General features: G+C 68.4%; 64 protein-coding genes, 2 tRNA genes and 1 pseudogene (2 of these 67 only partly in view). 29 read left to right on the forward strand and 38 right to left on the reverse strand.

The window, feature by feature from the left end:
- From FHU38_RS06625 to FHU38_RS06685, 13 genes are all read left to right on the forward strand, one after another.
- Positions 1-343, forward strand: partial view of an ABC transporter permease gene (locus FHU38_RS06625; protein WP_313886684.1) — the 3' end only. 689 nt of this gene lie to the left of the window's left edge; only the last 343 of its 1,032 coding nucleotides appear in the window; its start codon lies off the left edge, out of view; its stop codon occupies positions 341-343.
- Positions 330-1,205 (forward strand): ABC transporter permease, encoded by an 876-nt coding sequence (locus FHU38_RS06630; protein ID WP_167167684.1) that lies wholly within the window; start codon positions 330-332, stop codon positions 1,203-1,205. Before FHU38_RS06625 ends, FHU38_RS06630 begins: the two co-directional genes overlap by 14 nt.
- Positions 1,202-2,239: an ABC transporter ATP-binding protein gene (locus FHU38_RS06635; RefSeq protein ID WP_167167686.1), complete on the forward strand. Its 1,038-nt coding sequence runs from the start codon at positions 1,202-1,204 to the stop codon at positions 2,237-2,239. Before FHU38_RS06630 ends, FHU38_RS06635 begins: the two co-directional genes overlap by 4 nt.
- Positions 2,236-3,222, forward strand: a complete 987-nt coding sequence (locus FHU38_RS06640) for an ABC transporter ATP-binding protein (protein ID WP_167167688.1) — start codon at positions 2,236-2,238, stop codon at positions 3,220-3,222. Before FHU38_RS06635 ends, FHU38_RS06640 begins: the two co-directional genes overlap by 4 nt.
- Positions 3,223-3,351: 129 nt before the next feature.
- The gene (locus tag FHU38_RS06645) at positions 3,352-3,903 is read left to right on the forward strand and encodes a UGSC family (seleno)protein (protein WP_167167690.1); all 552 of its coding nucleotides are present in this window, start codon (positions 3,352-3,354) and stop codon (positions 3,901-3,903) included.
- A complete protein-coding gene (locus FHU38_RS06650; RefSeq protein ID WP_167167692.1) occupies positions 3,900-4,943 on the forward strand; it encodes a hypothetical protein in 1,044 nt (347 codons plus the stop codon). Before FHU38_RS06645 ends, FHU38_RS06650 begins: the two co-directional genes overlap by 4 nt.
- A 3-nt stretch (positions 4,944-4,946) precedes the next feature.
- Complete coding sequence (locus FHU38_RS06655; protein WP_167167695.1) at positions 4,947-5,714, forward strand: IclR family transcriptional regulator; 768 nt, start codon at positions 4,947-4,949, stop codon at positions 5,712-5,714.
- A 13-nt stretch (positions 5,715-5,727) separates the two neighbouring features.
- Positions 5,728-6,396: a response regulator gene (locus FHU38_RS06660; RefSeq protein WP_167167697.1), complete on the forward strand. Its 669-nt coding sequence runs from the start codon at positions 5,728-5,730 to the stop codon at positions 6,394-6,396.
- Between the two features lie 62 nt (positions 6,397-6,458).
- Positions 6,459-7,391, forward strand: a complete 933-nt coding sequence (locus FHU38_RS06665) for an SDR family NAD(P)-dependent oxidoreductase (protein ID WP_167167699.1) — start codon at positions 6,459-6,461, stop codon at positions 7,389-7,391.
- The gene (locus FHU38_RS06670) at positions 7,388-8,065 is read left to right on the forward strand and encodes a CoA transferase subunit A (RefSeq protein ID WP_167167701.1); all 678 of its coding nucleotides are present in this window, start codon (positions 7,388-7,390) and stop codon (positions 8,063-8,065) included. The genes FHU38_RS06665 and FHU38_RS06670 overlap by 4 nt, the downstream gene beginning before the upstream one ends.
- Entirely contained in the window at positions 8,049-8,711 is a 663-nt protein-coding gene (locus tag FHU38_RS06675; protein WP_167167703.1) for a 3-oxoacid CoA-transferase subunit B, read from the forward strand. Before FHU38_RS06670 ends, FHU38_RS06675 begins: the two co-directional genes overlap by 17 nt.
- A gap of 3 nt (positions 8,712-8,714) precedes the next feature.
- Entirely contained in the window at positions 8,715-9,002 is a 288-nt protein-coding gene (locus FHU38_RS06680; protein ID WP_167167706.1) for a hypothetical protein, read from the forward strand.
- Positions 9,003-9,098: 96 nt separating this feature from the next.
- Positions 9,099-9,935 carry an SAM-dependent methyltransferase gene (locus FHU38_RS06685; RefSeq protein ID WP_167167709.1) on the forward strand — a complete coding sequence of 279 codons (837 nt, stop codon included), beginning with the start codon at positions 9,099-9,101 and terminating at the stop codon, positions 9,933-9,935.
- 9 nt (positions 9,936-9,944) lie between these two features.
- Here FHU38_RS06685 and FHU38_RS06690 read toward each other — a convergent pair whose 3' ends face one another.
- The gene (locus FHU38_RS06690; RefSeq protein ID WP_167167712.1) at positions 9,945-10,559 is read right to left on the reverse strand and encodes a TetR/AcrR family transcriptional regulator; all 615 of its coding nucleotides are present in this window, start codon (positions 10,557-10,559) and stop codon (positions 9,945-9,947) included.
- Positions 10,560-10,630: 71 nt separating this feature from the next.
- On the opposite strand from FHU38_RS06690, the gene FHU38_RS06695 reads away from it, so the two are divergent.
- Positions 10,631-12,010, forward strand: a complete 1,380-nt coding sequence (locus FHU38_RS06695) for an MFS transporter (RefSeq protein ID WP_167167714.1) — start codon at positions 10,631-10,633, stop codon at positions 12,008-12,010.
- Here the strand turns inward: FHU38_RS06695 and FHU38_RS06700 are convergent.
- A complete protein-coding gene (locus tag FHU38_RS06700) occupies positions 11,952-12,686 on the reverse strand; it encodes a GAF and ANTAR domain-containing protein (RefSeq protein ID WP_167167717.1) in 735 nt (244 codons plus the stop codon). The genes FHU38_RS06695 and FHU38_RS06700 overlap by 59 nt on opposite strands.
- Before the next feature lie 126 nt (positions 12,687-12,812).
- Between FHU38_RS06700 and FHU38_RS06705 the strand changes: the two genes are divergently transcribed.
- The 4 genes from FHU38_RS06705 to FHU38_RS06720 are packed head-to-tail and all read left to right on the forward strand — an operon-like array spanning position 12,813 to position 15,624.
- On the forward strand, positions 12,813-13,961 hold the full coding sequence (locus FHU38_RS06705) for a hypothetical protein (RefSeq protein WP_167167720.1): 1,149 nt from the start codon (positions 12,813-12,815) through the stop codon (positions 13,959-13,961).
- 19 nt (positions 13,962-13,980) lie between these two features.
- On the forward strand, positions 13,981-14,586 hold the full coding sequence (locus FHU38_RS06710) for a class I SAM-dependent methyltransferase (protein ID WP_167167723.1): 606 nt from the start codon (positions 13,981-13,983) through the stop codon (positions 14,584-14,586).
- 9 nt (positions 14,587-14,595) lie between these two features.
- Positions 14,596-15,042 (forward strand): cupin domain-containing protein, encoded by a 447-nt coding sequence (locus FHU38_RS06715; protein ID WP_243852203.1) that lies wholly within the window; start codon positions 14,596-14,598, stop codon positions 15,040-15,042.
- 45 nt (positions 15,043-15,087) lie between these two features.
- Positions 15,088-15,624: a hypothetical protein gene (locus tag FHU38_RS06720; RefSeq protein ID WP_208415576.1), complete on the forward strand. Its 537-nt coding sequence runs from the start codon at positions 15,088-15,090 to the stop codon at positions 15,622-15,624.
- Here the strand turns inward: FHU38_RS06720 and FHU38_RS28125 are convergent.
- Positions 15,542-15,994, reverse strand: a complete 453-nt coding sequence (locus tag FHU38_RS28125; RefSeq protein WP_167167726.1) for a J domain-containing protein — start codon at positions 15,992-15,994, stop codon at positions 15,542-15,544. The genes FHU38_RS06720 and FHU38_RS28125 overlap by 83 nt on opposite strands.
- Before the next feature lie 69 nt (positions 15,995-16,063).
- Complete coding sequence (locus tag FHU38_RS06730; RefSeq protein ID WP_167175684.1) at positions 16,064-16,495, reverse strand: Hsp20/alpha crystallin family protein; 432 nt, start codon at positions 16,493-16,495, stop codon at positions 16,064-16,066.
- 632 nt (positions 16,496-17,127) lie between these two features.
- Between FHU38_RS06730 and FHU38_RS06735 the strand changes: the two genes are divergently transcribed.
- Both FHU38_RS06735 and lysX read left to right on the forward strand, forming a co-directional pair.
- Positions 17,128-18,060 carry a hypothetical protein gene (locus tag FHU38_RS06735; RefSeq protein WP_167167729.1) on the forward strand — a complete coding sequence of 311 codons (933 nt, stop codon included), beginning with the start codon at positions 17,128-17,130 and terminating at the stop codon, positions 18,058-18,060.
- A gap of 85 nt (positions 18,061-18,145) precedes the next feature.
- Positions 18,146-19,654 (forward strand): bifunctional lysylphosphatidylglycerol synthetase/lysine--tRNA ligase LysX, encoded by a 1,509-nt coding sequence (lysX, locus tag FHU38_RS06740; RefSeq protein ID WP_167167732.1) that lies wholly within the window; start codon positions 18,146-18,148, stop codon positions 19,652-19,654.
- A 20-nt stretch (positions 19,655-19,674) separates the two neighbouring features.
- On the opposite strand, the gene FHU38_RS06745 is transcribed toward lysX, so the two are convergent.
- A complete protein-coding gene (locus FHU38_RS06745) occupies positions 19,675-20,298 on the reverse strand; it encodes a LysE family translocator (protein WP_167167735.1) in 624 nt (207 codons plus the stop codon).
- Positions 20,299-20,408: 110 nt separating this feature from the next.
- On the opposite strand from FHU38_RS06745, the gene FHU38_RS06750 reads away from it, so the two are divergent.
- Positions 20,409-20,603: a PspC domain-containing protein gene (locus FHU38_RS06750; protein WP_167167738.1), complete on the forward strand. Its 195-nt coding sequence runs from the start codon at positions 20,409-20,411 to the stop codon at positions 20,601-20,603.
- Between the two features lie 9 nt (positions 20,604-20,612).
- Here the strand turns inward: FHU38_RS06750 and FHU38_RS06755 are convergent, their stop codons facing one another.
- Positions 20,613-21,446 carry a pentapeptide repeat-containing protein gene (locus FHU38_RS06755; RefSeq protein WP_167167741.1) on the reverse strand — a complete coding sequence of 278 codons (834 nt, stop codon included), beginning with the start codon at positions 21,444-21,446 and terminating at the stop codon, positions 20,613-20,615.
- Between the two features lie 59 nt (positions 21,447-21,505).
- Positions 21,506-22,852 carry an MFS transporter gene (locus tag FHU38_RS06760; protein ID WP_390623318.1) on the reverse strand — a complete coding sequence of 449 codons (1,347 nt, stop codon included), beginning with the start codon at positions 22,850-22,852 and terminating at the stop codon, positions 21,506-21,508.
- A gap of 197 nt (positions 22,853-23,049) precedes the next feature.
- Between FHU38_RS06760 and FHU38_RS06765 the strand changes: the two genes are divergently transcribed.
- Positions 23,050-23,430: a MarR family transcriptional regulator gene (locus FHU38_RS06765; protein WP_167167744.1), complete on the forward strand. Its 381-nt coding sequence runs from the start codon at positions 23,050-23,052 to the stop codon at positions 23,428-23,430.
- Positions 23,431-23,470: 40 nt separating this feature from the next.
- On the opposite strand, the gene FHU38_RS06770 is transcribed toward FHU38_RS06765, so the two are convergent.
- On the reverse strand, positions 23,471-24,295 hold the full coding sequence (locus tag FHU38_RS06770; RefSeq protein ID WP_167167747.1) for a hypothetical protein: 825 nt from the start codon (positions 24,293-24,295) through the stop codon (positions 23,471-23,473).
- 380 nt (positions 24,296-24,675) lie between these two features.
- Here FHU38_RS06770 and FHU38_RS06775 point away from each other — a divergent pair, with 380 nt between their 5' ends.
- Complete coding sequence (locus tag FHU38_RS06775; protein WP_167167750.1) at positions 24,676-25,353, forward strand: CBS domain-containing protein; 678 nt, start codon at positions 24,676-24,678, stop codon at positions 25,351-25,353.
- A 9-nt stretch (positions 25,354-25,362) separates the two neighbouring features.
- Here FHU38_RS06775 and fbp read toward each other — a convergent pair whose 3' ends face one another.
- Positions 25,363-26,481 (reverse strand): fructose-1,6-bisphosphate aldolase/phosphatase, encoded by a 1,119-nt coding sequence (gene fbp / locus FHU38_RS06780; protein ID WP_167167754.1) that lies wholly within the window; start codon positions 26,479-26,481, stop codon positions 25,363-25,365.
- A gap of 121 nt (positions 26,482-26,602) precedes the next feature.
- Between fbp and polX the strand changes: the two genes are divergently transcribed.
- Both polX and FHU38_RS06790 read left to right on the forward strand, forming a co-directional pair.
- Positions 26,603-28,339, forward strand: coding sequence for a DNA polymerase/3'-5' exonuclease PolX (polX, locus tag FHU38_RS06785; protein WP_167167757.1), 1,737 nt, complete (start codon positions 26,603-26,605; stop codon positions 28,337-28,339).
- Positions 28,314-29,414, forward strand: a complete 1,101-nt coding sequence (locus tag FHU38_RS06790) for a CapA family protein (protein ID WP_167167760.1) — start codon at positions 28,314-28,316, stop codon at positions 29,412-29,414. Before polX ends, FHU38_RS06790 begins: the two co-directional genes overlap by 26 nt.
- A gap of 15 nt (positions 29,415-29,429) precedes the next feature.
- Here FHU38_RS06790 and FHU38_RS06795 read toward each other — a convergent pair whose 3' ends face one another.
- On the reverse strand, positions 29,430-29,855 hold the full coding sequence (locus FHU38_RS06795; RefSeq protein WP_167167764.1) for an archease: 426 nt from the start codon (positions 29,853-29,855) through the stop codon (positions 29,430-29,432).
- Between the two features lie 219 nt (positions 29,856-30,074).
- On the opposite strand from FHU38_RS06795, the gene FHU38_RS06800 reads away from it, so the two are divergent.
- Positions 30,075-30,230, forward strand: a complete 156-nt coding sequence (locus tag FHU38_RS06800) for a hypothetical protein (protein ID WP_009155541.1) — start codon at positions 30,075-30,077, stop codon at positions 30,228-30,230.
- Positions 30,231-30,255: 25 nt separating this feature from the next.
- Here the strand turns inward: FHU38_RS06800 and FHU38_RS06805 are convergent, their stop codons facing one another.
- The 20 genes from FHU38_RS06805 to FHU38_RS06895 form a co-directional block, all read right to left on the reverse strand.
- The gene (locus tag FHU38_RS06805) at positions 30,256-30,699 is read right to left on the reverse strand and encodes a universal stress protein (RefSeq protein WP_167167767.1); all 444 of its coding nucleotides are present in this window, start codon (positions 30,697-30,699) and stop codon (positions 30,256-30,258) included.
- 759 nt (positions 30,700-31,458) lie between these two features.
- A complete protein-coding gene (locus FHU38_RS06810; RefSeq protein ID WP_167167770.1) occupies positions 31,459-31,662 on the reverse strand; it encodes a hypothetical protein in 204 nt (67 codons plus the stop codon).
- A gap of 138 nt (positions 31,663-31,800) precedes the next feature.
- Positions 31,801-32,208 carry a DUF7660 family protein gene (locus FHU38_RS06815; RefSeq protein ID WP_167167772.1) on the reverse strand — a complete coding sequence of 136 codons (408 nt, stop codon included), beginning with the start codon at positions 32,206-32,208 and terminating at the stop codon, positions 31,801-31,803.
- Positions 32,209-32,434: 226 nt separating this feature from the next.
- Complete coding sequence (locus FHU38_RS06820; RefSeq protein ID WP_167167775.1) at positions 32,435-33,811, reverse strand: tyrosine-type recombinase/integrase; 1,377 nt, start codon at positions 33,809-33,811, stop codon at positions 32,435-32,437.
- A complete protein-coding gene (locus FHU38_RS06825) occupies positions 33,811-33,999 on the reverse strand; it encodes a helix-turn-helix transcriptional regulator (protein ID WP_167175690.1) in 189 nt (62 codons plus the stop codon). The genes FHU38_RS06820 and FHU38_RS06825 overlap by 1 nt, the downstream gene beginning before the upstream one ends.
- 180 nt (positions 34,000-34,179) lie before the next feature.
- Positions 34,180-35,643, reverse strand: a complete 1,464-nt coding sequence (locus FHU38_RS06830; RefSeq protein ID WP_167167778.1) for a DUF3631 domain-containing protein — start codon at positions 35,641-35,643, stop codon at positions 34,180-34,182.
- The gene (locus FHU38_RS06835) at positions 35,643-36,128 is read right to left on the reverse strand and encodes a WhiB family transcriptional regulator (protein WP_167167781.1); all 486 of its coding nucleotides are present in this window, start codon (positions 36,126-36,128) and stop codon (positions 35,643-35,645) included. Before FHU38_RS06835 ends, FHU38_RS06830 begins: the two co-directional genes overlap by 1 nt.
- A complete protein-coding gene (locus tag FHU38_RS06840; protein ID WP_167167784.1) occupies positions 36,128-37,057 on the reverse strand; it encodes a DUF5131 family protein in 930 nt (309 codons plus the stop codon). Before FHU38_RS06840 ends, FHU38_RS06835 begins: the two co-directional genes overlap by 1 nt.
- The gene (locus FHU38_RS06845) at positions 37,057-37,563 is read right to left on the reverse strand and encodes a hypothetical protein (RefSeq protein WP_208415579.1); all 507 of its coding nucleotides are present in this window, start codon (positions 37,561-37,563) and stop codon (positions 37,057-37,059) included. The genes FHU38_RS06840 and FHU38_RS06845 overlap by 1 nt, the downstream gene beginning before the upstream one ends.
- Before the next feature lie 88 nt (positions 37,564-37,651).
- Positions 37,652-37,783, reverse strand: a complete 132-nt coding sequence (locus tag FHU38_RS27670; protein ID WP_279590174.1) for a hypothetical protein — start codon at positions 37,781-37,783, stop codon at positions 37,652-37,654.
- 295 nt (positions 37,784-38,078) lie between these two features.
- Positions 38,079-40,280 carry an FtsK/SpoIIIE domain-containing protein gene (locus tag FHU38_RS06850; protein ID WP_167167788.1) on the reverse strand — a complete coding sequence of 734 codons (2,202 nt, stop codon included), beginning with the start codon at positions 40,278-40,280 and terminating at the stop codon, positions 38,079-38,081.
- Positions 40,277-41,608 (reverse strand): hypothetical protein, encoded by a 1,332-nt coding sequence (locus FHU38_RS06855; RefSeq protein ID WP_167167791.1) that lies wholly within the window; start codon positions 41,606-41,608, stop codon positions 40,277-40,279. Before FHU38_RS06855 ends, FHU38_RS06850 begins: the two co-directional genes overlap by 4 nt.
- Positions 41,608-41,979 (reverse strand): hypothetical protein, encoded by a 372-nt coding sequence (locus tag FHU38_RS06860; protein WP_167167794.1) that lies wholly within the window; start codon positions 41,977-41,979, stop codon positions 41,608-41,610. The genes FHU38_RS06855 and FHU38_RS06860 overlap by 1 nt, the downstream gene beginning before the upstream one ends.
- Positions 41,972-42,187 carry a hypothetical protein gene (locus FHU38_RS06865; protein WP_167167797.1) on the reverse strand — a complete coding sequence of 72 codons (216 nt, stop codon included), beginning with the start codon at positions 42,185-42,187 and terminating at the stop codon, positions 41,972-41,974. Before FHU38_RS06865 ends, FHU38_RS06860 begins: the two co-directional genes overlap by 8 nt.
- 1 nt (position 42,188) lies before the next feature.
- Complete coding sequence (locus tag FHU38_RS06870) at positions 42,189-42,626, reverse strand: RRQRL motif-containing zinc-binding protein (protein ID WP_243852204.1); 438 nt, start codon at positions 42,624-42,626, stop codon at positions 42,189-42,191.
- Positions 42,623-42,994: a hypothetical protein gene (locus tag FHU38_RS06875; protein ID WP_167167800.1), complete on the reverse strand. Its 372-nt coding sequence runs from the start codon at positions 42,992-42,994 to the stop codon at positions 42,623-42,625. The genes FHU38_RS06870 and FHU38_RS06875 overlap by 4 nt, the downstream gene beginning before the upstream one ends.
- 104 nt (positions 42,995-43,098) lie before the next feature.
- Complete coding sequence (locus tag FHU38_RS06880; RefSeq protein WP_167167803.1) at positions 43,099-43,293, reverse strand: hypothetical protein; 195 nt, start codon at positions 43,291-43,293, stop codon at positions 43,099-43,101.
- On the reverse strand, positions 43,293-43,739 hold the full coding sequence (locus tag FHU38_RS06885; RefSeq protein ID WP_167167806.1) for an NUDIX domain-containing protein: 447 nt from the start codon (positions 43,737-43,739) through the stop codon (positions 43,293-43,295). Before FHU38_RS06885 ends, FHU38_RS06880 begins: the two co-directional genes overlap by 1 nt.
- A complete protein-coding gene (locus FHU38_RS06890) occupies positions 43,736-43,930 on the reverse strand; it encodes a hypothetical protein (RefSeq protein WP_167167808.1) in 195 nt (64 codons plus the stop codon). The genes FHU38_RS06885 and FHU38_RS06890 overlap by 4 nt, the downstream gene beginning before the upstream one ends.
- Positions 43,927-44,235, reverse strand: a complete 309-nt coding sequence (locus FHU38_RS06895) for a hypothetical protein (RefSeq protein WP_167167811.1) — start codon at positions 44,233-44,235, stop codon at positions 43,927-43,929. Before FHU38_RS06895 ends, FHU38_RS06890 begins: the two co-directional genes overlap by 4 nt.
- A 129-nt stretch (positions 44,236-44,364) precedes the next feature.
- On the opposite strand from FHU38_RS06895, the gene FHU38_RS06900 reads away from it, so the two are divergent.
- The gene (locus FHU38_RS06900) at positions 44,365-44,724 is read left to right on the forward strand and encodes a GntR family transcriptional regulator (protein ID WP_167167815.1); all 360 of its coding nucleotides are present in this window, start codon (positions 44,365-44,367) and stop codon (positions 44,722-44,724) included.
- A 7-nt stretch (positions 44,725-44,731) separates the two neighbouring features.
- Here FHU38_RS06900 and FHU38_RS06905 read toward each other — a convergent pair whose 3' ends face one another.
- Complete coding sequence (locus tag FHU38_RS06905; RefSeq protein WP_167167819.1) at positions 44,732-44,935, reverse strand: hypothetical protein; 204 nt, start codon at positions 44,933-44,935, stop codon at positions 44,732-44,734.
- Positions 44,936-45,130: 195 nt separating this feature from the next.
- Between FHU38_RS06905 and FHU38_RS06910 the strand changes: the two genes are divergently transcribed.
- The gene (locus tag FHU38_RS06910) at positions 45,131-46,519 is read left to right on the forward strand and encodes a hypothetical protein (RefSeq protein WP_167167822.1); all 1,389 of its coding nucleotides are present in this window, start codon (positions 45,131-45,133) and stop codon (positions 46,517-46,519) included.
- On the opposite strand, the gene FHU38_RS06915 is transcribed toward FHU38_RS06910, so the two are convergent.
- Positions 46,486-47,394 (reverse strand): phosphotransferase enzyme family protein, encoded by a 909-nt coding sequence (locus FHU38_RS06915; RefSeq protein ID WP_167167825.1) that lies wholly within the window; start codon positions 47,392-47,394, stop codon positions 46,486-46,488. The genes FHU38_RS06910 and FHU38_RS06915 overlap by 34 nt on opposite strands.
- A gap of 210 nt (positions 47,395-47,604) precedes the next feature.
- Positions 47,605-47,677: transfer RNA gene (locus tag FHU38_RS06920), tRNA-Lys, on the reverse strand.
- A 197-nt stretch (positions 47,678-47,874) separates the two neighbouring features.
- On the opposite strand from FHU38_RS06920, the gene FHU38_RS06925 reads away from it, so the two are divergent.
- A complete protein-coding gene (locus FHU38_RS06925; protein WP_167167828.1) occupies positions 47,875-49,089 on the forward strand; it encodes a L,D-transpeptidase in 1,215 nt (404 codons plus the stop codon).
- Between the two features lie 197 nt (positions 49,090-49,286).
- Here FHU38_RS06925 and FHU38_RS06930 read toward each other — a convergent pair.
- The 5 genes and pseudogenes from FHU38_RS06930 to orn all read right to left on the reverse strand — a co-directional run.
- Positions 49,287-49,828, reverse strand: a pseudogene (locus FHU38_RS06930) (SDR family NAD(P)-dependent oxidoreductase); the annotation flags it as partial.
- A 98-nt stretch (positions 49,829-49,926) separates the two neighbouring features.
- Positions 49,927-51,003 (reverse strand): CaiB/BaiF CoA transferase family protein, encoded by a 1,077-nt coding sequence (locus FHU38_RS06935; RefSeq protein ID WP_167167831.1) that lies wholly within the window; start codon positions 51,001-51,003, stop codon positions 49,927-49,929.
- Positions 51,004-51,053: 50 nt separating this feature from the next.
- On the reverse strand, positions 51,054-52,247 hold the full coding sequence (locus FHU38_RS06940; protein WP_167167834.1) for a thiolase family protein: 1,194 nt from the start codon (positions 52,245-52,247) through the stop codon (positions 51,054-51,056).
- Positions 52,248-52,988: 741 nt separating this feature from the next.
- A tRNA-His gene (locus FHU38_RS06945) sits at positions 52,989-53,064 on the reverse strand.
- A 73-nt stretch (positions 53,065-53,137) separates the two neighbouring features.
- Positions 53,138-53,567, reverse strand: partial view of an oligoribonuclease gene (gene orn, locus FHU38_RS06950; protein WP_167167837.1) — the 3' portion only. 179 nt of this gene lie beyond the right edge of the window; 430 of the gene's 609 nt are visible here — the last part of the coding sequence; its start codon lies beyond the right edge, outside the window — the gene reads right to left on this strand; its stop codon occupies positions 53,138-53,140.

Below are 53,567 nucleotides of genomic sequence, written 5' to 3' on the forward strand. Positions count from 1 at the left end.
GGTCGACCAGTTGCAGGGTGAGGACTACATCATCACCGCGAGGGCGAAGGGCATCGGGCCGTGGCAGGTCCTGCTGCGGCACGCGTTCCGCAACTCTTCCTTCGGCCTGCTCACGGTGGTCGGCCTGAACCTGGGCACCCTGATTGGCGCCACCGTGATCATCGAGCAGATCTTCGCGCTGCCCGGCATCGGTCAGTTGCTGCTGCAGGCCATCAACACCCGTGACTTCGTGGTAGTGCAGGCCTGCGTGGTGGTGTTCGCAGTGGTTGCGGTGCTGGCAAACCTGTTGACAGACCTGCTCTACGCCGTGCTCGACCCGAGGATCCGCTATGGCAATAGTTGAGGCATCGGCTTCTTCCGCACTGCTCGCCGAGACCGGACAGAGCCGGCTGCGGGGCTGGCTGCGTCACCTGGAACTCGCCTTCCCCGTCGGCCTGCTCGTCATCATCATCGGTGGGTGCTTCCTGTGGCCGGTGATCGGGTCGGTTCCGGACCCCGTGGGCGGGAACGTGCTGGAGTCGAACCTGCCCGCGTTCTCACAAGGGCATCTACTCGGCACCGACCCCAACGGCAACGACGTGTGGTCGCGCATCCTTTACGGTGGCCGGTCTTCTTTGGTCGTCGGTGTCGCGGTGAACGTGCTGGGGTTGTTGGTAGGTGGCACGTTGGGTGCGGTCAGCGCCCACGTTGGTGGCGTGCTCGATGCGATCATCATGCGCGTGCTCGACGTGTTGATCGCGTTCCCTTCGCTGGTGCTGACGCTGGCCGTGGCGCAAAGCCTCGGGCCCAGTCAGACCAACACGATCTTCGCGCTTGCGTTCTTCTCGGTGCCTGCGTTCGCCAGGGTGGCTCGTGCCGCGACCTTGCGGCTGCGGGAGCAGCCGTTCATGACCGCCGCGAGACTGTCAGGCACCAGTGGCTGGCGGATGTTGTTCCGCCACATCGCACCCAACATCATCCCGCAACTGGTGACGTTCGCGATGCTCGGTATGGGCATCATCATCGTGATCGAGGGCGCGTTGAGCTTCCTCGGTCTCGGCATCCCCCCACCGGCACCGAGCTGGGGGAACATGATCTCCCAGGGGCAGCAGGCCCTGTCGGCCACGCCGATGCTGGTCGTATGGCCATCGGTGGTGCTGTTCCTCACGGTGCTGGCGTTCAACCTGCTCGGTGAGACCCTGCGTGCCCGTTGGAGCGGCCGATGAGTATCGAGGAGATCAGCGACGCCGCGGCGGCGGCCGCGCCCGCCTACGGTGGGGCGGAGCCCCTGCTGGAGGTGGAGGACCTGCGGGTGCGGTTCACCGGCAGGGGCAGGCGGGTCAACGCGGTGAACGGCCTCAGCTACCGGCTGCACGAAGGCAGGATGCTCGCCATCATCGGGGAGTCGGGCTCCGGTAAGAGTGTCAGCTCACGTGCGTTGATGGGACTGCTGCCGCCGACGGCTCGGATCAGCGGCTCAGCCCGCTTCCAGGGCACGGAGTTGTTGAACCTGTCGGAACGGGAGATGCGCAGGCACCGCGGTGCCGACATCGCCATGGTGTTCCAGGACCCGGCCCGCTCGCTGAACCCGACGATGCGGGTCGGTGTGCAGATCACCGAGGCAGTGCGCGCGCACAGTGACATGGACAAGCGGGCCGCCTACGAGCGGGCGATGGAACTACTGCAGCTTGTGCGGTTGCCCGCGCCGCAGCGGCGCTTCCACGAGTACCCGCATCAGCTTTCCGGCGGTATGCGACAGCGCGTGATGATCGCTATCGCGTTGGCCGCGGACCCGAGGCTGCTCATCGCGGACGAGGCGACCACCGCACTGGACGTCACCACACAGGCACAGATCATGGAGCTGCTGCTGGAACTACAGGAGCGGCTGGGAATGGCGATCATCATGATCAGCCACGACCTGGGCCTTGCGGCCAGCTACGCGCACGATGTGATCGTTATGTATGCGGGAAGGGCTGTGGAGTACGCGCCTGCGACCACGCTGTTCTCCCATGTGCGTATGCCTTACACCAAGGCGCTGCTTGGCGCGATACCCAGACTGGAGCGGCAGCCGCACGCGCTGCTGCCGGTCACGCCGGGTCAGCCGCCCGATCTGACCGCGCTGCCGCCCGGCTGCCCGTTCGAGCCTCGTTGTTCGAGGGCGCAGGAAGACTGCCAGCAGGAGGCGCCCGCCTTCACCGAACACGAGCCAGGCCACTGGTGGGCGTGCTGGCACCCTTGTGAGGACGGTGAAACCGAGTGACCACAGTGGAGGAACCACTACTGCGGGCGCGCAACATCGTGCAGGAGTTCACGGTGCGAGGCCGCGGTGGGGTCAAGGGTGGCGTGGTGCACGCCGTTTCCGACGTGTCCTTCGACATCCATTCCGGGGAAACCCTCGGGGTGGTCGGCGAGACCGGATCGGGAAAGTCCACCCTGGCGCGCTCGATCATCCAGGCGCCGCGGCCGAAGTCGGGCGAGGTGCACTTCAAGGGCACCGATCTGATGCACGCCAAGCGCAACGGCATCGCCGAAGCCCGGCGGCACATGCAGATGGTGTTCCAGGACCCGTTCGGCTCGCTCAACCCGCGTTGGCGGGTATCGGACATCGTCGCCGAGCCACTGGTCGGCTACGGCGTGGGAAACGGGACCGAGCGCGCCCGCCGCGTGCGTGAACTGCTCGATCTGGTCGGCCTCAACCCCGACACCTATGGCAAGCGCAGGCCGCACGAGCTGTCCGGTGGGCAGTGTCAGCGAGTCGCGATCGCGAGGGCCATCGCGCTGGACCCGGCGCTCATCGTGTGCGACGAGGCGGTGTCCTCGCTGGATGTGCTCATCCAGGCACAGGTACTGAACCTGTTCGAGCAACTGCGGAGCGAGCTCAACCTGTCCTACCTGTTCATCTCTCACGACTTGGCGCTGGTCAAACAGGTCAGCGACCGGGTCGCGGTGATGCACCTGGGCCAGCTGTGCGAGATCGGTCCCGCGGAGACGCTGTATCGGGCGCCGCTGCACCCGTACACGGTGGCGTTGCTGGCTTCCATACCCGAACTCGACCCGAGCACGGCGCGGCAGCGCAAGGCGTTGAGCATCAAGGGTGAACCGCCGTCACCGATCTCCCCGCCCAGTGGGTGCCGCTTCCGTACTCGCTGCCCGCGTGCCGTGCAGCGGTGCGCCGACGAGGCTCCGGTGTTGCGCGAGTTGACTCCGGGGCACAGCGTGGCCTGCCATTTCCCGGAGCAGTAGCCACTGGCCGACCGCGAGCCCCCAAGCGATGGGGGCTCGCGGTTTTCCGTGCGGTGGAAGACTCGTGGCGCTGCTCGCTGCCCGAAAACTACCGTCTGTGCAGGCAGGTCCAACGAAGGAGTTGTCGCCATGTTCGATGCCATGATCGACCCGACCGCGACGCCGACCGAGCGCAGGAGGGCCACCCCGCTGGCCGCACGGCCACGGAGCCTCGCGGGCCGCACCGTGGGGTTGCTCGCCAACACCAAGACCAACGCCGAGGCCATGCTCGACGCGGTCGGTTCGCTGTTGAACGAGCGGCAGGGCGTCGCGGGATTGGTGCGGCGTAAGAAGCTCAGCATCACCGACCCGGTGCCTGGCGACATACTCGCCGACCTCACCGAGCAGTGCGACGTGGTGGTGGTCGGCGTCGGTGACTGCGGTTCCTGCAGCGCTTCCGCGATCGCCGACGGGCTTGCCGTCGAGAACGCCGGAATCCCCGCGGTGGTCATCTGCACGGAGGCCTTCGTCGCGAGCGCCGATGCGATGGCCGACCTGCAGGGCAGCCCCGGCTACCGCTACGTGCGCATTCCGCACCCGCTGGCGCTGCTCGACGAGGCGGGGGTCGCCGAGCGCGCCGAGCAGGTCCTCGACGACATCGTCGACGTGCTGACCGCGGACACCGCCACGGTCGCCGCATGACAGCCACCGGCGAGGAGGAACTGCTCGACTACACCAGAGGCGCCATCGAGCACGCCTATGCGCGGGGCTGGACCGACGGGCTGCCCGTCGTGCCGGTTACCGCGTCGATGGTCGAGGAGTTCCTCGCGCATACCCCCCGCGCCCGAGACGAGGTGATCACGGCTCTGCCGCACCTGAAGCGGGAGTGCACGGTCGAGCAGGCCGCCGTCAACGCCGCGCTCGCCGGGTGCAGGCCGGAGTACCTGCCTGTCGTGCTTGCCGCGTGGGACGCGCTCGGCCAGGACCGGGTGTCGGGCGCGGCGTGGCAGAGCACGAGCGGGCCAGCCCCGCTGCTCGTCGTGAACGGCCCGATCCGCGAGGAGTTGGGCATCAACAGCAAGGGCGGGGTGTTCGGGCCGGGCTTTCGGGCTAACGCCACGATCGCCCGCGCGGTGGGACTGATCGTGCGCAATGTGCTAGGCGTCCGGCCGCAGGAACTCGAGCAGGCGACCCAGGGCGTGCCGGGCAGGTGGTCACTGTGTATCGGGGAGAACGAGGAGGACAGCCCCTGGGAGCCGCTGTCGGTCGAACTCGGCCAACCCGAGGGCACGGACACGGTCACCGCGCTGCTGTTGCGGACCTGCGAGTTCGTGGACAACAGGCACACCACCGACGCCGAGCGCGTGCTGTGGGACCTTGCCGACACGATCTGGCGCACCGGGGCGGCGATCGGCAGGCATTCCTCGGCGGGCCTGGTGCTGAGCGTGGAGCACGCGCAGCAACTCGCCGACGCCGGGTTCTCCAAGGCGGATGTGCAGCGGTGGCTTTACGAGCATTGCGTACGCAGCCACGCCGACCTCGAGCGAGCGGGCAAGGGGCTCGGCGGCCAGGAGGGTCCCGGCATCGATGAGTACGGGCTGCACATGCTGCCATCGCCGGAACAGTTGCTGGTGATGGTCGCCGGAGCTCGTAACGCCGCGATCTCCATGGTCGTGCGGCCGTTCGGGTTCGCGGGTTGGTCCCGCACGGCACATCCCATCCAGCGAGTCGTGCCGGGCTGAGCGATGCGGGAATCGCCGCTTCGCCGCGCACTACGGGTGTTCGAGGCCTTCACGGTCGATCACCTGGAACTCAACCTGACCGAGATCGCCAGGCGCAGCGGGCTACCGATCTCCACAACGCACCGGCTCGTGGGCGAGTTGGTGCGGTGGGGTGCGCTGGAGCGCGGGCCCGGCGGATACCGCATCGGGCTACGACTGTGGGAGACGGCGGCACTGGCGCCGAGGGCACTCGGGCTGCGGGATGTCGCGTGGCCGTACCTGGAGGACCTGTACCACGCGATCGGTGAGAACGTGCTGCTCGCCGTCCGGGACGGGATGGAGATCGTGTTCGTGGAGCGGCTGTCCGGTCCCGGCGCCGTTCCGGTGCTGACCACGCTCGGCAGGCGCAGATCGCTGCACGCAACCAGCGCCGGGCTGACGCTGCTCGCCCACGCGCCGACGCAGGTGCAGGAGACGGTGCTGTCCTCGTCGCTGCGCCGGTACACGCCCAGGACGGTGGTTGACCCGGTGCGGCTGCGGCACACACTCGCCGAGATCCGGCGCGCCGGATACGCCGTCTGCGACGGGCACATGACTTTGGATGCGCTGTCGGTTGCCGCGCCGATCGTGGACTCGACCGGGCTGGTCACCTCGGCGCTGTCGGTCGTGGTGAGCGCGGGTACCGACCACCGCCGCCTCATCCCCGCTGTCGTGACGGCCGCTCGCGGGGTTTCCCGTGCACTCGGAGCACCCGGGGCTCGGCGGCACAGCCGTTCCGGTGTGGCCGGTTAGGAGGAGCTGTGAAATGCGGGTGAGTGAGAAGGCCGCCACTGTGTTGCTTGTGGACGACCACGCGGTTGTCCGTCGAGGACTGACCGCCTATCTGGACATGGTGAACGACATTACCGTCGTGGGGGAGGCCAAGGACGGGCGTGACGCGTTGCGGTATCTCGCCGAGTCGGCCGTGCGCCCCGACGTGGTGCTCATGGACCTGCTGATGCCGGGCATCGACGGCGTGGAGGCCACTTCCGTGATCGCGCGGGACTACCCGGGTGTGGCCGTGGTCGTGCTGACCAGTTTCGGGGAAGGCGAACGGGTGCGCGCCGCACTGGAGGCCGGCGCGAGCGGTTACCTGCTCAAGGACGCCGAACCTGAGGAGGTGGCCGATGCCGTGCGCGCCGCCATGCGTGGCGAGACCAGGCTGTCCGGCCGGGTGGCCAGGTGCCTGACCCGCGAGCTGTCCGCACCCGGTTCCGGGCTGGCAGCGCTCACCTCGCGGGAGCGGGAGATCCTGAAGCTTGTCGCGCAAGGCTGCTCCAACCGCGAGATCGCGCAGCGGCTCACGATCAGCGAGCGCACCGCGCGCACCCATGTCAGCAACGTGCTGGCGAAGCTGCACCTTGCCTCGCGTACGCAGGCGGCGTTGCTCGCGATCCGGGAAGGCCTGGTGCCGCCGCCGGGAACCGTCGAATGACGTAGCCGGTTTCGCGTCATTCGCGGGGAGCCTCGCTACTACGGCATTTCTAGATTGGCGGTGTGGAGATTTCCCTTGACGGCAAGGTCGCCGTGGTCACCGGAGCGGGCCCCAATATCGGCAGCGGTATCGCACTGGCGCTGGCAAGGTACGGCGCCAAGGTCGCGTGCAACGACATCGACGCCGACGCCGCGAACAGAAGTGTCGAGCGGGTTGAGCGCAACGGTGGCACGGCGATCGCGATACCAGGTGACGTGACCGACGAGGAGCAGGTGAAGAGCTACCTCGACACGGTTGTGAACACCTTCGGCAAGATCGACATTCTGGTGAACAACGCGGCGCTGCTCGGCGGGCGTGGGGTGCTGGACGAGAGTGCGGAGTTCTTCTCCAGGGCCGTCCAGGTGGCCGCGATGGGCAACTTCCTCAACACGAAGTACGTCGGCAGGCACATGGCCGAGCGGGGCATCCGGGGCTCGATCGTGGCGATCTCGTCGTCGAACGGCTGGTCCGGCACTGCCGGGGTGATCGCGTACGCGTTCCACAAAGGTGGTGTCAACAACTTCGTGCGTGCCGCGGCGATGGACCTGGCGCCCTACGGGATTCGCGTCAACGGCTTCACACCCACCGCGCCCACTCCGGACAACCCCGACCTGATCGCGGAGCAGGGGCCGGGTGGGGTGCTGGACCGGCCCCGCGTCAAGGGACTGGGCGGGCCGACCGGTGACGAGCCGTGGCGCAGGCCTACCCGTTGGGACGGGCAGCGACCGCCGCTGGTGCCGATGGGCACCACCGGCACCCCGACCGACATCGGGCACTGCGTGGCGTGGCTGTGCTCGGACTACGCGCGGCTGATCACCGGCTGCGACCTGGTGGTCGACGGTGGCGCGCGGGCGAAGAACTTCGCTTACTCCCCGGCCGCACCGGAGCACCTCGCGGGCCCGGTGCCGCTCATCCCGCTCGACATCACCGGCGAGATGGACCAGGAGAGCCGGTGAGGAAGCCGGTCCTGACGGCGAAGGAGGCGGTGGCCGACATCGCCGACGGTGCCGTGCTGCTCGCGGGTGGCTTCGCGGGCGCGGGTTACCCGATGCTGCTGTTCGAGGCGCTTGCCGACCGAGGTGTGCGTGGGCTGACGCTGGTGTGCCTCAACGGTGGTCAGGGTGAGGTGGGCGCGGCGCGGCTGGTGCGCGACGGGGCTGTCGACACGCTGGTGTGCAGTTACCCGCTCGGCCCGGCCGACCATGTCGTGCGGGAGGCGGTGGAGTCGGGCCGGATGCGAATGGATCTGGTTCCGCAGGGCACGCTGGCCGAGGCGATCAGAGCGGGCGGCGCCGGGCTGGGTGGGGCGTTGACCAGGACCGGGCTGGGCACACGGTTCGCAGAGGGCAGGGACGTGGTGCTGGTGCGCGGTGTGGAATACCTGCTCGAGCCCGCCATTCGTGGCGATGTCGCGTTCATCCGTGCTCACGAGGCCGATCCGTGGGGCAACCTGCGCTACCGGCATGCGCAGCAGAACTTCAACCCGTTCATGGCGACCGCCGCCAAATTGACGATCGCCCATGTCGACCGCGTCGTCGGTGACGGGTTCGAGCCCGCGTCGGTGCACACGCCGGGTGTCTTCGTGCAACGCATCGTCGTGGAGGGAGACCCCGATGGTCACCCCGCTTGATCGTGGCCGGATCGCCGCAAGGGTCGCAAAGGATCTGCGACCCGGCTGGTACGTCAACCTCGGCGTGGGCATCCCGCTGCTGCTGGCGGACACGCTGGCCCGCTCGCGGGACTTCGTGCTGCACAGCGAGAACGGCATCCTCGGCCTCGGTTCCGAAGCGGCCGAGGCCGAGCGTGATCCCGATCTGGTTGACGCGGGCGGCCGGTTCGCGACATTGACGGCAGGGGCGAGCCTGTTCGACTCCGCGACGTCGTTCGCCATGCTGCGCGGCGGCCATATCGACGCTGCCGTCATCGGCGCCTACCAGGTGTCGCAGCGGGGGGATCTGGCGAACTGGAACGTGCCGGGCCGCAAGTTCGGCGGCATCGGTGGGGCCGCCGACATCGGCGCTTCGGTGCCGAACCTGTTCGTGACGATGACGCACATTTCCCGCGACGGCGAACCCAAGATCGTCGAGGAGTGCAGCTACCCGCTCACGGCGGTGCGGGCCGTCACGCGTGTCTACACCGACCTCGCCGTGCTGACCGTGACCGAGCGGGGGTTGCGGCTCGACGAGGCGGTCGACGGCATGACGCCGCGGGACGTACAGCGAGTGACCGGCGCGCCGCTGTACTGGGACGACACCTTCCGCACTTTGACGGTCTGAGCTGTGTGGGACGCGGACAGGGTTCGTGCCGTGGTGGCTGGCCTCGCGCGCATCGTCGCCGCCGACGGTGGCAGGCTGGTGTTGCGCTCGTACGACGCGCGGCGGCGAGAGCTGGCAGTGGAGCTGACCGGCGGGCCGGGACCGGACAACGTCGACGGCAGCGCGGGCAGGCCCGGCTGCCCGGTGGACGAGCGGCTGGTTGCCGACTTCCTCACCGAGGCGCTGTGCCGGCACGGCATCGACCTCGCCGAGATCCGGGTGGAGAGCAGGCTCGACCGCAACGGCGCCTAGCACATCAGGTGCCGATGCGGGCAGGTCGCACCTCACATTCGCGTCAGTTTTGACTCGATAGTGTGATCAAAAGGTCGAGACGTGTGAGGAGTGCCGATGTCGGAACCCGTTCCCGAGGGTGTGGACCTCGACCACCCGAACCCGGCGAGGATCTACGACTGGTTCCTTGGCGGCACGACGAACTGGGCCATCGACAGGGAGTTCGGCGCCAAGGTGGTGGAGACCTTCCCGCTGGTGCGCACCATGGCCAGGGTCGGCAGGGAATTCCTCGGCAGGGGTGTGCGTCACCTGGCCTCGCAGGGGATCACGCAGTTCCTCGATCTGGGCTCGGGTGTGCCGACGGTCGGCAACGTCCACGAGATCGCGGACTCGGTGAATCCCGGTAGCCGTTGTGTGTACGTCGACAACGAGCCGGTTGCCGTCGCGCACTCGCGGGTGCTGCTGGAACGGCAGGGAGACCCGGCCAGGCACGCGGTGTTGCACGGCGATCTGCGGCACGCCGACGGCATCTGGGAGCGAGCGCTCGCGACGGGCGTGCTCGACCCGAGCAGGCCCGTCGGACTCATCGTGGTGAACGTGCTGTACTTCTTCGGCGACGGGGACCGTCCTTACGATTTCGTCGCGCGCTACCGCGACCTGTTGCCCTCCGGTTCGTACCTGCTCAGCTCCCACCTGACCGAGGACGGGGTGCCGAGGGAGGGCTCGAGCGAGCGCGCGCGGGTGCGCAGCCAGTACCAGAGTTCGGGCTCCCCGCTGCACCTTCGCACCCGTGAGGAGTTCACGCGGTTCTTCGACGGGTTCGACCTGGTGGAGCCCGGTGTGGTGTGGGTTCCGCTGTGGCAGCCGGACGTTGCCGCCTCGCCCGCATCCGAGGAGTTCGCCGACGAGCCGTCGGCGAGCAGCGCGTTCGCGGCACTGGGCCGCAAACCCTGACCCTGGTTCTCAGCCACCGGAGTCGGGGCCGAACAACTCGTCGAGATGGCGGCGTAGCAGGGCCATGGCCGCTTCGGCGGTGCGCTGGCCGATGAGCACGCTGGTGCCGAGCCCGTGGTTGAGCGTCACCAGGCGGGCCGCCTCTGTCGCCGGGTCGAGGCCGGGCCGCAGCTCACCTGCCGCTCGTGCCCCGCGCAGCAGATCGGTGATCCGCAGCTCCAGCCGGTCCGGGCCCGCCACGAACGGTTCGCGCGCCAGGTCCGGGTCGGTCATGGCGAGCACCGCGTAGGACGTCCACATGAGGTGGAAGGTCCGGCTCGGCGCGTCGGTCGGCAACGCTTCGGCCAGGAACGCCTCGAGGTGCGCGCGCGCTGGCGCTTCCCCCGGCAGCCGGGCCAGCCGGGCCGCCCAGCGTTCGTGTGCGCGCCGTTCGAGTTCTTCCAGCGCGGCGTGCATCAGGCCTGCCTTGGTCCGGAAGTAGTACTGGACCAGTCGCAGTGACACCCCCGCTTCGGCGGCCACCGACCGCATCGTCACCGCGTGCAGTCCTGCCCTGCTCGCGACCCGCAGGAGCGCGTCGACGAGTTGAGATCTGCGCTGGGCGTGATCGGCTGTTCTGGGCACGGCTGCAATTGTGGTACAGATGTATTTGATACGGCTGTATCAACACCTTGGGGCGGAGAGGGCGGTCGGCGTTGCGGGCACTGGTGGCGGTATGCGCGGCGCAGTTCATGGTCGTGCTGGACGTCTCGATCGTTAACGTCGCGCTGCCCCGGATCGAGGCCGCGCTGGGCCTCGACGTCACGGCCTCGCACTGGGTCGTCAACGCCTACACGTTGGTGTTCGCGGGCCTGTTGTTGCTCGGCGGCAGGGTGGCCGACCTGTACGGGCACAAGCGGACATTGCTGGTAGGTCTGGCATTGTTCAGCACCGCGAGCCTCGTGGCGGGCCTGGCAGGCGGGCAGGAAACGCTGATCGCGGCGCGGGCCGCGCAGGGGCTCGGTGCGGCCGTGCTGGCCCCTGCCACGCTGACCATCGTCGGCACCGCCTTCGAAGGCGCAGCGCGAACCCGGGCGCTGGCTGTGTGGACGGGAGTGGGGCTGGCCGGTGGCACGGCGGGCAACCTGGCGGGCGGGTTGCTGACCCAGACGATGTCATGGCGGGCGGTGCTGCTGGTCAACGTGCCGATCGGCGTGGTGACGGCCTGGCTTGCCCGCTGCCTGCCCCCCGACCGGGCGCGCGCGAGGCCGCGGTTGGATGTGCCCGGCGCCGCGCTCGCCGTCGCCATGCTGGTGTGTGGCACGTTCGGCCTGGCGAGGGCGGGCACGCACGGCTGGAGCGACCCTGCGACGGTAACGGCACTTATCGCCTGCGGCTGTGCCCTCGTGCTGTTCGTACCTGTGCAGACCCGGTGGGCCCGGCACCCGCTGATTCCACCGCGACTGCTGGCGCACGGGCAGGTGGCGCGGGGCAACGTGATCGCGCTGCTCGCCGGTGCCTGCCTGAATCCGATGTGGTTCTTCCTGGCCTTCTCGATGCAGCAGGTGCTGCAACTGGGGCCGTTGCAGACGGGGCTCGGCTTTCTGCCGCACACCCTGCTGGCGATCGTCGTGGGTGTCGTGGTCACGCCGCGGCTGCTGCGCCGGGTGGAAGGGCGCACTCTGCTGGGCATCGGCGCGCTCGTCGCCGCAGCCGGTTTCGTCTGGCAGAGCAGGCTGACGCCGGAAAGCGGTTACCTGGAGGACGTGCTCGGCCCTGCCGTCCTCATCAGCGTCGGTAGCGGCCTGCTCAACACACCGGTCACGCTCGCGGCCACGTCCGGTGTCCCCAGGCAGGACGCCGGAGCGGCCTCCGGCCTGCTGAACACGACGAAACAGGTGGGGGCGGCGTTGGGGCTGGCCGTGTTGACGACCATCGCCGGACCCGTCTCCACCGACCAAGGGGCCCTGGCTTCGGGTTACGGCCGGGCTTTCGCCGCCATGGCGGCTGCGCTGCTGGTGGTGGCCGTGCTGGCGCTCACTTCCCCGGGAGCGGCAGTGACCTCGGACCGGGATGGTCTTCGCAGCACTCGGTGACCAGCCAATGTGCTACCTCTCGCAGCTTCATGTTCGCGTGTTGCGAGGCCTGGATCAGCATCCCGAAGGCCCTGTCCTCGTCGAGGCCGTGTCGCTGCATCAGGATGCCCTTGGCCATGCCGATGACGTCCCTTGCGTTGAGCGCGGCTCGCAGTTGCGCCTGGCGGTTGGCGCCGACGAGTGCCACGGCGGCGTGAGCGGCGAACAGCTCGGTCAGGTGCTCGGTGTCGGAGTCGAACGCGTCCGCGTGCGTCGAGTACAGATTCAACGCGCCGAGCAGCGTGTTCGCGGTGAACAACCGGACAGCGAGCATCGAGGTGACGCCGAGCTCGGCGGCGGCTTGACCGAAGCTTGGCCAGCGCCCGTCGGCGACGATGTCACCCGTGCGGTACACCTGGCCACTGAAGGTGGCGTCCACGCAGGGGCCGTCGGAGAGTTCGTGCTGGATCTCGTCCAACCGGGCGACGAGTGCGCTGGACGGCGCGACCGAGCGGATCCGACCGTCCTCCAGCAGGGAGACGCCGACGTGCTCGGCCCCAGGCACCGACACCGACACCGCGGACACGATGTTGCGCACAGTGCGTTCTACGTCAGGCTCGGGCTCCAGCGATCGCGCGACCCGGTTGAAGACGTCGGCGAGCTGGGCACGGCCTGCGAGGCTCGGCTGCTCCGTCATGCCCCCAGCGTCCGCGTGACCCTCGTGACTGTCCAGCGTGGCGGGGACCGAAGGCCGCATGTCCCGCTACGGAGTGGGGTAGCCAACGTCGCGACGGTCGGGTGGGACGGTGAACCGGGAGGATGAATGGACTCCGACGGTGGCGTGCGCGGCAGCGTGGTGGTCGGAGTGCTGGCGGACCCGGGCCTGCCGAGCGAGGTCGTGAGTGGGATTGTCGACGACCTTCCTGCCATGCTCGAGCAGGGCATCGGCAGCGGTGTGGACTGGCGCGTCGACTTCCGTACCCAGTCACTGGTGCTCGACGAACACGGCAACGTGCCGATCGCCAAGCTCGCTGAGCGGCTTCGGGCCAGGCAGGGCTGGGACATCATGTTGCTCGTCACCGACCTGCCCCGTCGGGTCGGGCGAAACCCGATTCTCGCCGATCTCAACCTCGAGCACCGGGTCGTGCTCGCGTCGCTGCCCGCGGTGGGTGGGATCCAGCTACGCAAGCGCCTGCGTGACTCGCTGGCCTACCTGCTCGGCGAGCTGGGCAGGGCGGGCGTGTTGCCGCAGGAGGTCTCGCCGCGGCGGCCGAAGGCAGGCACCGCCATCTCACCGGTTCGCTGGGTCGACCAGCCGGGCGAGGGTATCGACGCGTCGCTGTCGCTGGTGGGCATGCACGGCAGGCTGCGCCTGCTGCTCGGGATGGTGCGGGACAACCGGCCGTGGCGACTGGTGCCGGAGCTGTCGACCGCGCTCGCGGCCGCCTCGGCCGCCGCGGCGTTCGGCGTGTTCTACGGCAGCATCTGGAGTTTGGCGGACGCGCTGAGCCCCGCCAGACTGGCGGCGATCAGCGTGCTGGCTGTCGCCGCGATGGTGACGTGGTTGATCGTTTACAACAACCTGTGGCAGCGCGGTGGTGTGAAGGGCTTCCGTGAGGACACCGTGCTGTACAACGCGGCCACGATCGTGACGTTGGTGTTTGGCGTGACGTGTGCCTACGTCGTGTTGTTCGTGGTGACGTTCGCGGGCGCCAGCACGGTCATCCCCTCCGACTATTTCGCCACCGTGGTAGGCCATCCGGTGAGCACGGCCAGCTACCTTGCGTTGGCCTGGCTGGCCAGCTCGATGGGCACGTTCGCGGGGGCACTGGGATCGAGCCTGGAAAGCGAGGACGCGGTCAGGCGCGCTGCCTACAGCAAGCGTGAACGCGAACGGCGCGACCGCTACCGCATGCAGGAGGAACAGGAGGAGCAGCAGCAACAGCGGCAGCGCGGTGACGAGGAGCGCTGAGCACGGCTACCGTGGAGCCGTGTCCCGCAGCGACCGTGCCCCACGCCGCGGCGCGCCGCCGGGGCGACATCCCGACCTGCTCAGGTGGAACGCCCGCTACGCCGACGAGCCGCCCGCGTTCCGGCCGCATCCACTCGTCGAGGCCGCGCTCGACGCCGGGCTGCCGGAAGGCCCGGTACTGGAACTGGCGTGTGGCCGATCCGGCAGCGCGCTCGCGCTCGCGCGGCGAGGCAGGTCGGTGATCGCTGTCGATATCTCCGATGTCGCCCTGCGCCAGTTGGGCGCCGAGGCCGACCGGCGCGGTCTTCGCGACCGGGTGCACCTGGTGCAGGCTGACGCGCAGGCGTTCGACACCAGCGGCAACCGGTTCGCACTGGTGCTCGCGACGCTGTACTGGGACCCGGCTGCGTTCCGCATCGGCTGCGCCGTGGTGGCGCCGGGTGGGCTGATCGGTTGGGAGGCGCTCACCGCGGCGCAGCCGCGACGCTTCCATGTCCGCCACGGTGAACTGTCCGCCCACCTGCCCGGGGGGTTCCAGGTGCTGAGCGAGAGTCTGGTCCAGACCGGTGCGCGTGTGACGACCCGGTTGCTGGCGCGCGCCACGGCAGGAAGCCCGTTGCTCTAGGGTGGCGTCATGATGCCGCAGCGCCAGCACCCACCGCCGCTGGCGCGCGAACTCCAACTTTCGCCGCATCCGGAAGGCGGCTGGTATCGGCGTACCTGGCAGACGCGGCACCGCCTGGTTCCCGAGGGCTACCCCGGCGAGCGTCACAGCGCAACCGGCATTTACTACGTGCTTGGCCCCGGCGAGCGATCCCGGTGGCATCGGGTGCGGGGCGACGAACTGTGGCTGTGGCACCGGGGCGCGCCACTGACGTTGCTGCTCGGTGGCACCGGCGAGCGCCCGCACGAACCCGCCGAGAAGGTGATGTTGAGCGGCGCCGTGGAACTCGGCCACCGGCCGCAGGTGTTGGTGCCCGCGGGCACGTGGCAGTCGGCCCGCCAGGACGGTAGCGCCGACGTGCTGGTGTCCTGTGTGGTCTCGCCCGGGTTCGACTTCGACGACTTCGAACTGCTGTGATGCCTCGTGCGGTCGCTGGGCCGCACGTCGACCGGGGGAGACACTGTGCACCTGCGTGACGCCGCGATGACGGCCGCTGTCCTGGGATTTTTCGCCTCGGCCTGGTTCGGCTGGGCGCAGGAGGACCCGCCGAAGGCATGGCGGGTCCCGCTGTCGGTGGGTTCGATCGTCAGCCTGGCCGTCGCCGTGGCGGGTGGGGTGGTGGCCTGGTGGCAGTGGGGCAGCGGCTCGGCACTGGACAGTGACGCCGCCTTCCGCACCTACCTGATCATCGTGGGGATCGAGTTCGCGGTGGCGGCGGTCGGGGCGGCGCTGCTGGTGCTGCTGCGCCAATCCCGCTACCTCGCGCCGTGGATCTGCCTGGTGGTAGGCGTGCACTTCTATCCCATGGCGCCGGTCCTACGATCGCCGTGGCTGTACGTACTGGCCACCGCGCTGACCGTGGTCGCTGTGGCGGCGCCGTTGCTGGCAAGGCGGTCGAGGCTGTTGCCCAGCGCGGTCACCGGGCCCGCCGCGGGAGCGGCGTTGCTGGCGGTCGCCGGTGTGTCAATCGGCGCGGCGCTGGCCGCGCTGGCTGGGTGAGCGCTGCCGGTCTCGGTGTGGCGGGGCAGAAGGGGATCACAGCGGGAAATGGCGGCGCAACGGGTCCGACCCGGATGTCCGGCTCCCGAGGCCACCACGCTCCGCGGTCGTTGGGCGCGGAGGGGTCGGTGCGTTCGGTGGGGTCCGGCGGGTGCTGCCGGTCGTACCGCGCGCGCTGCTTCGGGTCCCGCAGTAGCCGGTATGCGTTGACGACGGTGGTGAGCCGGTCCGGGTCGCCGCCGCTGTTGTCGGGATGGGCGGCACGGACCAGCCGTCGGTACGCGGCCGAAAGCTCCGCTGCCGTCGCCGTGCGGCAAACGCCGAGAACGGAGTAGGGGTCGGTGGGGTCCGGCGGGTGCTGTCTCGACATGACGTGCTCGTGCGCTGTGCTGGCAGCGGCGGTCCGCCCGGCCTCGCGCGGGCGGGCCCGCCACCGCCGTCAGGCGTTGATCTTCTTACGTTCCGATCCGCCGGTGATGGCGATCTTGCGAGGCTTCGCCTGCTCCGCGATCGGGATGCGCAGTGTGAGCACTCCGGCGTCGTAGTCCGCGCTGATCCGGTCGGTGTCGAGCGTGTCGCCGAGGAACAGTTGCCTGCTGAACACGCCTCGCGGCCGCTCGGCGACCTGCACGTCGGCGTCGTCGGCGTAGTCGGGCTTGCGCTCGGCCCGAACCGTCAGCACGTTGCGCTCCACGTCCAGGTCGATGGTGTCCGGGGAGACGCCGGGCAGGTCGAAGTGCACGACGAACTCCTCGCCCGCGCGGTAGGCGTCCATGGGCATCACGGTTGGCCGCGTCGTGGTGCCGTTCGCGCCGAACACCTGCTGGGTCAGCCGGTCCAACTCCCGGAACGGATCCGTGCGCATCAACATCGTGTCGTCCTCCTTGGGTCCTGTCGCCGTTCGCCGGCCGGTGGTGTCGAGGTCGTGGCGGCGCCGGCGTACCGCCACGACCTGGCTCGACCGCATCACCTCCTCCGTGCGTGTCACGGGCGCGGTTGTGGTTCGACGGTTCGGAGGGGAGCGTTGCCGGACAGGTCCGCTGCTGCGCGTTCCACCGGTTGTCCACCAGGGCCCGACCACCGTGACTGGACCCGGCGGGTTCGGACGGCAGCGCCGGTCGGTGGCGACCGCCGTGCGGGTGGGAACGCGCGCACGGGCGGGATCGTCGGCGAAGTTCGTGATGATGATCTCTGCGAACTCGCCGTCGACAAGCTCGCTGTCGCCGCAGACCAGGTCTGCGAACACTGCTGAGATGCGGTCGGTTCGTCCGATCCCGTCGCGCATCGCGATCACTCCCCGGCACTTCCCGTGCTGCACCAGGTCAAATCATCGCTATATTTTTCTTATATCCACTGTTGCAGCTTCAGTCAAGTACACGAAGGAGAGAATATCAGTGATCAACTGATGATCTTTTGTAACAGCCAGGCTCAACCTTCGGGAACTCGGCGCCGCCCTCGCTCGTCGTGAAAGGTGTGGAGCAGGGGTTTCGCGGGAGGTGGAGTGTGCTGCTGCCGCAGCCGAGTGAGTCGGAGTTGCTGCGGCTACGTATCGAGTTCGATCCGGCGCTGCGTGGCTATGACCGTGAACAGGTCCGCCGGTACGTCGAGGACACCGAGGCCGAGCTGCGCCTGCTGGCCGCCGATCGTGACGCGGCGTTGCGCAGGGCGGAGGAGCTTGTCGCGTTGGTCGACGACCTGCGGGTTCGCAACCGGGAGTTGCAGGCGAGTCTGGACCGGCTCTGCCGGACCCCACCGGATCCCGCGGTGCTGCCACTGCACCTCAGCCGCATGGTGGAGCTGGCACAGCAGGAGGCGGCCGAGATCAGGAACAGGGCCGAGGCCGCGGCCGAGCGCACGTGGGCGGCCGCCAGAGAATCGGCCGCACGGTTGCGCGCCCGGCACGAGCGGCTGCTGAGCGAACTGGACCGTCGGCGCGGCGAACTGGAACAGCAACAACGGGAGCTGATGCGCGAGGCCAACCGGCAGGTCGAGGAACTGCTTGCCGAGGCGGGGCGGCGCAGGCGCGAACTCGGCGAGCAGGCCGCCGCCCACCGGCGCCAGGTGCGACACGACTTCGAGGTCGCCATGGCGGCCAGGCGCGAGCGTGCCGAGCGAGAGCACGCCGATCGTGCCGCCGCGGCTCGAGCCGAGGCCGCCGAGATGGTGGCGCGTGCGCGGGAGGAGGCCGACAGGTTGCTCGCCGCCGCCGAGCGGGAGGCGACTGCGTTGCGGGCGGTCCGAGACGACGCCGCCGCAAGGATCGCCTCGGCGCGGGGGATACTCACGCGCGCCATGCCGTTGCTGGAACCGGAACCCGAACCCCGGCCTACCCGGCCGCCCCAGTCGCCACAGTCACCGCAGCGGGGTGGGCAGCCGACCGCTGCACGGGAATCCCCTGCCACCCGGGCGGGCACCGCGCTCGCCGCCACCGCCTGACGGGACCGGCCACGGCCGCGCCTGCCAGTACCGCAGCGGCACCGGCGCCCGTGGCGAGCGGGCAGGGGCCGATAGACTCGTCGCTGTGAGTCACGCGCTGGACGATTCCTCCGACGAGCTGCCCGAGCAGATGCGCATCCGGCGAGAGAAGCTGGAGCGGCTGCGGGAGGCGGGTGTCGACCCCTACCCGGTCGGCTACCCGCGCACCACCTCGATCGCCGAGGTCAGGCAGAAGCACGACGCGTTGGAGGCGGACAAGGCGACCGGCGAGCAGGTGGCCGTGACGGGCCGAGTCATGCTGTACCGCACGGGCGGCAAGCTGTGCTTCGCCACGATCCGGGACGAGTCCGGCGCCATCCAGGTCATGCTCTCGCTGGACAAGATCGGTGCCGAGGCACTGCAGACGTGGAAGAACGACGTCGACCTCGGCGACCACGTGGGCGTGACCGGCGAGGTCATCACCTCCAAGCGCGGTGAGCTTTCGGTGCTGGCGCACAGCTGGTCGCTGACGTCGAAGTGCCTGCGACCGCTTCCGGAGAAACACAAGGGGCTCACCGATCCCGAGGCCAGGGTCCGGCAGCGCTACGTCGATCTGATCGTCAATCCGGAAGCGCGGCAACTGGCCAGGCAACGTGCCACCGCGGTGCAGGCGATCAGGTCGGTGCTGCTGGAGCGCGATTTCCTCGAGGTCGAGACACCGATGCTGCACAGCGTCCACGGTGGTGCGACGGCCAGGCCGTTCACCACCCACATCAACGCCTACGACCTGGACCTGTACCTGCGCATCGCGCCGGAGCTGTACCTCAAGCGCCTCGTGGTCGGTGGGCTCGAGCGGGTCTTCGAGATCAACCGCAGCTTCCGTAACGAGGGCGCGGACTCCAGCCACAACCCGGAGTTCACGATGCTGGAGTGGTACCAGGCCTACGGCGACTACAACACCGGTGCCGTGCTCACCAGGGAACTGGTACAGCAGGCCGCCATCGCGGTGTTCGGCGACACTGTGGTCCGCAGCCCCCGCCACGGCGAGGTGGATCTCGGCGGCGAGTGGCCCGCGATCACGCTTTACGGCTCGGTGTCGGAAGCGCTCGGCGAGGAGGTCACTCCCCGCACACCGGTGGAGATCCTGCGCAAGTACGCCGACGCCCGCGAGATCGCCTGGAGCCCGGCATGGGGCCAGGGCAAGCTCGTCGAGGAGTTGTTCGAGGCGTTGGTGGAGCACACGCTGATCCAACCGACTTTCGTGCGTGACTACCCGCTGGAGACCAGCCCGTTGACGCGGCAGCATCGCGACGACCCACTACTGACGGAGAAGTGGGACCTGATCGGGTTCGGTCTGGAGCTGGGCACGTGTTTCTCCGAGTTGATCGACCCGGTGGAGCAGCGGCGCAGGCTGACCGAGCAGTCGTTGCTCGCCGCGGGTGGTGACCCGGAGGCGATGCAGCTCGACGAGGACTTCCTGCGGGCGCTGGAGTACGGCATGCCTCCTACTGCCGGAGCGGGACTTGGCATCGATCGGCTGCTGATGGGCTTCACCGGTAAGGGGATCAGGGAGACCATCCTGTTCCCGATGGTCAAGCCCGACCAGCGGGGCTGACGGCTCGGGCCGAGGCGGGTTCATCGCTCGGCCAGAGCCAGCCTCACACCCAGCGCGACGAACGCGCCCGCGAAGGTGCGGCGCAGCCACCTCAACACGGCGGGGCGCGAGATGACGTGGGTCCTTATCGCGGCGGCGAACGCGCCGTAGCCCGCGAACACCACAAGAGTCATGAGCATGAACACGCCGCTGAGTTGCAGCATTCGCGGCAGCGCCGACGGCTCGCCCGCGCTCACGAACTGTGGAAGGAACGCCAGGAAGAAGATCGTGAGTTTGGGATTGAGGACGTTGACGGCGATGCCGGAGGCGATGACCTTCGAGGCTGGCCGCTTCGCGCTGTCCGGTGCCGAGTCCCGCGTTACGGCCAGCGCCCCGCGTTCGCGCAGCGTGCTCCAAGCCAGGTAGAGCAGGTATGCCACGCCCAGGTACTTCAGCGTCTGGAAGGCCACCGCGCTGGTGTGCAGCAGCGCGGCGACCCCGGTGATCGCCGCCAGTACGTGCGGCACGATGCCGAGCGTGCACCCGACCGCGGCGACCAAGCTGGCCCGCACGCCACGGGCCAGTCCGGCCGCCATGGTGTAGAGCACGCCCGTACCCGGGGTTATCACCACCACAAGCGACGTCAGCAGAAACTCCACGCTCACGCTGTCCCCCTCCTGCATCGGCGCCCGGCCCTCGCACTATAGGGGCGATCGGTGACATCTCCGGGTTCTCACCGATGCGGTGGTGTCGCTTCGCGGCGCATGGTGGAGGCATGACGACCACGACGACATTGAGCAGGCCGAGGAACAACCGGGTGATCGCGGGGGTCTGTGCGGGCCTCGCCGAGCGGGTGGGCTGGAAGCCGAGGAACATGCGGCTGCTGTTCCTGGTGTCCTGCCTGCTTCCGGGGCCGCAGTTCCTGGTGTACCTGGCGCTGTGGCTGATCATGCCGAACAGCGAGAACTGAGCCCGATCGCTACCAGTGCGAGGGGCGAGGCGTTCCCTCCGGTAGTCGTGTGGCCGCACTTCCCCTGGCTGCCTGTAGCTGGGGTTCGGTCAGGAACAGCGCCCCCTCCAGGTCGGCCCCACTGAGGTCGGCGCCGCGCAAATCCGCGCCGGTGAAGTCGGCCACGCGCAGGTCCGCGCCGGTGAGATCGGCGGCCACCAGGCTCGCGCCACGCAGGCTCGCGCCGGTCAGCCGCGCTGCGCGCAGTCGGGCTCCGGTGAGGTCGGCGCCCCTGCGGTCGGGTTTTCGGCCGGGCACAACGCAGCGGGCCAACTCGCTCGCGCGTAGTAGCAGCGTGTTGGCCCGCTCTCGCAGTGCGGCGACATCGAGCGCCAGCAACTCGTCGACCTCTCCGAGGGTGGCCTGCCACAGTTCGGCCCGGACCCGGCGAAGCTCGCCGTGGATCGGGCGCGCTGCGGGCAGCCGTAGCGCCTCGGTGAGGTAGCGCAGCACCTCGTGCAGTTGCCGCATGACGGTGAAGGTGTCGAACATTCGCCTCGCGCGCCCGGAGTCACCGCGCCAGTCCTGCCCGCCGAAGGTCAACTTCGACACCTTCTGCCCAGCGCCGAAGCAGTCGAAGGCCACGCAGCCGGGATAGCCCTCGGCCCGCAACCGGGAGTGAATCCCGCAGCGGAAGTCGGCCGACAAGTTGTGGCAGGCACTGCCCGCGGGCTTGTCGGCGGCGAAGTCGGCGCCCGAGGCGAAGGGCAGTGCCACGCAGCACAGTCCGAAGCAGCTCGCGCAGTCGGCCCGTAGCTGCGGCCCCAGGTCGTCGTGGGAGGTGGTGCGATGCTGCCGGGACAATCGGTGCTCCAGTCGGTGCGCCGGGACATGGTGTTCGCTCCAATTGTCCCGGCACACGCTCAACGGCGAGCCGGGCGGTGGCGGATCAGCGCCACCAGATTGAGCAGCAGCCCGGCGACACCGACCGCGGTGACGAAGTTGAGTCCTGGCCGGAACTGCCCGAAGTCACCGACAGCGCCGTGTTCACCGCCGAGCAGCGCGGTCACCACGGCCAGCACCAGCGCGGCCCCTACCTGGCCGGAGGTCTGTACCAGACCGGAGGCCAGTCCCTGCTCGGAGTTGTCGATGCCGTCGGTGGCCTGCGCCATGATCGAGCTGAACCCGAACGCGAAACCGCCGCCGAGCAGCAGCATCGTCGGCAACACGGTGATCGCGTAGTGGGGTGCGCTTCCCGCCGTGGCGAGGAACCACAGGTAGCCGACGCTCAGCGACAGCATCGAGGTGAGGATGAGCCGGGAGGTGCCGAACCGGTCGATGAGCCCGCCCATGAACGGGGACCCGACGGCCACCAGGATGCCTGCGGGCAGCAGCGCGAGCGCCATCCGCAGCGGTGACCAACCGAGCACCTCCTGCAGGTAGATCGTCATCATGAACTGGAAGCTGAGGTAGGAGCCGAACAGCGCGACCAGGCTCAGGTTGGCCCGCACGACGGCACCGATACGCAGGATGTCCATGTGGATCAGCGGATGTGAGACCCGGTTCTCGGTGATCACGAACGCCACCAGCAGTCCGGCGGCCAACACCGCGGAGCCGAGCGTGAGCGGGTGCAGCCAGCCGCGCTCGGGTGCGGCGACGACGGTGTAGACGGCCAGCAGCATGCCGCTGGTGAGCGTGGCCGCGCCGAGGACGTCGTGCCCGCCTTCGCCCGGCCGGTCCTTTGGGATCAGCAGGTAACCGGCCACCAGCGCCAGCAGGGCGAGTGGCACGGGGGTCACGAAGGTCCAGCGCCAGCCCGCGCTGGTGAGCAGCCCGCCGAGGATCAGCCCGGAGGAGTAGCCGCTGGCGCCGAAGACGGTGAAGATCGATAACGCCCGGTTGCGCGCGGGTCCCTGCGCGAACGTGGTGGTGAGGATGGACATCGCCGTGGGGGCGGTGAACGCGGCCGCGAGACCCTTGACGAACCGGGTGACGATCAGCAGTGCTCCGTTGTCGACGAGGCCGCCGACCAGCGAGGCCACCGCGAACACGGCCAGCGCGATGAGAAACACCCTGCGGCGGCCGAGCAGGTCGGCGGTTCGTCCGCCGAGCAGCAGCAGGCCGCCGTAGCCGAGCACGTAGCCGTTGACGATCCATTGCAGCGCCGCGGTGGACATGCCCAGTTCCGCGCCGATCGAGGGCAGTGCCACCCCCACCATCGACACGTCGAGCGCGTCGAGGAACAGCACGAGGCACAGCACGGCCAGCACCCCCCACAGCCGAGGTGTCCAGCTCGTGGCGGGTGCGGGTCCGGGTCCGTGGACGGTGCCGACCGGTGGGGTGGCGGAGGTTTCGGTGATTGTCACGGCGGGAAAATTACATGCACGGACATCTAATGTGCAAGCATAATATGATCTGACAAAAAATGCATGTGCATATTGTGCGCCCGCATGCTAGGCTGCCCGGCATGTCGTCGCGGGCTCACCTGGTCGAGAAGTGGCGGTCGTTGGTGACCAGCTACAACGAGATCGCGTGCCGCCTCGACCGCGAGTTGCACGAGGCGCACGGCGTAAGCATGAACGAGTTCGAAACCCTCGACCGGCTCGTCGAGCAGGGCTGTGACTCCTGCCGCATGCAGGATCTCGCGTCGGCGATGTATCTGAGTCAGAGTGCGCTGTCCAGAACGGTCGGGCGGCTGGAGCGTGCGGGACTGGTCAGGCGGGCTCTGTGCGAGTCCGACCGGCGGGGTGTGTTCGTCGAGATCACCCAGGCCGGTCGTGACCGGCATGCACAGGCGCGCCGCACCCAGCAGGCGATCCTGGCCGAGTCTCTTGGCGCCGACGCGTGAAGCACCGCACGGTGGGGCCGGCACCGTGGGACCGACGGTGTCAGCCGTCCTGTTCGGTGTGGTGCCCCAGTAGCCGGTCGAGGTCCTCCTCCAACCAGCTCATACTCACCGGCTGACGGACCTGGATCAGCCGGGAGTACAACTCGATCGCCGCGTCCTCCACCTCCGCCTCTGCCTTGCGGACGGCGGCGGCCGCGAGTTGGTCGGTGGACAGCCCCGGATGGCGGGTGGCGTGGGCGCACGCGGCGAGCAGCAGGGTGGCCTCGACCATCAGCCTGATCTTGCCGCACACCGGGATGAAGCTCTGCGCCAGCATCGTCGTGCCCACGACAGCGGACTCGCCTGCGTTACGGGAAAGCCGCCGCGAGATGGCGTGCAGTAGTTCGGTGCCCTGGTCTCGCAGTCCGCGCCAGACGGCCGAGCCGTACAGCGTGTAGAGCGCGTTGCCCACCGCCTCCCTCGGGCCCGCCACGGCTTCCGCCGCGGCCGAGGCCGTCAGTACGGCAGGGCGCCGCGCCAAGCTTTCCGCGGCCAGTTCCAACTGCGGGACCAGCCGCAACCACGCCGGGGCGTACTCACGCACAAGCCAGTCCACCGCCAGCCGCGACCGGTCGTCGTCGCGGCCGTCGTCCACAGTGTCCACCAGTGCGGGCACGAAGTCCTTCAGTCGCTGCCGCTTGCCGTCGGGTAGCCGGTCCCCGAGAACGCGCCCTACCTGCGACAACACCGGTGAGACGCAGCGGGGCCGGTCGGAGTGGGGTTCGTCGGCGAACCAGGCGACGGCTTCCTGCAGGCAGAGCCGGTAGGTGCGCGTCGGGTTCGCCCCCTTGGAGAGCACGATCCTGCCAAGGTCCACCGGCTCCATGACGGCTCCGTTCCTCAACCACGCCGACGAGGGCGGCGACGGGGATTAATCTCCAACAGCCACCATCGCCCAGATCTGCGCGAACGGCAAGTGGGTCACCTGAAAGGGCGCTGAAAAAGCACCTACCTGGAAAAATGCTGCCCGCTGTCGGTCACCGACCGCAAGCGGCGATCACGCGGTGGTGGCTATTGACGTGCTGCCGCCTTGCTGGGCGAACAGTAATGCCTCGGGTTCTCGGAATATCGGACGATTCGCCGAAGGCTCGCGTCGGCGGCGCGGGCCACGCTGCCGAAGGTCCCGCGCGGCCAGGGACCAACGCAGGCATCCGGTGACCTTCCCTGGCGCCTACCGTGGCGGTCGGCAACCCGCGGAGGTGAGACATGCGTGGACCAACCGTCGCCGACGTGATGAAGCGGCCCGCCGTCACGGTCGAGCCCGAGACGCCGTTCAAGGACATCGTGGGACTGCTCGCCGAACACCGGATCAGCGCGGTCGCCGTGGTGGACGAACAGCTCCGCCCCCTTGGGGTGGTGTCCGAGGCGGACCTGCTCGCCAAGGAGGATCAGCGAGGCACGGCCAACCCGCCCTCGGTGTTCACCGAACTACGTCGCTGGCGGCGCTGGAACAAGGCTCGTGGCGCGACGGCACGCGAGGTGATGACCAGGCACGTGCGCACGATCCACCGCGAGGAACCGCTCGCGGTGGCGGCACGCAGGCTCGCCGAAGGCAGGCTGCGCAGGCTGTTCGTCATCGACGGCTCCGGCACACTCGTGGGCGTGCTCGCCCGCCGCGACGTGCTCGGTGTGTTTCTGCGGCCGGACGAGGAGATAAAGCGGGCCGTCGAGCGAGAGGTCCTGCGCAGGGCGATGTGGGTGGACCCGGCGACGGTGACGGTACGCGTACGCGACGGCGTGGTGTCGCTGAGCGGGCTGCTAGAGCGACGCAGCGAGGCAGACATCGCGGCCGAGTTGACGGCAGGCCTGCCCGGTGTCGTCGACGTGCGCAACGAGTTGCGGGTGGCACTCGAGGACACCTCGCCGGTACGCAGGACCTTCTGACCAGCCGCGTCACCGCGCCATGGTCGTAGCGACCTCCGGCATCGGTTGCCACCGCTGCGCGATCCGCGCTTCCAGCGCCCGCATCGTGGTGTATTCCAGGTCCTCAAGCGGCAACCGGTGCGGCTCGAACGGGCCGTGCCTGCGCAGGTAGTCCATGGCGGTGTTCGCCTGCTGCCGAGCGCCGTCGAACGACGGGTCGGCGAACATGTCCCGAGGCCCGATGAGCCTGCCGTCGGTGATCTGGAAGCCCAGCGCCACCACCCGCGGCGGGCCGTCGAAGCGTGCGGTGTGTGCGTCGGGAATGCTCACCGGCAGCAGCGGTGCGTGATGCGACCCGCGCATGGCGCCGCCGACGGTGTAGGGGAAGGAGAACGGCTCCAGCACCTCACCCACGGCGGGCAATCCCGACTGGCAGCGCACGATCATCACCGGGTCGTCCTTGCCGACGTACTTACCCGCTATCAGCGACAACCGCTGCGTCGACGTGGCAGCCGCCTGCTCGGTCAGGTTTCGTGACTCCACCGCGTGCACGACGTACCTCGCGGGCGCGCCGATGAACATCAGCATGTCGTAGAGCTCTTCAGGGCAGTCGAAGGTGATTCGCTTCTCCTCGAACAGGTCGTAGACCTCGAAGCGGAAACCCGCGTGCATCTTCTCGTCGATGACCAGCCCCGCGGTGTTGAACGGGTCGGCGAACATCTTGTAAAGCGCCAGATTCCACGCGCCCGGTTCGGTCTTGTCGGCCAGGAAGCAGATCACCGGCTCGCTCGGTCGGTCGGTGAACTCCAGTTCGGCGTAACCGGGCCCCATGCCCTTGAGGTTGCCGCTGAACGCGTCGCTGAGCAGGTCCTGACCCGCGCCGTAGAGTCCGAGCCGCTTCGCCACCTCGGTGGTTTCCTGGAAGGTGTCCCACGCGAAGCCGTGCACTCGCTCGCTGTCGGCCCCGTGCTCGTGAGTCATGATCAGCGACACGTCGTCGCCGCAACTGGCGACGTGGGCGTCCAGCAGCAGCCCGTCGCCGACAGCGCGGCGCGCCGCTTCCTGTGCCGTGGCCAGTAGATCCGGGTGTACGGCCGAGTGCCCGACGAATCCGCCGGTGTCGGCCTTGATAATGCTCAATGTCGTCATAGCGCCAGGCTGGGCACCGGTTACCGCGCCCGGGTAGGGCCGTAAGTCACACCTGGAGCCAGCGCACTCGCGAGGCGAAAGTCCCTACCGACCATGCGCGGCGAGGCCTACCTTCGCGCGTATGGCGCGGTCCAACGACGCCGTCGCGGCGATGCTGCTTGAGTTCGCGGAACTACTCGCCATCTCGGGAGGGCCGCCGTACAAGGTGCGGGCCTACGAGAAGGCCGCACAGGCGGTGGAGGGCCACCCGGCCGAGTTGGCGGCACTGGAGCCTGCCGGACTGGACGAGATCCCCAATGTGGGCTCCCAGCTCACCCGCAAGATCCGAGAGTTCCTCGACACCGGCTCGGTCGGTGAACTCGACGAGCTGCGCGAGCGCGTACCCACCGGGCTGCGGTCGCTGCTCACGATCCCGGGGCTGGGACCGAGGCGGGCACGACAGGTATACGAGGAACTCGGCATCACCTCACCCGACGACCTGCTCGCCGCGCTGCACGAGCACCGGCTGCGGGAGTTACGGGGTTGGGGAGTCAGGAGCGAGGACAACCTCGCCGCCGCCGTGCGAGAGGCGCAGTCGGCGGGGGAGCGGGTGCGGCTCGGCCTCGCCCTCGGAGTCGCGGAGCGGTTGCTCGAGCGGTTGCGCCCGCTGCCGCAGGTGAAGCGGGCCGAATACGCCGGGTCGCTGCGCCGGATGCGGGACAGCATCGGCGACATCGACCTGCTGGTGGCATCCGAGGACCCCGAACCGGTCATGCGGGCCGTCACCGAGCTACCCGTCGTGGAACGGGTCATCTCGCACGGTGCCACCAAGACCTCCGTGCTCACCGCTACCGGCCTGCAGGTGGATGTCCGGGTGGTGCCTGCGCCGTCCTGGGGCGCGGCGCTGCTGTACTTCACCGGCTCCAAGGCGCACAACATCCAGTTGCGCGAGCTCGCCGTGCGCGCCGGACTGAAGCTTTCCGAGTACGGGTTGTTCGAGGTGGAGACCGACCGGCGAGTGGCGGGTGACACCGAGGAGGAGGTCTACGCCCGACTCGGCCTGCCCTGGATCGAACCGACGCTGCGCGAAGGTGCGGGCGAGGTCGAGGCCGCGCTGCACGGCACGCTGCCCGAGGTCGTTACCCGCGCCGACCTCAGGGGCGACCTGCACACCCACACCGACCTCACCGACGGGGTGGCTCCGCTGCCGGACATGGTGGCCGCGGCGGCCGCAGCGGGGCACGAGTACTTCGCGATCACCGATCATGCGCCGTTGCTGCACATGCAGCGGATGACAACGGAGAAGGCCCTGGCGCAGCGTCGCCGCATCCGGGAGCTGGACCGCGAGTCGTCTCCCGCGCTGCTGCACGGCACCGAGCTGAACATCCAGCCGGACGGTTCGCTGGACTGGGACACCGAATTCCTGTCGGAGTTCGACATCGTGGTCGCGTCCGTGCACTCCCACTTCGACCAGCCGAGGGACGTGCTGACGGCGAGGTTGCTGCGTGCGATCGAGCACCCGTACGTCAACGTGATCGGCCACCCCACCACCCGCATCATCGGTGGCAGGTCACCGATCGACGTGGACCTCGACGAGGTGTTTCGTGCCGCCGCCCGCACCGGTACCGCGCTGGAGGTGAACTCCCTGCCGGAACGGCTCGACCTCAACGGCGAGCTCGTGCGCAGAGCGCGGCACTTCGGGGTGCGTTTCGCGGTTTCCAGTGACGCCCACTCGGTCGCGCAGCTGGGCAACCTGTCCTTCGGCGTGGCCACGGCGCAGCGCGGCTGGGCCACCCGCGACGACGTGATCAACACCTACCCGCTCGGCGAACTTCGCCGGTTCCTCGCCAAACATGATCACGCTGCTGCTGTGCGGTGACGTCATGCTCGGTCGCGGCGTCGACCAGGTCCTCGCCCACCCGGTAGATCCGCGACTGCGTGAACCGGCTGTCACCGACGCGCGCTACTACGTTCGCGCGGCACAGCACCGCAACGGCAGCTTCGACTACCCGGTCGAGTGGAGCTGGCCGTGGGGCGAGGCGTTGAGCGTGCTCGACGACTTCGGCACCGACGCCAGAGTGCTGAACCTGGAGACGAGCATCACCGCGCGAGGCGAGTTCGCGCCTGGCAAGTCGATCCACTACCGGATGCATCCAGCCAACGTGCCCGCTCTGCTGGCCGCCCGACCGGACGTGTGCGTGCTCGCCAACAACCACGTGCTCGACTTCGGTACGACCGGACTGTCCGACACGCTGACAACGCTCACCGATGCCGGGGTGCGGACGGCGGGAGCGGGCCGGAACGCGGCCGAGGCGGCAAGGCAGGCCACCGTGCCGCTGCGCGGTGGGCGGCGGCTGCACGTGTTCGCGGCATGCCACGGCTCCAGCGGCGTTCCCGCCTCGTGGGCGGCCACCGGTTCCAGACCTGGTGTGCACCGCCTCGCCGAACTCCGCGAGCACACCGTGAGCGCCGTGGCGGACAGGATCGCGGCTGTGAAGCGTGAGGGTGATCTGGTGGTGTTCTCCGTGCACTGGGGTTCGAACTGGGGCTACGAGGTGCCCGGTGAGCAGGCGAGGTTCGCGCGCCTGCTCACCGACGCGGGGGCCGACGTGGTGCACGGGCACTCCTCGCACCACCCGCGTCCCGTGGAGATCCACCACGGCCACCCGATCCTGTACGGCTGCGGCGACCTCATCAACGACTACGAAGGCATCACCGGGCTCGAGGTCTACCGCGACGACCTGCGGTTGCTGTACCTGCTGTCGTTCGACGAGGCCACCGGCGCGCTGGCCACGCTACGGCTGGTGCCGATGCGGGCGCGCAGGCTGCGGTTGGAGCGTGCGGGTACGCAGGACACGACATGGCTGGGTGACGTCCTCGGCTCTGTCAGCGCGGCCTTCGGCACCCGCGTGCGGATGGCGCAAGACCGCACGCTGCTGGCCGAGCCCGCGTGAGGGGCGGCGAGTGGCTCACACGTCGAAGGCCGCCGTGCAGGCCCACCCGCCCGCGCTGGGTTCGACGGTCAACCCGTGCGCGCACACCGCCTTCGGGATCGGGCCCGCGGCGATCACACCCCCGATGTCGACCACACCGAAGCGCACCCGCAGCCCGTGAGGGGCGGGAAGCACCTGCGTCGTGGCCGGTATCCGCCCCGTGGTCTCCATCCGGTGGAGGACCTCGTCGAGCACGGCCGCCAGCAGCTCCTCGTCGGTCGTGCCGTCGACCTCGACGTCGACGATCTCGTCGGGGTCGCCGAGCGAGCCGCCCGCGAAGCTCTCCACCATGCCGCTGACCGCTTCGGCGATGCAGCGCTCGCGGGAAGGGCCCCACGCCTCGATCCGCAGGTCGCCCGAATGCACCGGCTCCCGGTAGCCCGCCCTGACCTCGCCGGTCACGGTGAGCCACCTCGGCCGCGTACAGTTACCACTGTGCCTGTCATACCGCTGTCGTATTCGCCGACATTCATGGTCCGAAAGGGACGAAAGTCCCTTGGAACATGCCCGGCGACCGTGTCACCCGAATGAGGCGGGCGGCGAAAGTCTCTTCAGTCGCAAGCCTTGTGGCCGTGGCACTGCCACAAGGATGTCCATAGTGTCTGTTGCCGAGGTGATGTCATGACGTTCATCTGGTTGATTGTCTGGTTGATACTCGGCACCCCGGCGGTCCAGTCGTGGGGCCCGTGGAACAACTGGGGCACCGCCCTGTTCGTGTGCCTTGCGATCGACCTGCTGGGCGTCCTCGGCGCCAACGCTCGCAGGCCGAGGCGCTGACCGCCGGGAACCGGCAGGCGAGTGGCTATGCGGAGGTTTCGCGTTGGGCACTGTGCTTGCGGGTGGATCGTACCACCACCACCGGGCATTCGGCGTGCTGCACGCAGTGCTGGCTGACCGAACCGAGCAACATGCCGACCACGGCCCCGTGACCGCGGCTGCCCACCACCAGTAGGTCGGCGTCGCGGCTGGCATCGACGAGGGCGTTGCTGGCGTGGCCGCGGAGTACCTCCTTGGACACCGCGACGTCGCGTTGCTCACCGACGACCTCGCTCACCGTGTCGTCGAGCGCCTGCCGCGCGGTGGCGGCCCAGTCGAAGTCCTCGTAGCCGGGCGGGTAGCCGAAGTTCACCGGAATCTCCCAAGCCGCGATGGCCCTGATCGAATCCCCGGTCGCCCTGGCCTGCCCAACCGCCCACCGCAGGGCGTCACGACTGCCGTCCGATCCGTCAACTCCCACGACGATCACGTCGCTGACCTCCTCCTGTCACGGTATGAGGCGATCGTCGCAACCCGGCTCGCGCCACCGAAAGGGCCGTTCGGCCCCACTCCGGCGAACCATCGACAGTGGACAGTCGAACCCCGGCGGAGTGCTGGTTCTCCCAGATCCTCCAGATTTCCCTGCTGACCGCGCAGGGCGAGTCGGTCCTCGCAGTAGCCGTCCGCGTCTTCCAGCCACCCGGTCAACGCTTCCAGATAGCCCGGCAACGAATGAACATCCCAGTTCGCAGGTGGCCCGTCATCCACTGGCCACCAGTGAGGACCTCGGGCGAGCGGCTCAGCGTTGTACGGCAGCCGAGGGCGAATACGTTGGCAGACAAGGAGTACTCGGGCGAGCAGTGGAAAGGCTGGCACATCACTGGTGCTGGTCTGCCGGAGCACGCCGCTTTCCTAGCTGGGGTACCTGCGCCGTGACGAGATTCCCTACCTGGTGGTAGGTGAGGAGCGGGTGAATCTCTCGCAGGCCATGTCGGCGCTACGGCAGCGGCCGGGGGTGCGGACCGTCGTGTCGACGACACGCCGACCCGACCGCGCTTGCTCGGTGTGACCGAGCGGGGAGATGGCCGCGTGCCGCTGCGGTATGCGGGACACGCGTCAGCGTTTTCGCGCTGCCCGAGAAGAAGGCTCAACGGCCGCTGCCGGGGCTCGATGTCAGCTGTGCCCGCGCGAAGGGCAACAGTGTGCGCGGTTGGGAAATGTCGTGCCGACCGTCGGATCGGCCACCCGGTCAGCGCTGCGCGTCCGGAGGGTCCTCCTCGTCGGAGCTGACGGGCCTGGTACGTGACGTTCCGCCGAAGCCTGGCGCAAGGTCGGCGGGACTGGGGCTTTCCTTGTCCACGTGCGGGCCGCCCTTCGGCGGGTCGTACTCCGGCGCGGGCACACCAGCCTCCGTGTCGGGGGTTTCCGGCTTGCCGCGTGAGTTGTCTGGCATCGGATCGCTCCTTCCGGCACGCACTCGGGTTCCCCCGCTGGGAATGCCCAAACTGAGCCTGAACGCGGGCGCAAGTGCGTCGGCAGGGACTCGGACCCCGAACCCGCCATCGGCTTCCGGTGGGCCGGCACGGGCCGGTCACTCGTAGACGGTCGCCGCCCGCAGGGCAGTGCCGACCACGGTCCTGCTGTCCCAAGGTATCGCCAGCTTGCGCGCTGCGTAGTAGCCGTCCGCGTCTTCCAGCCACCTGGTCAACGCTTCCAGATAGCCCGGCAACGAATGAACATCCCAGTTCGCCGGTGGCCCGTCACTCCACTCGGCCACCAGCGTGCGCGGGGTGTCGAGCAGCTTTTCCTTTCCCCGTTCAGCGGGTGCGCAGGGGCATCCGGCAACCCCGCAGCTGTCGTCCGGGTCCGTGTCGCGATGCTCGAATTCGTAATGGAAGCACACGAAGTGCATGCCCTCGAACATCGCGTAGTTCGCGCGCCCACGCACCGCAGGGCGGCCACAGCGGCGGCAAACGGGTGCCAGCCCGGTGTGGTCCACCGGTGAATCATGCCATGGTGTGTTTGCCGCCAGCTCTCCACAAGTTCGGATACGGCGGGCTTTGTGATCTGATCCTACGAGGTGCGCCATCAGGGACTCGAACCCCGAACCCGCTGATTAAGAGTGGGTACCGTCGACGGCCGCCAGATAGCCCCTGAGCTGGGCAAATAACACTCAAGAGCTACCTGGGCGGCCAAACCACCCACAGGTGGCCCACAGGACCTCGTCACAAGCCCTTAAGTCGTCGCTCCACCTGTTCGCGGGCTTGGAGGTCTCCTCCGTCGAGGCACTTGGCGTACACCTTCAGGAGCACATGCACGCTGTGTCCAGCCCACTCCGCTACGCGCACAGGATCACCGGTCGCGCTGAGCCACGTCGAGACGGCCGCGTGCCGAAGATCGTAGGGTCGTTGGGCGAGTGGGGATGCCGCGGCCTCCTGTGTAAAGGCGACCTGCCGGGCGCGCTTCCACGCACGGGCGTACACGGTGCCACCCAGGGTTCCACCGCTGCGCTCGCCCCAGAACAAGCGTCCGTCAGACGCTGTACCGTGCGTCTCCAAGTGCCAATGAAGGATTGCGGTGAGTTCGTCCGAGCATGGCACGGTACGTCCCTGTCCGTCGTGTCGGTGCTTGAGACTCCGCTGTTCCCCTCGCTTGCCGCTGTCGGTCCATGCCTTTCCGATCTCGGGTGCAGCCTTGTCCAGGTGGATTTCTCCCCAGCCAGCTTCGGGCAAGGACAGGTTGTGCTTGCGGATGTTTGCCGCCTCCTCCGGCCGCAGCGCGGCGAAGTAGAGCAACGCAAAGAAGGCGTACAGGCGCGGTGCGACCTCCTCTTTGACTGCGAGCAGAAGTGTCCGAGCCTGGATCGGGTTCACGACACTGCGCCGGTCGACTTGCTTAAGCACGGCGGTGTGCTTGCGTGTCTTCATTTCCCGCAAGGGATTCTTGTGAAGAAGTTCGCGTTCTACGGCGTAGTCCAGTGCGTTGCCGAGGGTGATCCTGCGCAGCCGAACTGTGTCGTGTGCGGCTCGTTCGCCGTTCCTCTTTCGGTCTAGTTCGGCGAGCACGGCACGAAGTACGTCGGTTTTCGCGAGATCGGTGAGCGGGCGTGTGTTCCGGGAGACCCAGCGCAGAGCGTGTGCCTGCTCACTTGGTAAATCAGATTCACGCAAGTTCTTGTTGAACGCGCGACGTAGAGCAGGTGAGAGAGTTCCTGTTGGTGGCTGCTGCTTGTTGTTCTGCAGCATGGCGAGCGTAATCGTGGTAAGCGAGTCCGCAATGCTGGATCGGTATTTTGGCGAGCTGTCCTCCCATTTCATGTCAGCGTAGGTGCACGCGAATTCGTACCATGTCGCTTTGGAGATCTTCTGCGCATGCGAGATAGGGCGTCCGGTGTCGGTATCGAACGGCTCGCCCTTACGGGCAGCGGCAAGCAGTTCCGAACGGAAGCTGTCCGCCTGGGCGCGGCTACGGAAGCTGGGCTCGAACCTCTCCCCATCAACGGTCCAGCGAACGACGTAGCGCGCGGGCACGCGTTTGCCTTTGTCATCTGTCTTGTATCGGGTCTGGAGCGCCCAGATCTTCACGTTGTAGCTGGTTGCCACTAGGCGGCCTCCTCGCGGGATTCGAGCCAGGCTTCGAGGTCGGTGCGTCGGATGCGGAGGTCTCCGTTGGGGAGTTTGATGCAGCGGGGTGCGCGTTTCTTGGCGCGCCATTCGTAGAAGGTGCGGCGGGAGATTCCTAGTTCTTGACAGATGTCGGCGATGGTGAGGTGCTGGCGCTGGGTGCCCATGCTGGCGAGTTCTCCCCGTGGTTGTGCTTGCGGTGGTGGGTGACCGGGCATGGGTGGCTCCTTGGGCCGCGGTTGGTGGCCGGGTGGGTGGCTGGTGTTGTCCGCGACTTGCGCGACTAGCGCGACTTGCCTGGTCAGAGTGGTCGCGGTTGGGGTCGCGGTCGCGCTTGTATCCGCGACCTAGGTCTGGTTGTTGGGTGGTGGGGTTGGGCCGGTCGCGCTTGTATCCGCGACCGGTTCGCTATCCGCGACCGTGCTGACCTGCGTGGTCGCGGAAGTCGCGGAGGTCGCGGCTGTGGGCAGGTAGCGGCTCCAGGCGTCGGCGAGCCCGCCGTCACCGTCGAGGCGGTAGCCCTTCACCGCGGTGCCGCCAGTGGGTTTGATGTCGCGGGACTTCACGCCGTACTTGCCCAGCAGCCTGCCCAACCGACGGGCGTCCAGGGGCCGGCCCTGCAGTTCGCTCCACGGGGCTTCGTCTTGTTCGAGTAGGGCGGCGAGGATCTCGGCGGTGGCCATCCGGTCGGTGTCGCGGGCAGCGAACAGGGTTTGGAGGTCGGCGAGCAGGCGGATGCCGATGCTGTCGGGTTGGGTGGCGGCATGGGCGACGAAGTGGTTGCAGGCAGCGCGGGCGGTGTCGGGCCAGTGATCTCCGGCGGCATCGGCGATGGCGATCAGGGGCCGCCAGATTTCGGCGGGCCGGTCCCGCACCCCGTCGGGCATGGCGGGTCGTGCTCGGCCTACCTGTTCTGCCACGGATTCCATCCAGGCGGCGAGTGTCTCTCGGAGGGGGCGGGCTTGGTGTTCGACGTCTTCTTCCCAGAACTCGGCGACGTGTTCGTCGGCGCGGCGGCGTTTCATGTGCACGGTGATGGCGCGGGTGGTGATGGTGGCGGGCATGTGCCCGGCGATCCCGGCCAGGGCGGCGGGGGCGTAGACGGGGAACTTCTCGACTTTCATGGCGCGGGCGTCGCCCACACAGCGGGCGATGGTGGCCGAGCGTTTATATCCGGCGTTGAGCATGGCGCGCAGGTCTTCGTTGTTGCCTCCGTTCTTGGGGTTGAAGATGGCGTCGACTTCGTCGAACAGGATCGTGATCGGCCCGTCGGCGACCATGCGGAACAGGGCGGCGGTGGTGGCGGAGATGGTCATCTCCGGAGCGCGGACGAGGTACTGGGCGACTTCGAGCACGCGGGTTTTGCCGCTGCCAGGTTCGGCCGAGTCCAGGATCAACCTGGGGGTGACGTAGAAGTGGTCGGCGGCGTGGGTGTGGGCGTACCACAGCGCCAGCATCGGGGCGCAATGCTCGCTCGGGAACGCCGAGTAGCGGGCGACGAAGTCCCGCACCGCGTCCAGCACTTCGTGCCCGGCCTGGCGGTAGGCATCCGCAGGCGGTGGACCCAGCCACGTCAACGGCCGCTGCGGGGCCGCCTCGGGCAGTTCGGTGTCTGGGGCTGCGCCCCCATCAACCGCACCCCCGCCGGCGGTGGCGAGGTGCCACCGCGACTGGCAATCCTCCGAGCAGAAATCCGGCGAGGGCGAATCCCCGCGCGGGTGACCGCAGGCCCCACACGCCGCGGACTCTTCCGGCCGGGTCACCTCCGCCAGGGTCGTGTCGATAGCGGCCACGGCATCCGGTGGTGTCATCAAGCGGCCTCCGTCGCATCGTGGGGGTTGGAACGGGCGCGGTAGCGACCCACCGTGCGGGCGGTCACCTGCAGTCGGTCGGCGATCTCGTCGACGGTGAGCCCCGCGCGGCTCAACCGGGCCACCGCGGCCGCCCGGTGGCGGGTGGCCGCGTGCACCCCATGGGAACGGGGTAGGTGTCGGGTGCTGTGTCCGCCCCAGATGCCGTGCCGCTCCCCGTGGTGTTGGGCGTAGTCGCGGCATGCGGCCTGCACGGGGCATCCGGCGCACACCCGCTGGGCCTGGGCGATCCGGTCGGCCATGTCGGGGCCGGGTTCGGGGAAGAACACCTCCGGATCGATGTCGGGTGTCGCGCAGGCGGCGCGGGCCCGCCACCCCTCCTCCTGCGTTGCAGGGTTGTAGGTGGACCACGCCACCGGCACACGCCCTCCGGGAGTGGCACCCCGCAGGGTGCGTGGCTGGCTCCACCGGCGCGGCACGGCCATCACGCCACCCCCCGCCGCGGGAACTCATCCCACGTGCGGCCGTCCAGCACCCGTCCGGCGCGGTGCTTGCCGACACGGCGCATGACTGTCCCGTCGGGGAAGCAGTGCCGCCGCGGCCCGGAACCACCGCCCGCGGCGGGGTGGGTCTCGTCGGGGGCCCATTCGCCCCACTGTTTGAACAGGAACGGCACCCCGGCGGCGTGGCATTGGTCGCGCAGCGACCGTGCCCAATCGGGGTGCATGGGGCGGGCGCCGTGCCCGGACTCGCCTCCGGCGATCACCCAATGCACCATCGGCTCGCGCGTGTCCTGTGGTCCGATCGGGATGGATACCCCGAGGTCGACGGGCCCGAGCAGTGGTTCGCAGGACAGGAACCGCACGGCGGCGGGGGTGTCGAGCAGGGCGGGGATGCGGATGTCGGCCCACCGCTGGTTCTCGACGGACACGCCCAGCCAGACGTTGGGCAGTGGTTCGCGGCCTAGCATTGCGCCCACGGCGAGCCAGTCCTGTTGGCAGCCGATGTGGTGGGCGCGGCCCTGCTCCGCAACCAGATGCGCGAAGTTCACGTTGGACAGCAGCGACCGCATGCGGGCGTGCCGCTTGGTCAGGATTTGGTAGGTGTGCTGGGGTGTCAGGGCCATGACCGCGAACACCCGCGCGATGAACTCGTCCGGCACGTCGGCGTGGAACAGGTCGGACATGGAGTTGACGAACACCCTGCGCGGCTTGCGCCACCGCAACGGAAGCTCCAGCTTGTCCGGGCGCAGTTGAACGTCGAATCCGCGCTCGAAGTGATGTCCCTTGGTGCCGCGCCAGCGTTCGGCGAACGTCTTGGCGTAGCAGTGGTCGCACCCGGCGCTGACTGTGGTGCAGCCGGTGACGGGGTTCCAGGTGGCGTCGGTCCATTCGATCCCGGTTGTGGCGCTCATCAGGCGGCCACCTCCTTGGGTGTGGTGGGGGCGAGGGCCGCGCGGTAGCGGGCCCAGAGGTCGTCGGCGGGGCCGGTGGTGTCGGCGAGGGTGGCGAGGATGTCGGTGGGGCTGTGGTCGATGGCGTGCAGTAGCCGCTGTGCGTGTTCGGTGAGGGCGCGGCGCCATGCGGCTTCCAACACCACGGTTTTCAGGTGCCAGGCGGTGTCGGGTAGTTGCACGGTGTGGCCGTAGGTGTCGGCCAGCCACCGCGAGAGCCGGTGTCGGCCCTCTTCGCCGGGGGCGTGGCCGGTGGTGGTGGCGTGGGCGTAGATGGTGACCGGTTCGGGGGCGTGCCCAGCGGCGACCACTTCGATGACGAGTTGCAGGACGTGGCTGCACATGGGGTCGGCCATATCGGTGGCGCGCATCCCGGACAGCACGGCGCGGGCGGTGGTGTGCGGCATCCACAACACACACCCCACGAACTGCCGTTCCGGGTCGGTCACAACGGTTGCGGTGTTCAAGGGGACTCCCAACAGGTATCGGCGGGGTTGGTGGCTGCCGGGCCGGTGAGGCACGTGGGGTCCGGTCACCGGCCCGGCAGCAGCTCGGTTACTTGGCGGCGCAGACGGTGCACATGACCTGGTCGTCGGGGATGGGTGCGCCGCAGGTGGCGCAGGTGGCGATGAACCGGGCGAGGAGGCGGCGCGGGGTGTGGCGCCTGCGGGTGGTGGGGGTGTGCATGGGGTTCCTTTCACGTCCAGCGGGGGGTGTGGTGTGGGCGTGAGTGGTCATGGCGATCACCTCTACTCGACTCGCGTTGGTTACGGTGTGTAGTGGCTTGTGGGTAGGGGGTGCCGGGGCGGTGTCCCGGGGAGGGAGCCGCCTGCCGGTGGTGTGGGTGTGGCTTGTGGGGGTTTTGGTGGGGGTGGCCGGGTGGGTCCCTGGCCTCCCTCGGTGGTTGTTGTGGCTGGTCAGGGTGAGGGAGGCGGGTGAGGGAGGCGGTGAGGGAAAACTCCCTCGGATTCGGGTGCCTCCCTCACCATCCGCCGCCGCTGTCGTCGCTGTTGTCGGGGTCGTGGTGGTTGCGTTCGGTGAGTGCTTCGTGGATGCGGGCGGTGGAGACCTGCATGGCGCCTTCGGTTTTGTAGGGCTCGGCGTGGTACTGCGCGAGGTAGGCGGTGAGCCGTTGCGCGCTCCAGTCGCGGTAGGCGGCCGGGTTGCGTTCGGCGAGGTGTTGCAGCACCTCGCGGGTCTTCATCCGGGGCCGCTTGCCGAGGACGGCGGCGATGTCGGCCAACGGATCCGCCACCGCGGTGGGGTTGTCGTGGTCGTGTGTGGGGGTGATGCCGTGTTCCTCGCGCAGGGCCAGGGCGCGCTGCACGATGGGGGTGATTTCGTCGGTGCCTTTCTCCTTGCGGATGTAGAAGGAGCGGATCAGGCCGGGGACTTTGGCGAACCCGGCGGCCATGGCGGTGCCGACGTCTTCCCCGGCCACGAGGGTGGTGGCGGAGTAGCCGCGTTTGTGCATGCCGGTGCCGAGGATGGCGTCGTTGCCTTGGTGGTCGTTGATGGCGAACGCGACCCGGTGGGAGGCGGTTTTGGAGATCCCGCGGGGCAGGCTGTTGGCGTCGGCGTCGGGGGTGACCCACAGCAGCGTGATCCCGGTCTTGCGGGCCTTTTTGGTCACCTTCAACGCCAGTTCCTTGGCTTCCTCGCCGTGGCGTTTGTGGGTGAACAGTTCGTGCACCTCGTCGAACACCACGACGCGGGGCCGCATGCGGGGGTCGGCTTCGGCGATGTCGCGGGTCAGTTTCGCTTCCTCGCCACCGAGTTCTTCCAGGATGCGGCCGCGTTCGGACACCTCGCCCACGAGGGTGCGCAGGGTGGTCATGGCGGCTTCGATGTGCTCTTCCTCGTCGCCCTTCACCAGGGTGCGCAGGCGGGGTTTCATGGGGTCGTAGTCGACGTTGTAGGCCAGCACGTGCACGTCGATGTCGACCAACGGGTCCAGCATCGCCCCCAGCAGCAGGCAGATCACGAAGCTCGATTTGCCTGAGCCCATGATCCCGGCGGTGAGGTAGTTGCAGGCCATGAGCTTGGCGGTGATCAGCTCGCCGCGGGCGTCCACCGCCACGGGCACACCCTTGAAGTAGTCCGTGGCACCTTCGTGCAGCAGCGGCCAGGGATCCACCGGCCCGGTCAGGATGCCCTGATCGGCCACCCACAGATCCAGCACACCGGGCTGGTCCTTGGGTTCGGTGGGCCACACCTCGATCGGTTTGCGCAGCAGGTTGTGCGCCAGCACGCCCTTGCGTTTGGCGATCTCTTCCACCGGCACCTGCCGCGGCAGCAACAACTGGGTGTGCCAGCCCTTACCGACCCGCGTGGTGGGCGACACCCAGCGGGGCTGCCAGCCGTCCTTGAACGCCCGCGTCAACGGCCCATACCCCAACTCCCGCAACGCGGACAGGATCGCCCCCTCATCGGGCACCACATCCCGCCCCGGCACCGGCTGCTCGGGCACGGCCCAGCGGGGCTGCCACCCCCCGTGCCGGCGGCCCTGATCCCACAGGTACAGCAGCCCCACACCCATCCCACCGGTGAGCAGGAACGCGCCGTAGGCGGTGCCGAACCACCACAGGAACCGGATCGTGTCGATCGCCGCGCCGATCGGCTCCAACACCATCCCCACACTCCCGTCAGCCACCGCCAACACAACCCCCAGCGCCAACAGCAACCCGATCCCCGCCGCGGCGCTCACGGCCACCGCCTTCGCCAGCTTGACCGGGGCAGCGATCCAATCCATGCGCCGCTCATGCCGATCCCGCTTCGCCCGCTCGATCCGCTCGGCCCACTGATCAGCCCGATCCCACTCCCCAGCGGCCTCCGCCGCCCGCAACGCCCGCAGATACGGCGAGTTCGACCGCGCATCCCGCACCCGACGCGCCACCACCGCCGCCCCCGCACCCACATACAACCCATGCCGCACCACCGCCCGGCTGCCGGTCACCACATACGGCGCCGACACCCGCCGCAACTCCACCGCGGTCTGCGCCATCCGCTGCCGGGCCTGCTCACTGATATGCGGCACCGGCAAGCGACGGGTGTTGAACGTCTCCCGCGGCTCCTGCACGAGCTCCGCGTCCACCACCACCTCCGACTCCGGTAGGGGGCGTGTGTCGGGGCGGAACGGCACCACGTTCCCGCGCCCGTGCTCCTGTTCGTAGTTGTGGGTCATTGCTCCCCCTCGCGGTGGCTGTTGGTGGTGATTTCGGCGAGTAGGGCGCGGGCGCGGTCCCAACGGCAGCCCAGCCGTTTGGCGACCGCGTTCACCGCCGCCGTCGCGGGGTCGATCTCCCCAGCCGCGACGAGGTCGGCCAGCCTCGCCCGATGCTCCGCCAGCGACGTCTTCCTCGGCCCAGCCAGGGCGTTCGCCTTCCTCCCCGTGGCCTGTGTGGCGGTCTTCCCCCTGCCTCCAGGGGGCTCCTCGCGAACGTTGTCGGCCGTGTCCTCGCCAGGGCTCTTCCCGGCCGTCTCGTCGGGGTTCTTCCCATGCAGGTCATCGGGGGTGGGAAGAACCGGGTCGGGCCAGGGGTGGGCGAGGGTGTTCTTCGCCGCGACGAAGCGGGCGGTGAGATCGTTCAACAGGGCCGGAACAAGGTGCATCGACACCGCCAGCCCGACGGGGACGATCAACCACACCACCGACCCCACCCCGCCGCCACTGGTGTTGCCGTCGCGGGTGGGGATGTAGTGCAGCCCCACGTTGAGCCCGGCGGCGGCGGTGAACAGGGCGACTTCCAGCCGCACATACGGGTTGGTCAGCGCGGTCTTGGCCTCGGCCACGGCCGGGACCGCCCCGGCGATCTGGGCGATGAGGATGGCCACGATCGGCACCGTCAACAACGGCTCAATCACCCAGTTGATGACCACGGTGTGGGGATTGAGTCGGGTCAGTTCCACCCCGACGTTCACCGCCCCGGCGATCATCGCGAACACCGCGGGCAGCAGCGCCACGATCGGCGCCCACCGCCGGGCCCGGTCCAACCGCACCAACGCCGTGGTGGGATCCAACAAATGATCCCGGCGCTGCGCGGCGTCCGCCGCGGCCTCCCGCGCTTCCCGCGCCCGCTGCGACAACCGCTTGTGATGCTCCAAACCCCGACGTTGTTCCTCCAACTCCACCCGGAACACGGCGTCCTCATAGCCGCGCTGCAACTCCCGATGCGTGCGTTCCTGCGCCAGATCCGCCGCCAGATCACCCGGGCTCTTCGCCTGCCGCAACGCCGGATCGGTTTGCAGCTCCACCGTGCGGTGCGCCCGACCCACCGCCGCGGCCAACCCCGCCGGGTCCGGCACCTCTCCACCCCAAATGCTGGCGTCATCCGCACCCTGCCCGGGCTCAGGCACCCACGCCTGCCCCCACCGCGACGAGGCATCCTCGCTGCGCACCCACCGCACCGGATGGCCATTCACGCCCCCACCCGCGCCGTCGGCGTTGTTCCTGCCCGTGCCCGTGCCCGTGCCCGTGGTTGTGTTCGTGGTTGTGTTCGTGGTTGTGGTCATCACGCGATCCCTCCCCACACACCGGCACCACCACGCGTGCCGGTACCGGTACCGGTCCCGGCCTCGGCCCCGGTGTTGCTGTCCTCGACGGTCATCTCGTTGGTGTGGCGGGCAGCCCGCTCGGCCTGCTGCCGCTCCGCCCGGCGGCGGGCCACGCGGGCGGCGACGATCCGCGCGGCCAGCAGCGCACCCGCCACAGGCAGCACGGCGGGGTGCAGTAGCCACGCCCCGCCACCACCGACCGCGGCCGTGGCGGCGATCTCCGGGGTCCAGTAGCCCACCGTCGAGGCGAGCACGTCGGCGCGGTTACCGTGCCCGGCGCGGGCAGCCAACTCAGCCGACGCGGGTTCGGGGCGGTTCAGCTCAGACATGGGCGGTCCTCCTCACACGCTCGTTCGTGTCGGGGGTGATGGCGTTGGTGATGCGCTGGTCCAAACCGGACTGAGCGGCCAGCAACACCCGTGCGCCCAGCGCCAGGGGCCAGCGCAGCAGGTGCAGCAGCAAAAACACTGCCAGCGCGGCCACGAACCCAGCCACACGCCAGGGACCGTGCTGCTGCACCACGTCGAACACCGACATGTCAGGCCACCTCCCCCAACGCTGTGCGATGGTCGAGGTCGAAGCAGTCCCAGCACTGCCGGGTGGAGGTCGGCACGCAGTAGCCCACATCCCGCCCGCACTCGCGGCAGACCCGCCGTGCTGCCAGAGCCCGCCCTAGCGCGGCCTGCTGAGCCGGGGTAGGTATCCGCTTGAGTGCGGCACGCACCGTTGAGAACAGCTCCGCCACGGTCTCCCGCGCATAGGGGCGGTGGTGCCGGAACACCAGCAGCGCCACCGGATCCTGCCCCGCAGGCCGTAACCCGGCCTCGCGAAGCTGGGAACGGGTCAGCAGCGTCGAGGGGGCCTCGCCCCAGCCGAACACCGGCAACCCGTCCTGAAAGCCCCGGCACCAGGCGACGTGGTGCGTGCGACCGTCGAACACGGCCACGACCTGCCGGGGGCGGCGGCGCGGGTTCACCGGTCCTCACCCCCGCCCAGCGGCACGTAGGTCGGGAACTGTGGGCGAGGGGCCATCACGTCGGCATCGGCCCACATCGCGACCACCACGCCACCGTCGAAGTCGGCCACCACCCGGCAGCGATCCGGATCGTTGACCACCGTCACCGCGGCCGGGCTGTCCTCGGCCGCCACCCGGAACGCCTCCAGCACGCCACGGGCGTCACCATCTGGGTTGACCAACGGCTCACCGATGTGACACAGACCGAATCGCAGGTGCTCGGCCAGCTCCGGCCGCCGCTGAAGCAGATCGGCCAGCGCACGCAAACCGGCCACCTGCCGCCGCGCCAGCACCACCGCAGCACACTCCGGCATCTCCTCGCCTACCATCCAAACCCTTCCCATCGAATGCTGATTCGGCTGGTGGGGGAGTCCCGGCCCGGCGGCAGTCTTGGCGGAGTGCGCCGGGCCGGGGACATCGCTCAGTCGTACGGTCATGAGCAGCCCCCGCTCTTGCGGTCCCGCTCGATCCGCTCACAGGCGGGGCATGCGGGGCCTGGCAGGGCGAACAGGCGCCAGGTGTCGGTCTGGTAGCGGCCCGCCTCCTGCGTCGCCCCGCACAGCGCCCAAATCCGGCCCGACCACCACGACTTCTTCGCGGTGATGTGCACCAACTCCTTCTTGGCCATCACCACACCCCCCGCTGCAGGGCGTCGGTGACGATCGCGTGGTGATCGAACGCCAGCAGGCCCGGCTCGGCGAGGACGTCGGTCACGGGGAACCAGCGGGCCGCGGTGGCGTCATCCGCCGCCACAGCAGGGATCACACGCCCGACCTGGCAGGTGTAGGCGACGGTCACGTACCGGCCCCTGGGATCGCGGCCCGGGTCGGCGTACACCCCGGACAGGGCCAGGGGCGTGCCGATCCGGATACCGGTTTCCTCGGCCAACTCCCGCACCGCAGCGGCCTCGGTGGTTTCGCCCGGATTGACGTGCCCACCCGGCAACGCCCACCGGCCCTCAAACGGTGGCCAGCCCCGCCGAATCAGCAACACCCGCAGCCCCGTGTCTGGGGTTCGGGCGAACAGCACGACATCGGCGGTCAGCCGGGCCACCTCGTCACGGGTGTCAGTCATCGCGACCCCCTCCCCAGCAGGCCGCGCCACAGGTCGGCCCGGTCCTCGGCCTTGGCCGCAGCGTTGTGATAAACGCTGGCCCGCCGGTAATCGCCGGAGCCCTCCAACTCGTTGGCCCGGTCCCGCAACGCGGACGCCGTGGACGCCTCATCCGCCGCGTTGTAGGAAACGGCCTGGCCGAACTTCTTCACGCCGCCTCCCCCTCCGAACTGGTACCGGCTGCGAGCGCGCCACCATCCAGGCGCGACAGCGCCACCCGCACCGCCCGCCGCTGCGACCGACGCACCCGCCCCACATCCGTGAACGGACGCAACGCACGCGACCCAGCCGCACCGGCCTCCGCCGCCAACTCCCGATCCACCTCCTCAATCAACCGCTCGATCTCCTCTCGTTCCGCGTACATCGCTTCCACCTCCTGAACTGCGTAGATGTCCGGGTCGGACGCCAGGTCCAGTGCCTGCCGGGCCTGACGACCCCTGATCCGTGCGGTGCTCATCGATCTCCTTCTCACCGAGATGCTGACTTAAGTCGGTCGTCGTAATTGAGACAGTATTGAGTCGGTTTGGTGTTGTCAACAGGTGGCTTAAGTCGGCGCTAGACTTGGGCGCCTGACGGAAGGGACTTCATGGGCTTGGACCGGAACGAAATCGCAGCTCAGCTACGGCGTGACATTGCGGCCCGTAAGTACAAAGTTGGTGACAAGTTGCCCGGGTACCGGAAGCTCGCTGAGGACTTCGGAGCTGCCCCGAACACCGTGGGGGAGGCAGTCCGCATCCTCGCGGCTGAAGGGTTGGTCCGTACCAAGAAAGCCAGTCGAGCCGTCGTTGCATCGACGGCCGAAGCAGCACCGCCTGAGAACCAGGTCTCCGAAGCGCGCGAAGTGCTAGCGGACCTGCAGGACCACATCCGGGATGTGCAACGGCAGCTTCGCCACCTCGAACAGGGCGTCTCTGACGCGCTGCGGAAGCTCAACGGCACGTCCTGAAGCTCCGCTACGAAGCGATGCCCTGGAAGAACTTCGCTAGTCCTTCCACGGCGCTCACAGCACCACCAACGAGAGCCTTCACCCAGCCAGCTGCCTCTACCGGGTGCTTGACGACAACGACCAACAACGCGAGCACTACCACTGTGCTGATCACCTTCGGAAGCACACTGCTGCCCGCGGGCACGGGAACCATGCTGCTCTTCTTGGCCATCGCAACCTCCTGAATCATTGGTCTGGGCCGGTTGTTCGTGCCCGTTCCGTTTCATGGCCTCAAGGAAACCGTGCGAGGGCGGAGGCACATCAGTGCTCATGAAGGGGCACATGACGCACGGGGGGCACACGCTGGGAGTAACGTTGTGCCCCCTCGTTCTTGATCGACATGCTTTACTAGCGGGCGGGAGGATTCGTGACCGCTCGGGAGAAGACGCCGAACCACCGCCTAGCTGCGCTACTTGCGGAAGCTGGCATGAGCAAGAAGGGGTTCGCACGGAGGCTCCGCGACCTCAGCACGCATGACGGCGGCGAACCCATCCGCCCTACCCACACGAACGTTGACAAGTGGATCAGTGGCGACACAAGACGCCCAACAGAACGGACATGTCAGGTAATCGCCAAGGTCTTGAGCCGCGAACTGGGTCGCCCTGTGACCCTCGCCGACGTCGGATACGACGTTGAAACCTCCGCGGATGGCTTGCAGGACACGACGCTCGAGTACGCCGCCAGTCTGAGCGATGCATTGATCGCGTTGACACAGTTGCCGAACAGCGAGTCCCTAAGAGTCGAGCCGGAAGCTTGGGACAACCTCGTTGCGCGGTGGATGTTCGGCAGCCAGCACGAAATGCTGCCTGTGGTCGAACCGCGGCCGATTGCGGAAGTGGATGTGCACGCCGTCCGAGATGCCACGCAGATGTTCGCCACGTTCGATTACCGCTATGGCGGTGGCCGACCGCGCCCCCTTGTTGCGCGGTACCTCGAAACCGATGTCCTGCCAGTCCTCAGGCATACTTCACCCCACGATGCCGTAAGCAGGGCTTACCTCCGCGAGGTTGCAGCGCTGACTCGCCTGGCTGGTTGGACTTCCTATGACATCGGTGAGCATGCGCTGGCACAGCGCTACCTTTATCAGGCTTTTCGTATGGCAAGAGCGGCGGGAGACAAAGCGCTCTGCGCACGCGTTCTTGCCGGAATGAGCCACCAAGCCAACTTCCTTGGGCACTACGACCGGGCCGTCCATCTCGCGCGAGCTGCCGCTCACGGCGCCGCAGGCCATGCCACCGCATCCGTGATGGCGCTCACTCATGCGATGGAAGCACGTGCATTGGCCTCCCAGGGAAACGAATTGGAAACCGCCGCAGCGCTCGTGGCAGCCGAATCGTGGCTATCTCGCCGCGACCCAGAGAGCGAGCCCGAATGGATTCGATACTTTGACGAAGCCGAGCTACATGCCGAGTTTGCGCACTGCTTTCGTGATCTTGGCAAGCCAGACCAGGCGGCCGAACATTCTGCAGCCGCTCTGGACAAACATGAATCGGTTTATGTGCGCAGCCTATCCTTCTGTCGCACGGTTCTCGCAACCGCACATATGCAAGCAGGTGAAGTGGAGCACGCGGTTAGCCTCGCACGCAGTGTGGTCGATACAGCTGCCGATCTTCGATCGTTTCGCGTTATTGCCTACCTGGACACATTCTGCGAGAAGCTCGCCGCAATCCCGTCAAACGCGGCATCACGTGAGTTTTCGGATTATCTTGTGGCGAAGTTTCCTCAGAAAGCGCCCCAGTTACGCGGCGAATCGTAGTCACGTAGGTCGCACAACCGCTGGCGTACTTCGGCGTCGATCTCCGCAGACTGGCCCACCAATTGCATGAGCCAAGTGGTCATGTTGAGTTCTCGAATGGCACGAAGCACGGGGAAGCCATCCCAGGTCAGGGCGTCCCATCCATACGAGGCTACGTACTTGCTGTACTCGTCCCGCTCAACCCAGCCAAACACGCTGTGCCGCACAGCCGCCACCGCCGCGTCCCACTCTCGTGGTCCCCACGCGAAATCCTCGAAGTCAATGAGGCGGACCACACCACTCGACGCATCCCGTAGAAGGTTGCCGTTGTGTGCGTCCCCATGAATTGGTCCCTGCGGAAGCGAAAAGTCGAGAAGAGTGAAGCTCTGCTCAAGTTCTTCGTATCTTCTGTAGAGGAAATCGAAGTCCTCGGTCGTCACTACCTCAGACACCCGCATAGAGTCGAGCCGCGCTCGCACCTTCGGCATGGGGCTGAATGCGGGCAAGGTGAACGTGCGCGAAGGCGGCAGATCGTGTAGCGAACGCAAGATGCAACCGAGATCAGCTAGATCAACCGGTTCCGTTGACTCGTGAATATACTCCCAGAAGGAAACAGGGAACCCCATAACTGTTAACGGTTGCTCAAATCCATCAGCTAGCCGAGCGGCAGGGAATCTGTGGTTCGCGAGCCAGCGAGCTACGTCAACCTCCTTGCGGATCGCAGCGACAGAGCGACCGATACGCACCATCACTCCCACGCCTGGGAGCCGATACATAGCGTTCTCACCCATCCTCACCAGTTCCGCGCCACATGGGTCGAGGCCAAGAGTTCCGCAGGCCGACTCGAGCGCGGCACGTGTCGACTCAGGTGTGAAGGATGCAGCGGTGTGCGTCATCAACCCTCCTGACATGACGTACATGGTCAAGGCTACGGGGGACGAGCAAGGTTGCGGTGGATGAGTGTGAAGCGGCCTTGGTGCCCGGCCCACAAATGGCCCACGGACACCTACATACAGGTGCGCTCTACTGCATATGGCCGCACAACAGACGAATGCCCTGCCATCTGTTCGCGCAGGTCAGCAGGGCGATACCGGTGTTCCCAGGGGTGCGCCATCAGGGACTCGAACCCCGAACCCGCTGATTAAGAGTCAGCTGCTCTGCCAGTTGAGCTAATGGCGCTTGCCGTGTGATTCGGGGTCTTGTTCCTCCGCCCCTCAACGACGTGACAAACAGTAGCACGGTCCGTGGGCGCGCCCGCACAGCACCCCCGGACAACCACTCGGGTGCAAGTTCGCAACAAACCGCACACGTACCGCGACTGAACGGGCAAGCTGGTGACACATCCGGGGTACCTACGGGGGATTGGAAGGTCGGCAATGACAGGTCGGAGTGGGCTCGGCCCACGGCGGGGGATTCGACTGGTGTCAGCACTACTGGCCGCCGTCGCGGTGGCCGCGGGCTGCAGCGCCGCCGGTGACGAGGGAGCCGACCCGCGGCAAAGCCGTAGCGCGCCGACGACCACGGTGGTGCGCGAACCCGTCTCGCTTTCGCTGTCGGTGCCCGACGGCGCGAAACGGGTCGAACCAGGGAAGTTGATCATCGCGAACGCGGAGCACGGGAAGATCGTGCGGGCCTCGCTGGTCGGCACGCACGGCACGAAGGTGAAAGCCGACCTCGCCGAGGACGGCAGGAGTTGGACCTCGACCGAACCGCTCGGATACGGCAAGACCTACACCCTCACCGTGCAGGCCGAAGGTGAGGACGGCAGGTCGCGAACCGAGAAGTCCACCTTCACCACGGCGACACCCGCACGCACCGTCGCGGTGTCGATCAACGCGTGGGACGGCGAGACGGTCGGCGTCGGCATGCCGTTGATCTTCGACTTCACCGGGCCGGTGCCGGACAAGGCGGCCGCCGAGGACGCGATCCAGATCACCACCGAGCCGCGTACCGAAGGCGCCTTTCACTGGTTCGGCGACGACCGCGTGATCTGGCGGCCCAAGGAGTACTGGCAGCCGGGCACCAAGGTCTCGGTCGACGCTCTCGTCTACGGCAAGCGCCTCGGCGCGGGGATCTTCGGCAGCGAGGACAGGACGGTAGACATCACTGTCGGTGACAGGCTGGTCGCTGTCGCGGACGGGACTTCGCACCACATGCGGGTTTTCGTCAACGGCAAGCAGGTGAGGAGGATGCCGATCTCGATGGGCAAGCCGTCGAGTTCCACCCCGAACGGCGTCTACACCGTGATGAGCGAGCACAACGGCTACACCATGGATTCCAGCACCTACGGCGTGCCCGTGGACAGCTCCGCGGGTTACCGGCTCTTCGTCGAGTACGCGGTGCGGCTTTCCAACAGCGGCATCTTCTACCACTCGGCACCGTGGTCGGTCGGCGACCAGGGTGAGCGCAACGTGAGTCACGGCTGCATCAACCTCTCCACCGAGAACGCGGCGTGGTTGATGAGCCGCTCCAAGCGCGGAGACCTGGTGCGGGTGAAGCGGGCAGGCGGGCAGATCCTCGAGCCGACCGACGGCTGGAGCGTCTGGCAGCTGCCGTGGGAGCAGTGGCAGGCGGGAAGTGCCGACCGGTAGCGGTCACGCTCGCCAGATCCGCTGTCCGGCGTGGCTGAGGACGATGTTGGGTACCACGGCGTGGGTGGACAGGCGTGAGATGGCGAGTGCGAGCTCGGCGACGTCCCCGGTGTGAGCATCGCGTCCGGGTCGAGCTCGTCGCGCTTCCATGCGGTCATGTCGGTGTCGACGTAGCCGGGGGACAGTGCGGTGGCGGTGACGCCGTTGCCGGACTCTTCCAGCGTGATGGTTTCGCACAGCGAGATCAGGCCCGCTTTGCTGGCGCCGTTGGCGGCCAGTCCCGGCTCGCCCGCAACACGGTGATCGAGGCGAGTGCGACGATCTTGGCTCCGCGCTCGGGTGTGGCGGCGGCCGCGGCACGTAGCAGGGGCAGGGTTCGCTGGATGAGCAGGAACTGGGCGCGCAGGTTGACGTTGAGCACGAGGTCGTAGGTCTTCATGGGCAGGTCGGTGACCGATCCTTCCGCCCCGACCCCACCGTTGAGTACCAGCAGGTCGAGTCGGCGAAAGCGATCGGCGTGCGCCGCGGCGAGCAGGTGGATGTCTTCCTCGACGGCGAGGTTGGCCACGACCGGCGTGACGTCGGCTCCGGTTGCCCGCAGTTCGGTGGCTTCCAGCAGGCCGGCTTCTCGGCGGGCGGACAGCGTGAGCGCGTAGCCCTCATCGGCCAGTCGCCGGGCGATCCGCAGGCCGATGCCGCGGGAGGCGCCCGTGACGAGAGCGGTCCGGGTCGTGGTCATGCGGTCCTAACCGGGTGTCGAGCCGCGCGTCGGGCACGGCGGGGACGTCGGTGTGCGGGCAGGCGCCGACTAACCGCACGCGATGGGCGGCACGGTGGTCAGGCTCGCCAGTCGTCCGGTATGTCGTCGGAGTGCTCCCCGGGATGTGGTGGTGGGGTGGGGGTGGCCGGGGTGGTGCGGGAGAACCGTGGTGCCGGCGCGGGTTGCGTGACGCCGTCCAACTCCACGATGGTGCCGCGAGCGGCGAGGTGCGGGTGGTCGGTGGCTTCGGCGAAGGTGAGAACCGGGGTGACGCAGGCGTCGGTGCCTGCGAACACCCTCTCCCAGTGCTCGCGTGGCTGAGCGCCGAACGCCTCGGCGAGCCGGGCCCGCAACTGTGGCCAGCGATCCTGTTCGAGCTGCCCGGGCAGGTCGGCGGAGTCCAGCCCCAGCCCCGCCAGCAACTGTGCGTAGAACTGCGGTTCGATCGCGCCGACAGCCACGTAGCGGCCGTCGGCGCACTCGTAGGTGTCGTAGAAGGGCGCCCCTCCGTCGAGCAGGTTGTGGCCACGTTCGTCGGTCCAGGTGCCCTGACCGCGCATCGCCCACATCATCTGCGCCAGGACGCTGGCACCGTCGACCATCGCGGCGTCGACCACCTGGCCCTGCCCCGAGCGCTCCCGCTCCCACAGGGCCGACAGCACGCCCACGAGCAGGAACATGGACCCGCCGCCGAAGTCTCCGACGAGGTTCAGCGGCGGTACCGGCCGCTCACCCCGCCTGCCGATGGCGTGCAGCGCACCCGTCAGGCTGATGTAGTTGATGTCGTGTCCCGCGCGCTGGGCAAGGGGGCCGTGCTGGCCCCAGCCCGTCATGCGGCCGTAGACCAGGCGGGGATTGACGGCATGGCAGTCGGCAGGACCCAGGCCGAGTCGTTCGGCCACACCGGGACGAAACCCTTCCAGCAACACGTCGGCCTTCTCTGCCAGCCGCAGTGCCAGTGCGCGACCCTCGGGGGTCTTGAGGTCGGCGACCACTGACCGCCGACCCCGCAGCATCGCGCTGTCGTCCCCGCTGCCCGGACGTTCGACGCGGACCACGTCGGCGCCGAGGTCGGCGAGGATCATGGCGGCGTGCGGCCCTGGCCCGATACCGGCCAGCTCGACCACCCGGATTCCGGTGAGTGGCCCGGCCATCTCAGCGCTCCGCCGAAGTGAGGTTACGGTCGCGTCTCATGCCGGTGCTCCTAGAGGCGTTCGATGAGGGTGGCGTTGGCCATGCCGCCGCCTTCGCACATGGTTTGCAGGCCGTACCGGCCGCCGGTGGCTTCGAGGTGATGGACCAGTGTGGCCAGCAATCGGGTGCCCGACGCGCCCAGTGGGTGCCCGAGCGCGATCGCGCCGCCTCGGGGGTTGAGCCGCTCCGGGTCCGCACCCAGTTCGTGTCGCCAGACCAGCGGGACGGGAGCGAACGCCTCGTTGACCTCGTAGGCGTCGATGTCGTCAAGGGCGAGTCCCGCGCGGTCGAGCAGCTTCCGGGTGGCTGGGATGACGCCGGTGAGCATCAGCAGCGGGTCGCTGCCGGTGACGGCGAAACTGTGGAACCGCGCCCTTGGACGCAGGCCGAGTGCCTTGGCCCTGTCCTCGCTCATGATGAGCACCGCTGAGGCGCCGTCGGTCAGCGGCGAGGAGTTGCCCGGCGTGATCTTCCAGTCGATCTCGGGGAATCGGTGCTCGAGCTGCTCGTCGCGAAACGACGGACGCAGCCCGGAAAGGCTGTCCACAGTGGTGTCCGGGCGGACGGTCTCGTCGCGGACCAGTTCGCGTCGCACACCGTCGGGTTCGGTGACGGTGATCGGCAGGATCTCGTCGTCGAAGCCGCCCGCGGCGGCGGTGGCCGCGGCCCTGGCATGCGAGCGTGCCGCGTACTCGTCGAGTTCACCGCGGTCGAGCTTCCACCTGCCCGCGATGATCTCGGCCGAGACGCCCTGGTTGACGAGGCCTTCCGGGTAGCGCAGGGCGACGGCCGGGCCCGAGGCGTCCTTGCCGAGGGTCGCGGTGCCCATCGGCACCCGGCTCATCGACTCGACGCCGCACGCGATCACGACGTCGTAGGCACCGGCGAGCACACCCTGGGCGGCGAAATGAGCCGCCTGCTGGCTGGACCCGCACTGCCGGTCGATCGTCGTGGCAGGAACGGCTTCCGGAAAGCCCGCGCCGAGGACGGCCTTGCGGGTGATGTTCAGAGCCTGCTCGCTGACCTGGCCGACGCAGCCACCGATGACATCGTCCACCAGCGCGGGATCCACGCCCGTCCGCTCGATCAAGCCCCGCAGCGTCCGGCCGAGCAGCTCCGCCGGGTGAATGTCGGAAAGCTGACCCCCGGGCTTGCCCTTACCGGACACGGTGCGGACGGCATCGACGATGACGGCGGTGACCATGGCTGCCTCCTCCAGATCGACTTAACGGTCGCTAAGTTCGGTGTGCGCGTCAAGACGTGCGGCGAAGAGACGCGGGTCACGGAAATGCGCGTCGATCGTTCAGTACCGTGAGGGGTTTTCGCCCGTGGCCGCGAAGGCTCGCCGTTCGTGGCCGTACCCCGCGCTCGCACCCGGAAGCGGATCACGGATGCCGCGCGCGTCGGCGGTCAGTGGGAGGCGCCTTCCGCTGGACTGTTCGTTGTGGACAATCGAGGGAATGGCGGGTGATCGTTGCGATCACCAACACACGCCTCGCCGTCAACGGCCGCCGAGGACGTGCCGCCGCGGCGGGAGGGAGAGCCCGCACGCGAGCGCGACCGGAGGAGGTGGCGGCGCTGATCACGGTTCAGAACGGCAACGCGGGCCATGGTGACCCGCAGACCGCCCCGGCGCTCGCTTCCCGGGTGCACGGTCGTTACCGAACCGCCGGCGAAGACACCGCTCACCCCCGGTTGCCGCTCGCTCACCCGTCTGCCAGAGGTGGACGTGGGGGCAACGTCGTGCCGACGACCGACGCCGTTGGTGTTGTGCGCACGTCAGCTTGACAACGTGCGGGGTGCTGGTTCGCGTCACCGCGGCTGCGACGGCGCACGTGCTCGCCACCTCAACGCCGACTCGCCCAACCGCCGCCGGGTGCTGGGCAGCAGACTTTACCGTGGCCACCTATGACCTTGTGCTGACCCGAATGACCAGCGTGTTTCGTGGGGTGAGTGACGGGACTTGAACCCGCGGCCCCCTGGACCACAACCAGGTGCTCTACCAGCTGAGCTACACCCACCACGCGAGGCGTGTCGATGACCGCCTCGGCCCGATCATCGTAGCGCGCGCCCGGCGGCGGCGTCGCACCGGGGCTACTCGTCGTGGTCCCGCAGCACCTCACCCGCCGCGGCCCTGGCCTGTTCGGTGCTCGGGCCGGGCTGGGGCACGAACGCGGTCCGGCGGTAGTACTCCAGCTCGCCGATGGATTCCCTGATGTCGGCGAGCGCCCGGTGAGCGAGCCCCTTGTCGGGCTTCGCGTAGTAGATCCGGGGGTACCAGCGCCGCACGAGCTCCTTGATCGACGAGACGTCGACCATGCGGTAGTGCAGGTGCGCGTCGAGCGTGGGCATGTCCCGCGCCAGGAACCCGCGGTCGGTGGCCACCGAGTTGCCCGCCAGCGGCGCCGTCTGCGGGTCGGGCACGTACTCGCGCACGTACTCGAGCGCTCTGCGTTCGGCCTCGTCGAGGGTGATGGTGGAGCGACGCACCTCCTCGGTCAGCCCTGACCTGGCGTGTATCTCC

The sequence above is a fragment of the Saccharomonospora amisosensis genome (assembly GCF_011761185.1).
Taxonomy (GTDB): domain Bacteria; phylum Actinomycetota; class Actinomycetes; order Mycobacteriales; family Pseudonocardiaceae; genus Saccharomonospora_A; species Saccharomonospora_A amisosensis.

What these genes read in the sequence shown, in the direction of transcription:
- FHU38_RS06630 (WP_167167684.1), top strand. Translation starts at nt 330, where the DNA reads ATGGCAATAGTTGAGGCATCGGCTTCTTCCGCACTGCTCGCCGAGACC.
- FHU38_RS06635 (WP_167167686.1), top strand. Translation starts at nt 1,202, where the DNA reads ATGAGTATCGAGGAGATCAGCGACGCCGCGGCGGCGGCCGCGCCCGCC.
- FHU38_RS06645 (WP_167167690.1), top strand. Translation starts at nt 3,352, where the DNA reads ATGTTCGATGCCATGATCGACCCGACCGCGACGCCGACCGAGCGCAGG.
- FHU38_RS06650 (WP_167167692.1), top strand. Translation starts at nt 3,900, where the DNA reads ATGACAGCCACCGGCGAGGAGGAACTGCTCGACTACACCAGAGGCGCC.
- FHU38_RS06655 (WP_167167695.1), top strand. Translation starts at nt 4,947, where the DNA reads ATGCGGGAATCGCCGCTTCGCCGCGCACTACGGGTGTTCGAGGCCTTC.
- FHU38_RS06660 (WP_167167697.1), top strand. Translation starts at nt 5,728, where the DNA reads ATGCGGGTGAGTGAGAAGGCCGCCACTGTGTTGCTTGTGGACGACCAC.
- FHU38_RS06675 (WP_167167703.1), top strand. Translation starts at nt 8,049, where the DNA reads ATGGTCACCCCGCTTGATCGTGGCCGGATCGCCGCAAGGGTCGCAAAG.
- FHU38_RS06685 (WP_167167709.1), top strand. Translation starts at nt 9,099, where the DNA reads ATGTCGGAACCCGTTCCCGAGGGTGTGGACCTCGACCACCCGAACCCG.
- FHU38_RS06700 (WP_167167717.1), bottom strand. Translation starts at nt 12,686, where the DNA reads ATGACGGAGCAGCCGAGCCTCGCAGGCCGTGCCCAGCTCGCCGACGTC.
- FHU38_RS06705 (WP_167167720.1), top strand. Translation starts at nt 12,813, where the DNA reads ATGGACTCCGACGGTGGCGTGCGCGGCAGCGTGGTGGTCGGAGTGCTG.
- FHU38_RS06715 (WP_243852203.1), top strand. Translation starts at nt 14,596, where the DNA reads ATGATGCCGCAGCGCCAGCACCCACCGCCGCTGGCGCGCGAACTCCAA.
- FHU38_RS28125 (WP_167167726.1), bottom strand. Translation starts at nt 15,994, where the DNA reads ATGTCGAGACAGCACCCGCCGGACCCCACCGACCCCTACTCCGTTCTC.
- FHU38_RS06730 (WP_167175684.1), bottom strand. Translation starts at nt 16,495, where the DNA reads ATGTTGATGCGCACGGATCCGTTCCGGGAGTTGGACCGGCTGACCCAG.
- FHU38_RS06750 (WP_167167738.1), top strand. Translation starts at nt 20,409, where the DNA reads ATGACGACCACGACGACATTGAGCAGGCCGAGGAACAACCGGGTGATC.
- FHU38_RS06765 (WP_167167744.1), top strand. Translation starts at nt 23,050, where the DNA reads ATGTCGTCGCGGGCTCACCTGGTCGAGAAGTGGCGGTCGTTGGTGACC.
- FHU38_RS06770 (WP_167167747.1), bottom strand. Translation starts at nt 24,295, where the DNA reads ATGGAGCCGGTGGACCTTGGCAGGATCGTGCTCTCCAAGGGGGCGAAC.
- FHU38_RS06775 (WP_167167750.1), top strand. Translation starts at nt 24,676, where the DNA reads ATGCGTGGACCAACCGTCGCCGACGTGATGAAGCGGCCCGCCGTCACG.
- fbp (WP_167167754.1), bottom strand. Translation starts at nt 26,481, where the DNA reads ATGACGACATTGAGCATTATCAAGGCCGACACCGGCGGATTCGTCGGG.
- polX (WP_167167757.1), top strand. Translation starts at nt 26,603, where the DNA reads ATGGCGCGGTCCAACGACGCCGTCGCGGCGATGCTGCTTGAGTTCGCG.
- FHU38_RS06790 (WP_167167760.1), top strand. Translation starts at nt 28,314, where the DNA reads ATGATCACGCTGCTGCTGTGCGGTGACGTCATGCTCGGTCGCGGCGTC.
- FHU38_RS06800 (WP_009155541.1), top strand. Translation starts at nt 30,075, where the DNA reads ATGACGTTCATCTGGTTGATTGTCTGGTTGATACTCGGCACCCCGGCG.
- FHU38_RS06810 (WP_167167770.1), bottom strand. Translation starts at nt 31,662, where the DNA reads ATGCCAGACAACTCACGCGGCAAGCCGGAAACCCCCGACACGGAGGCT.
- FHU38_RS06825 (WP_167175690.1), bottom strand. Translation starts at nt 33,999, where the DNA reads ATGGGCACCCAGCGCCAGCACCTCACCATCGCCGACATCTGTCAAGAA.
- FHU38_RS06830 (WP_167167778.1), bottom strand. Translation starts at nt 35,643, where the DNA reads ATGACACCACCGGATGCCGTGGCCGCTATCGACACGACCCTGGCGGAG.
- FHU38_RS06835 (WP_167167781.1), bottom strand. Translation starts at nt 36,128, where the DNA reads ATGGCCGTGCCGCGCCGGTGGAGCCAGCCACGCACCCTGCGGGGTGCC.
- FHU38_RS06840 (WP_167167784.1), bottom strand. Translation starts at nt 37,057, where the DNA reads ATGAGCGCCACAACCGGGATCGAATGGACCGACGCCACCTGGAACCCC.
- FHU38_RS27670 (WP_279590174.1), bottom strand. Translation starts at nt 37,783, where the DNA reads ATGCACACCCCCACCACCCGCAGGCGCCACACCCCGCGCCGCCTCCTC.
- FHU38_RS06850 (WP_167167788.1), bottom strand. Translation starts at nt 40,280, where the DNA reads ATGACCCACAACTACGAACAGGAGCACGGGCGCGGGAACGTGGTGCCG.
- FHU38_RS06855 (WP_167167791.1), bottom strand. Translation starts at nt 41,608, where the DNA reads ATGACCACAACCACGAACACAACCACGAACACAACCACGGGCACGGGC.
- FHU38_RS06860 (WP_167167794.1), bottom strand. Translation starts at nt 41,979, where the DNA reads ATGTCTGAGCTGAACCGCCCCGAACCCGCGTCGGCTGAGTTGGCTGCC.
- FHU38_RS06865 (WP_167167797.1), bottom strand. Translation starts at nt 42,187, where the DNA reads ATGTCGGTGTTCGACGTGGTGCAGCAGCACGGTCCCTGGCGTGTGGCT.
- FHU38_RS06875 (WP_167167800.1), bottom strand. Translation starts at nt 42,994, where the DNA reads ATGGTAGGCGAGGAGATGCCGGAGTGTGCTGCGGTGGTGCTGGCGCGG.
- FHU38_RS06880 (WP_167167803.1), bottom strand. Translation starts at nt 43,293, where the DNA reads ATGGCCAAGAAGGAGTTGGTGCACATCACCGCGAAGAAGTCGTGGTGG.
- FHU38_RS06885 (WP_167167806.1), bottom strand. Translation starts at nt 43,739, where the DNA reads ATGACTGACACCCGTGACGAGGTGGCCCGGCTGACCGCCGATGTCGTG.
- FHU38_RS06895 (WP_167167811.1), bottom strand. Translation starts at nt 44,235, where the DNA reads ATGAGCACCGCACGGATCAGGGGTCGTCAGGCCCGGCAGGCACTGGAC.
- FHU38_RS06900 (WP_167167815.1), top strand. Translation starts at nt 44,365, where the DNA reads ATGGGCTTGGACCGGAACGAAATCGCAGCTCAGCTACGGCGTGACATT.
- FHU38_RS06905 (WP_167167819.1), bottom strand. Translation starts at nt 44,935, where the DNA reads ATGGCCAAGAAGAGCAGCATGGTTCCCGTGCCCGCGGGCAGCAGTGTG.
- FHU38_RS06915 (WP_167167825.1), bottom strand. Translation starts at nt 47,394, where the DNA reads ATGACGCACACCGCTGCATCCTTCACACCTGAGTCGACACGTGCCGCG.
- FHU38_RS06925 (WP_167167828.1), top strand. Translation starts at nt 47,875, where the DNA reads ATGACAGGTCGGAGTGGGCTCGGCCCACGGCGGGGGATTCGACTGGTG.
- FHU38_RS06935 (WP_167167831.1), bottom strand. Translation starts at nt 51,003, where the DNA reads ATGGCCGGGCCACTCACCGGAATCCGGGTGGTCGAGCTGGCCGGTATC.
- FHU38_RS06940 (WP_167167834.1), bottom strand. Translation starts at nt 52,247, where the DNA reads ATGGTCACCGCCGTCATCGTCGATGCCGTCCGCACCGTGTCCGGTAAG.